Annotated in this window: 45 protein-coding genes, 1 tRNA gene and 6 pseudogenes (1 of these 52 running past the window's edge); 33 read left to right on the forward strand and 19 right to left on the reverse strand. The window is 36.5% G+C overall.

The annotated features are described in order from the left end of the window. From ACFIM6_RS00005 to ACFIM6_RS00040, 8 genes and pseudogenes are all read left to right on the forward strand, one after another. Window positions 1-306, forward strand: a pseudogene (locus tag ACFIM6_RS00005) (filamentous hemagglutinin); the annotation flags it as partial. Then, window positions 303-704: a hypothetical protein gene (locus ACFIM6_RS00010; protein WP_375611110.1), complete on the forward strand. Its 402-nt coding sequence runs from the start codon at window positions 303-305 to the stop codon at window positions 702-704. The pseudogene ACFIM6_RS00005 and the gene ACFIM6_RS00010, both read left to right, overlap by 4 nt. 180 nt (window positions 705-884) lie before the next feature. Beyond that, window positions 885-1,361 carry a hypothetical protein gene (locus ACFIM6_RS00015; protein ID WP_375611111.1) on the forward strand — a complete coding sequence of 159 codons (477 nt, stop codon included), beginning with the start codon at window positions 885-887 and terminating at the stop codon, window positions 1,359-1,361. Between the two features lie 728 nt (window positions 1,362-2,089). Further along, window positions 2,090-3,102, forward strand: a pseudogene (locus ACFIM6_RS00020) (hypothetical protein); the annotation flags it as partial. Next, window positions 3,097-3,451: pseudogene (locus tag ACFIM6_RS00025) on the forward strand (lysozyme); the annotation flags it as partial. The pseudogenes ACFIM6_RS00020 and ACFIM6_RS00025, both read left to right, overlap by 6 nt. Continuing rightward, a pseudogene (locus tag ACFIM6_RS00030) lies at window positions 3,448-3,674 on the forward strand (hypothetical protein). The pseudogenes ACFIM6_RS00025 and ACFIM6_RS00030, both read left to right, overlap by 4 nt. Then, window positions 3,607-3,813 (forward strand): hypothetical protein, encoded by a 207-nt coding sequence (locus tag ACFIM6_RS00035; protein WP_375611112.1) that lies wholly within the window; start codon window positions 3,607-3,609, stop codon window positions 3,811-3,813. The pseudogene ACFIM6_RS00030 and the gene ACFIM6_RS00035 overlap by 68 nt, the downstream one beginning before the upstream one ends. Next, window positions 3,806-4,024 (forward strand): hypothetical protein, encoded by a 219-nt coding sequence (locus ACFIM6_RS00040; RefSeq protein WP_375611113.1) that lies wholly within the window; start codon window positions 3,806-3,808, stop codon window positions 4,022-4,024. The genes ACFIM6_RS00035 and ACFIM6_RS00040 overlap by 8 nt, the downstream gene beginning before the upstream one ends. Before the next feature lie 61 nt (window positions 4,025-4,085). Here ACFIM6_RS00040 and ACFIM6_RS00045 read toward each other — a convergent pair whose 3' ends face one another. Further along, on the reverse strand, window positions 4,086-4,358 hold the full coding sequence (locus tag ACFIM6_RS00045; protein WP_375611290.1) for a type II toxin-antitoxin system YafQ family toxin: 273 nt from the start codon (window positions 4,356-4,358) through the stop codon (window positions 4,086-4,088). A 9-nt stretch (window positions 4,359-4,367) separates the two neighbouring features. Further along, window positions 4,368-4,648, reverse strand: a pseudogene (locus ACFIM6_RS00050) (type II toxin-antitoxin system RelB/DinJ family antitoxin). Window positions 4,649-4,925: 277 nt separating this feature from the next. Between ACFIM6_RS00050 and ACFIM6_RS00055 the strand changes: the two are divergent. The 3 genes from ACFIM6_RS00055 (at window position 4,926) to ACFIM6_RS00065 (ending at window position 7,969) form a co-directional block, all read left to right on the forward strand. Beyond that, on the forward strand, window positions 4,926-5,888 hold the full coding sequence (locus ACFIM6_RS00055) for an L-threonylcarbamoyladenylate synthase (protein WP_375611114.1): 963 nt from the start codon (window positions 4,926-4,928) through the stop codon (window positions 5,886-5,888). Between the two features lie 2 nt (window positions 5,889-5,890). Next, a complete protein-coding gene (locus ACFIM6_RS00060) occupies window positions 5,891-7,300 on the forward strand; it encodes an FAD-binding oxidoreductase (protein WP_375611115.1) in 1,410 nt (469 codons plus the stop codon). A gap of 144 nt (window positions 7,301-7,444) precedes the next feature. Then, entirely contained in the window at window positions 7,445-7,969 is a 525-nt protein-coding gene (locus ACFIM6_RS00065; RefSeq protein ID WP_375611116.1) for a DUF6101 family protein, read from the forward strand. A gap of 952 nt (window positions 7,970-8,921) precedes the next feature. Here the strand turns inward: ACFIM6_RS00065 and purD are convergent. Further along, on the reverse strand, window positions 8,922-10,196 hold the full coding sequence (gene purD, locus ACFIM6_RS00070; protein WP_375611117.1) for a phosphoribosylamine--glycine ligase: 1,275 nt from the start codon (window positions 10,194-10,196) through the stop codon (window positions 8,922-8,924). A gap of 90 nt (window positions 10,197-10,286) precedes the next feature. On the opposite strand from purD, the gene ubiA reads away from it, so the two are divergent. After that, complete coding sequence (gene ubiA / locus ACFIM6_RS00075; RefSeq protein ID WP_375611118.1) at window positions 10,287-11,291, forward strand: 4-hydroxybenzoate octaprenyltransferase; 1,005 nt, start codon at window positions 10,287-10,289, stop codon at window positions 11,289-11,291. Between the two features lie 237 nt (window positions 11,292-11,528). Here the strand turns inward: ubiA and pdxH are convergent, their stop codons facing one another. Beyond that, window positions 11,529-12,152 carry a pyridoxamine 5'-phosphate oxidase gene (gene pdxH / locus ACFIM6_RS00080; RefSeq protein ID WP_375611119.1) on the reverse strand — a complete coding sequence of 208 codons (624 nt, stop codon included), beginning with the start codon at window positions 12,150-12,152 and terminating at the stop codon, window positions 11,529-11,531. Window positions 12,153-12,477: 325 nt separating this feature from the next. Between pdxH and ACFIM6_RS00085 the strand changes: the two genes are divergently transcribed. The 8 genes from ACFIM6_RS00085 to ACFIM6_RS00120 all read left to right on the forward strand — a co-directional run bounded on the left by ACFIM6_RS00085 (window position 12,478) and on the right by ACFIM6_RS00120 (window position 21,106). Further along, window positions 12,478-13,383, forward strand: a complete 906-nt coding sequence (locus ACFIM6_RS00085) for a DnaJ C-terminal domain-containing protein (protein ID WP_375611120.1) — start codon at window positions 12,478-12,480, stop codon at window positions 13,381-13,383. A gap of 127 nt (window positions 13,384-13,510) precedes the next feature. Beyond that, entirely contained in the window at window positions 13,511-14,329 is an 819-nt protein-coding gene (gene fabI / locus ACFIM6_RS00090; protein WP_273787904.1) for an enoyl-ACP reductase FabI, read from the forward strand. A gap of 148 nt (window positions 14,330-14,477) precedes the next feature. Further along, window positions 14,478-15,566 (forward strand): chorismate synthase, encoded by a 1,089-nt coding sequence (aroC, locus tag ACFIM6_RS00095; protein ID WP_375611121.1) that lies wholly within the window; start codon window positions 14,478-14,480, stop codon window positions 15,564-15,566. Window positions 15,567-15,581: 15 nt separating this feature from the next. Beyond that, window positions 15,582-16,685 carry a 3,4-dihydroxy-2-butanone-4-phosphate synthase gene (gene ribB, locus ACFIM6_RS00100; RefSeq protein WP_375611122.1) on the forward strand — a complete coding sequence of 368 codons (1,104 nt, stop codon included), beginning with the start codon at window positions 15,582-15,584 and terminating at the stop codon, window positions 16,683-16,685. A 7-nt stretch (window positions 16,686-16,692) separates the two neighbouring features. Then, on the forward strand, window positions 16,693-16,947 hold the full coding sequence (locus ACFIM6_RS00105; protein ID WP_375611123.1) for an exodeoxyribonuclease VII small subunit: 255 nt from the start codon (window positions 16,693-16,695) through the stop codon (window positions 16,945-16,947). Window positions 16,948-17,188: 241 nt separating this feature from the next. Continuing rightward, window positions 17,189-19,096 (forward strand): 1-deoxy-D-xylulose-5-phosphate synthase, encoded by a 1,908-nt coding sequence (gene dxs / locus ACFIM6_RS00110; protein WP_375611124.1) that lies wholly within the window; start codon window positions 17,189-17,191, stop codon window positions 19,094-19,096. A 16-nt stretch (window positions 19,097-19,112) separates the two neighbouring features. Beyond that, window positions 19,113-19,856 carry a TlyA family RNA methyltransferase gene (locus tag ACFIM6_RS00115; RefSeq protein ID WP_375611125.1) on the forward strand — a complete coding sequence of 248 codons (744 nt, stop codon included), beginning with the start codon at window positions 19,113-19,115 and terminating at the stop codon, window positions 19,854-19,856. After that, window positions 19,853-21,106: a class I SAM-dependent RNA methyltransferase gene (locus ACFIM6_RS00120; protein ID WP_375611126.1), complete on the forward strand. Its 1,254-nt coding sequence runs from the start codon at window positions 19,853-19,855 to the stop codon at window positions 21,104-21,106. The genes ACFIM6_RS00115 and ACFIM6_RS00120 overlap by 4 nt, the downstream gene beginning before the upstream one ends. 558 nt (window positions 21,107-21,664) lie before the next feature. On the opposite strand, the gene tldD is transcribed toward ACFIM6_RS00120, so the two are convergent. Beyond that, window positions 21,665-23,089 carry a metalloprotease TldD gene (tldD, locus tag ACFIM6_RS00125; protein WP_375611127.1) on the reverse strand — a complete coding sequence of 475 codons (1,425 nt, stop codon included), beginning with the start codon at window positions 23,087-23,089 and terminating at the stop codon, window positions 21,665-21,667. Window positions 23,090-23,199: 110 nt separating this feature from the next. Continuing rightward, on the reverse strand, window positions 23,200-23,739 hold the full coding sequence (locus ACFIM6_RS00130) for an invasion associated locus B family protein (protein WP_375611128.1): 540 nt from the start codon (window positions 23,737-23,739) through the stop codon (window positions 23,200-23,202). Between the two features lie 343 nt (window positions 23,740-24,082). Here ACFIM6_RS00130 and cyoE point away from each other — a divergent pair, with 343 nt between their 5' ends. The 4 genes from cyoE (at window position 24,083) to rnhA (ending at window position 27,688) form a co-directional block, all read left to right on the forward strand. Continuing rightward, window positions 24,083-25,018: a heme o synthase gene (cyoE, locus tag ACFIM6_RS00135; protein ID WP_375611129.1), complete on the forward strand. Its 936-nt coding sequence runs from the start codon at window positions 24,083-24,085 to the stop codon at window positions 25,016-25,018. A 182-nt stretch (window positions 25,019-25,200) separates the two neighbouring features. Further along, window positions 25,201-26,256, forward strand: a complete 1,056-nt coding sequence (ispH, locus tag ACFIM6_RS00140; RefSeq protein ID WP_375611130.1) for a 4-hydroxy-3-methylbut-2-enyl diphosphate reductase — start codon at window positions 25,201-25,203, stop codon at window positions 26,254-26,256. Beyond that, window positions 26,256-27,215: a homoserine kinase gene (locus ACFIM6_RS00145; protein WP_375611131.1), complete on the forward strand. Its 960-nt coding sequence runs from the start codon at window positions 26,256-26,258 to the stop codon at window positions 27,213-27,215. Before ispH ends, ACFIM6_RS00145 begins: the two co-directional genes overlap by 1 nt. A gap of 5 nt (window positions 27,216-27,220) precedes the next feature. Then, entirely contained in the window at window positions 27,221-27,688 is a 468-nt protein-coding gene (gene rnhA / locus ACFIM6_RS00150) for a ribonuclease HI (RefSeq protein ID WP_375611132.1), read from the forward strand. Between the two features lie 26 nt (window positions 27,689-27,714). On the opposite strand, the gene ACFIM6_RS00155 is transcribed toward rnhA, so the two are convergent. Further along, window positions 27,715-28,593, reverse strand: coding sequence for a protein-disulfide reductase DsbD domain-containing protein (locus ACFIM6_RS00155; RefSeq protein WP_375611133.1), 879 nt, complete (start codon window positions 28,591-28,593; stop codon window positions 27,715-27,717). Window positions 28,594-28,664: 71 nt separating this feature from the next. Here ACFIM6_RS00155 and ACFIM6_RS00160 point away from each other — a divergent pair, with 71 nt between their 5' ends. Further along, window positions 28,665-29,249 carry a YqgE/AlgH family protein gene (locus ACFIM6_RS00160; protein ID WP_375611134.1) on the forward strand — a complete coding sequence of 195 codons (585 nt, stop codon included), beginning with the start codon at window positions 28,665-28,667 and terminating at the stop codon, window positions 29,247-29,249. 42 nt (window positions 29,250-29,291) lie between these two features. On the opposite strand, the gene ACFIM6_RS00165 is transcribed toward ACFIM6_RS00160, so the two are convergent. From ACFIM6_RS00165 to ACFIM6_RS00195, 7 genes are all read right to left on the reverse strand, one after another. Then, window positions 29,292-32,177, reverse strand: a complete 2,886-nt coding sequence (locus tag ACFIM6_RS00165; RefSeq protein ID WP_375606401.1) for an EAL domain-containing protein — start codon at window positions 32,175-32,177, stop codon at window positions 29,292-29,294. Between the two features lie 398 nt (window positions 32,178-32,575). Next, complete coding sequence (locus tag ACFIM6_RS00170; protein WP_375611135.1) at window positions 32,576-33,850, reverse strand: M16 family metallopeptidase; 1,275 nt, start codon at window positions 33,848-33,850, stop codon at window positions 32,576-32,578. An 83-nt stretch (window positions 33,851-33,933) separates the two neighbouring features. Next, on the reverse strand, window positions 33,934-35,331 hold the full coding sequence (thrC, locus tag ACFIM6_RS00175) for a threonine synthase (RefSeq protein ID WP_375611136.1): 1,398 nt from the start codon (window positions 35,329-35,331) through the stop codon (window positions 33,934-33,936). Window positions 35,332-35,968: 637 nt separating this feature from the next. Further along, complete coding sequence (locus ACFIM6_RS00180) at window positions 35,969-36,331, reverse strand: hypothetical protein (protein WP_375611137.1); 363 nt, start codon at window positions 36,329-36,331, stop codon at window positions 35,969-35,971. 209 nt (window positions 36,332-36,540) lie between these two features. Beyond that, window positions 36,541-36,906 (reverse strand): hypothetical protein, encoded by a 366-nt coding sequence (locus ACFIM6_RS00185; RefSeq protein WP_375611138.1) that lies wholly within the window; start codon window positions 36,904-36,906, stop codon window positions 36,541-36,543. Window positions 36,907-37,092: 186 nt separating this feature from the next. Then, complete coding sequence (locus ACFIM6_RS00190; protein ID WP_375611139.1) at window positions 37,093-37,449, reverse strand: hypothetical protein; 357 nt, start codon at window positions 37,447-37,449, stop codon at window positions 37,093-37,095. Between the two features lie 1,983 nt (window positions 37,450-39,432). Beyond that, window positions 39,433-40,128 carry an HAD family hydrolase gene (locus ACFIM6_RS00195; protein WP_375611140.1) on the reverse strand — a complete coding sequence of 232 codons (696 nt, stop codon included), beginning with the start codon at window positions 40,126-40,128 and terminating at the stop codon, window positions 39,433-39,435. Between the two features lie 371 nt (window positions 40,129-40,499). Between ACFIM6_RS00195 and ACFIM6_RS00200 the strand changes: the two genes are divergently transcribed. After that, window positions 40,500-41,588, forward strand: coding sequence for a site-specific DNA-methyltransferase (locus ACFIM6_RS00200; protein ID WP_375611291.1), 1,089 nt, complete (start codon window positions 40,500-40,502; stop codon window positions 41,586-41,588). A gap of 754 nt (window positions 41,589-42,342) precedes the next feature. Here ACFIM6_RS00200 and mutY read toward each other — a convergent pair. Continuing rightward, window positions 42,343-43,401 carry an A/G-specific adenine glycosylase gene (gene mutY / locus ACFIM6_RS00205; protein WP_375611141.1) on the reverse strand — a complete coding sequence of 353 codons (1,059 nt, stop codon included), beginning with the start codon at window positions 43,399-43,401 and terminating at the stop codon, window positions 42,343-42,345. A gap of 203 nt (window positions 43,402-43,604) precedes the next feature. On the opposite strand from mutY, the gene ACFIM6_RS00210 reads away from it, so the two are divergent. The 3 genes from ACFIM6_RS00210 to ppdK all read left to right on the forward strand — a co-directional run bounded on the left by ACFIM6_RS00210 (window position 43,605) and on the right by ppdK (window position 47,685). Further along, window positions 43,605-44,105 (forward strand): DUF721 domain-containing protein, encoded by a 501-nt coding sequence (locus ACFIM6_RS00210; RefSeq protein ID WP_375611142.1) that lies wholly within the window; start codon window positions 43,605-43,607, stop codon window positions 44,103-44,105. 82 nt (window positions 44,106-44,187) lie between these two features. Then, window positions 44,188-44,844: a DsbA family protein gene (locus ACFIM6_RS00215; protein WP_375611143.1), complete on the forward strand. Its 657-nt coding sequence runs from the start codon at window positions 44,188-44,190 to the stop codon at window positions 44,842-44,844. A 174-nt stretch (window positions 44,845-45,018) separates the two neighbouring features. Next, entirely contained in the window at window positions 45,019-47,685 is a 2,667-nt protein-coding gene (gene ppdK, locus ACFIM6_RS00220; RefSeq protein ID WP_375611144.1) for a pyruvate, phosphate dikinase, read from the forward strand. A gap of 1,765 nt (window positions 47,686-49,450) precedes the next feature. Here the strand turns inward: ppdK and ACFIM6_RS00225 are convergent. Continuing rightward, window positions 49,451-50,284 carry a peptidoglycan-binding domain-containing protein gene (locus ACFIM6_RS00225; RefSeq protein ID WP_375611145.1) on the reverse strand — a complete coding sequence of 278 codons (834 nt, stop codon included), beginning with the start codon at window positions 50,282-50,284 and terminating at the stop codon, window positions 49,451-49,453. Between the two features lie 1,050 nt (window positions 50,285-51,334). Here ACFIM6_RS00225 and ACFIM6_RS00230 point away from each other — a divergent pair. Next, a pseudogene (locus ACFIM6_RS00230) lies at window positions 51,335-51,710 on the forward strand (DUF5330 domain-containing protein). A gap of 108 nt (window positions 51,711-51,818) precedes the next feature. Beyond that, on the forward strand, window positions 51,819-52,229 hold the full coding sequence (locus ACFIM6_RS00235; RefSeq protein WP_375611146.1) for a SufE family protein: 411 nt from the start codon (window positions 51,819-51,821) through the stop codon (window positions 52,227-52,229). Window positions 52,230-52,327: 98 nt separating this feature from the next. Here ACFIM6_RS00235 and ACFIM6_RS00240 read toward each other — a convergent pair whose 3' ends face one another. Beyond that, window positions 52,328-52,765 (reverse strand): MucR family transcriptional regulator, encoded by a 438-nt coding sequence (locus ACFIM6_RS00240; protein ID WP_012754848.1) that lies wholly within the window; start codon window positions 52,763-52,765, stop codon window positions 52,328-52,330. An 855-nt stretch (window positions 52,766-53,620) separates the two neighbouring features. Between ACFIM6_RS00240 and ACFIM6_RS00245 the strand changes: the two genes are divergently transcribed. Continuing rightward, window positions 53,621-55,714, forward strand: a complete 2,094-nt coding sequence (locus ACFIM6_RS00245; protein WP_375611147.1) for a S9 family peptidase — start codon at window positions 53,621-53,623, stop codon at window positions 55,712-55,714. Between the two features lie 82 nt (window positions 55,715-55,796). On the opposite strand, the gene ACFIM6_RS00250 is transcribed toward ACFIM6_RS00245, so the two are convergent. Next, entirely contained in the window at window positions 55,797-56,399 is a 603-nt protein-coding gene (locus tag ACFIM6_RS00250; protein WP_375611148.1) for a superoxide dismutase, read from the reverse strand. An 875-nt stretch (window positions 56,400-57,274) separates the two neighbouring features. Here ACFIM6_RS00250 and ACFIM6_RS00255 point away from each other — a divergent pair. Continuing rightward, window positions 57,275-57,349: transfer RNA gene (locus ACFIM6_RS00255), tRNA-Gln, on the forward strand. Window positions 57,350-57,578: 229 nt separating this feature from the next. On the opposite strand, the gene ACFIM6_RS00260 is transcribed toward ACFIM6_RS00255, so the two are convergent. After that, a protein-coding gene (locus ACFIM6_RS00260) for a toxin-activating lysine-acyltransferase (protein ID WP_375611149.1) crosses the window boundary here: on the reverse strand, window positions 57,579-57,671 show its 3' portion. Its footprint extends 372 nt past the window's final position; 93 of the gene's 465 nt are visible here — the last part of the coding sequence; the start codon falls outside the window, past its right edge; it ends in the stop codon at window positions 57,579-57,581.

Genomic DNA, 57,671 nt, shown 5'->3' on the forward strand with positions numbered 1-57,671 from the left:
TATGGACCAGCCTTTAATGTTTTAGTTGCATCCGGTCTGTTAGGTTATGTGAGTGATGGCAAACAAACCACTATTGGCTTTGATGGGAATAGATATGACTTTGTAAGCAGAATTATTGGTGGCAATGGCTATACCTACGGGACACTCCCTGCTGGCAGTAACGTTTGGACAGAATGGTTGAGAGTGGCTACAAATCCCATAAGTTCCCATACTTGCCTTGGAGATGCGAGCGATATGTGCCAAAAGACTTATGGCACATCTCATCGTGAACAAGTTCCTTCAAGTAAATCATGGAGTAAAAAATGAAAAAACCTTTAAAATTATTGAGTACATTAACTCTATTAATCATCACTGGTTGTCAATTTAATAAAACTCCTACCTCCTCTATAGGAGCCTGGGAGAAATCGGGAGCAGATTTTACTGAGGTAGCAAAAGCATTATTAGAATGTGGCATGCCAACCCCTTATGATGTATTTCCAGAAAACAGAAAGCAGAGCATCAATGCAAAAGCAACAATTTATGCTTGCATGGTTCAATCAGGTTTCCGTGATAAAGTGGGGGGAGGGACTTGGTGCGAGAATCATAGAGCCGAAAACTTACCCATATGTCGTCCAGGTGCTGTCATACCACAGCGCAGTGTCAAGAAGCGCTTGAACAGCCCTTTTTGTAAAAAGCATCCAGAACAATATGAATGTTATCCTTAAGTTTTGCTGTTTGTGATGATCAACAATCCGCTATCCTTGCCTTCACTTGGAATGGCGCGATTGTTTTCTCAACCAATCATCTCAATATTGTTCACCGTTGTTTTAAGCAGCGATGACAGAAAATATCAACAGGCTTACGAGCTTTTTTATTGTAAATAAATCCATTGAAAGAGGGGAAGAATGAAGAAAATCTTAAAACTATTGAGTTGCATAGCTCTCTTAAATACAGCTGGATGTGTTAACCAACCTCCTCCATCAACTTTAGCATTATGGGAAAAACCAGGTGTCGATAAAGCGATGATCCAACAATCCTTATCAAAATGTGGTTGGAAACCGGTTTATGCTTCTTCTAGTGATATGAATTCGTATGCGAGTGAATTTGCCTCAGTTTATGAGTGCATGAAAAAAGCAGGTTTCCGGTATAAATTGCAAGATTCAAAAGGGCTCTATTTTACACAACCTCCCAAAAGTGGCTCATTCCTAAGCAATTTAATGATAGCAGGATATCAGCAATTTATGGACAATGACACCTTTGGTGTGACCAACAAAACGAAACAGGAACGGGCTTTACTAACGCATTTTGAGGATGAAAGAAAACGTCAGCAAAAGCAAAAAGCTTTACAAAAGCGATCACCAAAGCGTCCTCCCCATCGTTAAAAGGTCGTTGGATAAAATCACGAATGAAGTAGGGGATCAAAGCCGTCTCCTTCTTTATTCAAGCGGGTGGCACTTTAAATAAGGCAGCATTCATGGTGTTGGCGCTGATATTATCGCTGGGACCAATCCTGTTTATGCAAATGGTGAGCAGAGCGGGAATATCACCTTGGGAGAAGGTAAAGATATCATTTTTGAAAGTGTACAAAACCAGCTCGTGGGTGTTGCTACAGCCCTTGGCTCTTAAGACGATTCATAAGAATCATTTTTACTCCTTTCTTCTATAGTTTTTATCCACACATCAGCCCCGCTTATGATGTGCAAGCAAGTGATTTTGATTGATTCAAGATAAACAGATTTGAAATGAGAGAATCCTACGTTATTCGGGAGGCTAATTCAATATAAATAACGCTAGATTATTATTATAAATCAATATTTTGTTATATAAAAAAAACTAATCCGTAGGAGATTGTTGGAAATGTTGGAACTATCCTTGGTACTTTTGCTGGGCTTAGCAACATCAGAGCGAAAGAAAATATCGTACGAGTAGGGCAGCGAGATGGATACAAACTCTATGAGTATAACTACAGGGGCTATCCAGAGCATTATCGCGGGGTGATGGCACAAGATGTTTTGAAGTCAAAACCTGAAGCTGTTTTCTTGCATAAGGCGATAGGTTTTTTGCATGTAGATTATAGCAAGCGTGGCTGTGAGATGGAAAGGGTGCAGTGATGGAACAAGAAAACACAAATTCTCTTTTAAAGTTGTTTGATCCAAAATTTTTGCGTCCTTTAATGTATCAGGTTATACTGCAGTTACCTAGATATTTATTGCAATAACGCTCGATGCCTCCAAGCACGCCGTTGGAAGGACGATACAAGCCAAGTTTTTTAGAACGGGCTGCTTGTCGCACAGACCCTTTTGATGCGAGCAATGGGGATAATACTCCGCAAAAATTGAGTCCTACAGAGCTTATTCGCGGTTCTCAAGCAGGGACAGAACAAGCTGGGAAAAAACGCCAGCAGAATTGATTATGTCTATGGATGATTTAAAACGCCAAATGCCTCCATTGCCGGATGTTTCAAAGGATACTGTTAAGATACAAGAGGTACCAGAGCAACAAAAACATGACTTTTCAGAGCAGAGAGGTGTTGCATCAATGATTCCTCAATCTCCACTTGTTGGGAACATTGATCAGTCTAGTGGGGATGAAGCTGGGCGACAGCAAAAAGATGTGATGGATTATATTGCTCAACTTAATGAGAAATCTATAGCGGAAGACTCTTTGAAAAACGATTCTGGAAATGATGAGGAAAAGCTTTTTGATGCACCTATAGGAGAAGAAAAACATTTGAATGCACACTTACCAGAAGAGGAGCATTTAAAAGCAAGTGGTGATCTTGAACAAAAAACAGATTATATCAAGTCACTTGATAACTTTGTTCAGACAGGAGCAAATCCAAGTAGCTTATGGGAGCGTTTTAGAAAATCAGAATTTTCCGAGCATTTAATGGATTTTTTTGCAGGGCTTGCGTTAGGAAAGACACCACAAGAAAGTTTTTCAAATGCATCTATCCTTATGCGGCAGGGCAACAAGGAACGCGCACAACATAAACAAACTTTGCAATTTTTACGCTCTAAAGGGTATAGCGATGAAGATGCACAAGCACTCACGCAATATCCAGATCTTGCCATGAAAATCATAGGCAGCACGTTAAGCTCTCAAGAAGGCTATAGAACACTACTTAAAAGGCTTAATCGGGGGATTATGAATCTGTACCAACCGAATTGCAGAAATGGACCAAAGCGGGAGGCAAACGTTTACAAGGTCTTGTACACCGGCGTGTAGAAGAGGCAGGGCTATGGGCGAAAGGGGCTTATGTTTCTTCCAATTATCAAACAGTAGAAACGCAAGCACCAACGGGGGGTTCAAAGCAGAAGCATTGGCACCGATTATTGGTTCTTTTTCTGGGCTTGGTGGATTTTTAGTGGGCAATGGCCCCATTCAATGGGCTTTAGCCGCCATTATGGTTTTAGCCGCATGTACTGGTATTTTCTTTGTAGCTAAACGCTTTCAGGAGTACCGCCTATGATCTTATGGATGAAAAGAAACTTGATGGTAACAGGTGCGGCTTTAGCGGCTTTTTTATTGCCTTAGCAAGAGCTTTTACTTTTGGGAAAAAAGCAGAGCAACAAAAGCAAACAGAAAAAGCTTTAAAAGCAGCCACAACACGGCTGGAGGTGGAAAGTGAAGTTAATCAAAAAAGTGATGCTGATATGCGTGCTGCTCTCTCTGACTGGTTGCACGACAAATAAATATGCTTCTTCTTGTGTTGGCTGGTTGCCAATTTATTTAGACAAGAAAGATCTGAACGCCATCAGTTCCAATTTAGCAAGAGAGATCTTAAAGCACAATAATCTAGGTGAACGCTTGTGTGGGTGGAAACATGGTTAGAAAAAAATCCAAAAAACACACAGAGCTTACAGAATCAGAAAAAGAAATGCTTCAAGAAATGATTATCACCTATCAAAGCGTGAAAATGATGTCTCGCTTGATGAAGTGGATAGCATTTTTTCTTTTTTTGCTTATTCTTGATTTTGCACGCCTCATGGATGCGATAGACAACATCTTCGCTCATTTGAAGCAGTGGTTCTCAAAGAATTAGAAAAACTGTCATACAAGCAAAAACTTCGAAAAATTCTTTTTACTATGAATTGGAGATCCAATCATAAGCGTAGTTCAGAATGCAAACCAAATCGTAAGAGCTCTAGTGTTTTGGTATTCGGCTTTCGATAGATCAAAACTAAATCTGGCTTGATATGACAATCACGACAATTGCGCCATTGACCTGTTAGCGCATGATCTCTCCAATGCGCTTTTAGCGGTTCATTCTCCGCTAACGCTTTGACCACAAGCAGCAAATCCTTCTCTAGTGTATTAGCATACCTACCTTTTCTTTCACGTTTAAGGTCAGACCGGAATGAACGCGTATAGACAATATAGCAAGCTTAGGTTTTCTTTTCAGATTTACGCATTTCGGTTCTATCTTCGCGTATCATGGTCCTTAAGCTGTCTAATGATGTACGTTCGACGCATCCCATTTCGGCATCCTCGATAGCTCGTAATGTTTCCGGATTTGGTTGAAAGATCCAAGCGGTAATGTTCGATCTCTAGCAATGCGGGTCATAAACATGCGTACTGCATCCGATACAGTTAAACCCGTAGACTTAATAACTGCACTTGCAATTTCTTGAACTTGATCAGGTATGCGGGCTTGAATTTTTCCCATTTCTAAATCCCCTATTCAATTGTAGTACAATGTACTGCACGTTAAGTCTATGTCAAGAGTTTCAACAATAGCTTTTCACAAGAGAACTTAGCAAAATTCAAAAAATTATTAGAGAAAGTTAGAAGAATAAGATATGTTTTGTAGAAGAATATTGGAAAATCCTATTCCCTAACCTTTATTTATGAACCCCATACTTAAAAAAACATATAAATCAATGTGATATATGAATAAAAAAGAGCATAATATCACTAAAAGAGTGTTATAGAAATGATGTGTCATGACGATTCTACCACTCGATAGTGCTTCGATAAGAGAGGCAATAGCGCTTCTTGAACAAGGGAAGTTAGTAGCGTTACCAACGGAAACTGTTTATGGATTAGCGGGCGATGCAACCAATGGGAGGGCAATTTCTTCTATTTACTCTACAAAGGGTCGTCCACAAATTAATCCTCTTATTGCGCATGTTAGCGGCATCGAAATGGCGGAACGTTATGTTAAAATTGACTTTCTTTCACGCCAATTAATAGAGGAATTTTGGCCAGGGCCTTTGACATTGGTTTTGCCTTTAAAGGAACAGCATAATATCCATCCTTTAACAACCTCTGGTTTGAATACCTTGGCTGTTCGTTTTCCAGACAGTCGTTTTGCGGAAGTGGTACAACATTTTGGCCGTCCACTTGCTGCTCCTAGTGCGAATCAATCGGGGCGTCTTAGCCCTACTTCAGCTGAGGCTGTTTTTGCATCTTTGGGGGAATCTGTTCCTTTGATATTGGACGGAGGACCTGCTAAAATAGGGCTGGAATCAACGATTATTAAAATTTGTGGTGAAAATATTTATCTTTTGCGTCCAGGGGGGCTTGCGGCTGATAAAATTGAAGAGGTTGTGGGGAAGCCTTTAAAACGGATAGATCAAAGGGCGGCGATTGAAGCTCCTGGGATGTTAAAATCGCATTATGCTCCCAATGCTACGGTTCGTTTGAATGTAGAAAAGGTGGAAAATGGTGAAGCGCTTTTAGCATTTGGTTCAAAGCGTGTTATGGGGGCTGAAAATGCCGTTTCTATTTTAAACCTTAGCGAAGATGGAAAGTTGGAAGAGGCAGCCTCTCATTTATTTCAATATATGAAGGAATTAGATTCATTTAAAGTGAGATGTATCGCAGTAGAACCTATTCCATCATACGGATTAGGAGAGGCTATCAATGATCGTCTTATACGGGCTGCGGCTCCAAAGGAGAAATGAACATGGAGCAGGAATTAATTGAAGGGTTTAGGGAAATTGTTGGTGCTAAGCATGCTATAACGGATCAAGCTTTGATTGCACCGTATTTGCTTGAAGAGCGTGGGCTTTTTCATGGAAAAACACCTTTACTTTTACGTCCATCTTCTTGCGCAGAGGTCTCATCGATTATGCAGTTAGCGAGCAAAACGCGCACACCGATTGTGCCACAGGGTGGAAATACAGGGCTTGTGGGGGGACAACAACCAGATGAAGGAGGAGGGAGCGTTCTTTTATCCATGGAGCGATTAAATAAGATTAGAGCTATAAATCTTGAGGGAAATTTTGTTGTTGTAGAGGCTGGTGTTATTTTACAGGATTTACAGAAAAAAGTGGATGAATCAGGTCGTTTTTTCCCTCTTTCTTTGGCATCTGAAGGTTCTTGCCAAGTAGGAGGAAATCTTTCGTCGAATGCTGGAGGGACAGCTGTTTTAGCTTATGGCAATATGCGTGATCTTTGTCTTGGTTTAGAAGTTGTTTTACCGGATGGGCGTATTTTAGATGATTTGCGTTTTGTTAAAAAAGACAATAGCGGTTATGATTTAAAAGATCTTTTTATTGGTGCAGAAGGCACATTGGGAGTTATAACCGCAGCCGTTTTGAAGATGTTTCCAAAAATAAAAGGAAAAGCTGTTGCTTTGGTGGGATTATATAGTCCGGCGAAGGCCTTAGAGTTTTTATCTCTGGCTCAAGAATATGGAGGAGGGATGTTGACAGGTTTTGAGCTCATGGGAAATCCCAGTTTGCAAATGGCTTTAGATTATAAGATGTGTGAGAAGCCTCCTCTTCAGCGGAAACATGAATGGTATGTATTAATGAACATTTCATCGTTGCAAGGCAATGATGAGGCGTTATCGGTATTGAGTACTATTTTAGAAGAAGCTTTAAAGAACGCGGTGATAGAAGATGCAGTTGTTGCGCAATCTTTAAAACAGCAAGATTTTTTTTGGCAATTACGAGAAAGTATATCATCAGCACAAAAGTTAGCAGGAGGGTCCATTAAGCATGATATTGCAATCCCACTTGCTTCTATTCCTGATTTTATTGCTGAGGCAGCGCTCATTGTTGAAGATATTGCTCCAGGAGCACAGGTGATTTGTTTTGGACACATGGGCGATGGAAATTTACATTATAATATTACACAACCTGTAGGAGCTGATACGACAGTGTTTTTGCAGTTATGGTCAACAATGAATCATCGCATTCATAGTTTAGTGGTGGACTATAGAGGTGCATTTTCTGCTGAGCATGGAATTGGTCAGCTTAAGCGCGAAGAACTTCGTTCTTTTAAATCGCCTGTCGCATTGGATATTATGCAAGGGATTAAAAAAACACTCGATCCTTTAGGGATAATGAATCCTGGAAAAGTATTATAATTCAAGAATGGTGATCATGCATTTTTGTTTAGATTTTAATAACCAAAAAAGAAACCAGTTGTTTTTTATTCAAACTTTTAATAATCCAATGAGAAAAAGCTGCTAAAGGGTGTATGTTATTTAAGATAAATTGGGATAATGTATATGGCTAATCAATGCTTTAATCAGGCAAAAGCGGTGCTTGAATTTCGGTTAGATCCGTGCCATTTGCCACAAACGACGACATATTTTTCATCCAAAACGGGTAATCAGGTTATTTGTTCGTTAAATGAGCGTGGTGTTTCTTTTAAAACGGATATGCCTTCAAGCTTATCGCATTTAATACCCCCTTATCATTTTCAAGGAATTGCAGCACGTACCGTAAAAACGCGTTCAGGAGAAAGAGCTGTTGCATTAGAATTACTTCATGCCGATGAGGAAGCTTGTATACCGCTTTTGGTTTCCAGAGATTTGAATAATGTTCTTCTGGATTGGCGGTTATGGGCGGATACTTATGGCCTTCCCATGCTTATGATCAATGAAGATAATCGCATTCTGGTTGTAAAAGATCGTTCTGATTTACATCGATTTTTTGGTACAACAGCACATTCTAAACAAAAGCATTTTTTACTTCGTTATAGCAATCCGTTAGGCTTGCGTTTGGTGATTGCGAATCGAATTGCACTCTAGTAAATTAACATGCATTCATTTTTGTACGACCGTCAGCATTTATCTTGTTGTGCTGTAAAACATCGTTGTTTGGGGAGGTAACATAAGGCATGTAAACTTCACACATGAAGTGTTTTTAGAAGATATGGCGAATGTTCTAAGTTTGCTTGTAGGTCTTTGTGTAAGTGCAGCATATGAGTGGGAAGCAAGAGGAACCCGCTTAATGAGAATTCAGACCTTTACAGACGGGATTTGGTGTGACTTTTGGTTCTTGAAAACAAAAAGAAAGTCAATGATTGTAAATGAGAGTTTTTTGACACCATACATTGGCAGCAGGAATCGATGATGTAGAACGCTTTTTTCAGAGAGGTAAAAACGGTTTTCATAACAATAGAAACTGTTTTTTTGCGGTATAATTTTGGGTTTTTGCCACATTATTAAAAACACCAGAAGATTACTGGAAGTGTTTTTGAATTTTTTTTATAAATCATTTCTCCATGTTGAATGAAAGCTTTGAATATTTCAGAATATTCTTATTTCATCTCTCTTTTATAATCAAAATCATTTAGATAGAAAGGGTTATCGTAATATTGAGAATTGGAAAATACAATGATGGTATAGGTTTTTATTTTTCGTAAAAGCGGAGTTTCACTAAAAACGCGATAAATAAAAGAAATGATAGTATATACGTTTTTCCTCAGGATTTTATAAGAAAGAAAGTGTTTATAAAAATGATGAGAAAATGCGTTTAAAGTAAAGACAACAGTAAAATGATTATTTTATATTACATCTTCAGATTCAGAAAATTTTCCTATTTTATCATGAGTAGATATCCTATTTACAATATTTGATTGTTCAAAGGAAAGCACACTTATTTTTTCAAAATTATGGTCAACGTAAAACAGTGAGAAAATTTGTGTGTCATGCTCTTATATAAAATAAGAAAATCGTAAAAAAAGAATATTCAAAGGATTTAATTTTCTCGCGCAACGGCTCTCCATCCGATATCTCGACGAACAAAACCTTCTGGCCAATCAATAAAATCAACAGCTTCATAAGCACGTTTTTGTGCATGCGTAATCGTTTTTCCTGTTGCAGTTATATTGAGTACACGTCCACCATTTGCAATGAGTTCTCCATCACGCAACACTGTACCAGCTTGAAAAACTTTCACATCGGGAAGAGTGTTTACTTGATCAACGTTACGGATAACAGTACCTTTTTGGGGGGAGTCTGGATAACCATTAGCAGCCATAACAACGGTGAGAGCTGTTTTTTCAGACCACCGAAGAGGCTTATTTTCGAGTTTTCCTTGAGCTGCAGCAAGAAAAATTGGCAAAATATCATCTTTGAGGCGCATCATTAAAACTTGACATTCAGGATCACCGAATCGTACGTTAAATTCAATTAATTCGGGTCCTTTTTGCGTTATCATTAATCCGACAAAGAGAATACCTTTAAAGGGGGCGCCCATTTCTTTCATGCTTATTAAAGCTGGTTCAACAATTTCTTTGAGAGTACGATTCACTATTTCTTGGGTCATGATGGGCGCTGGTGAATAAGCACCCATACCACCGGTGTTTGCTCCAGTATCCCCATCACCTACACGTTTATGATCTTGAGCAGATCCAAAAGGAAGAGCAAGTTTACCATCACAAAGGCAGAAGAAGCTTGCTTCTTCACCTTCAAGAAAAGATTCTACAACAATTTTGTTTCCTGCATCTCCAAATGTACTTTTGAAGCAGGCATCAACTGCGTTAAACGCTTCTTCCATAGTTGTTGCAACCACGACACCTTTGCCAGCTGCTAAGCCATCAGCTTTAATAACAATGGGAACACCTTGTTGCTGAATGTAAGCTTTAGCTTTAGAGGCATCATTAAAGCATTGGTAACTTCCTGTAGGAATGTTATTCTTCCGACATAAATCTTTTGTAAAGGCTTTTGAACCTTCTAGTTGAGCAGCTTTTTGAGTAGGACCAAATACACAGATGTTAGCGCTATTAAGAGAGTCTGTTATACCCGCCACCAAGGGTGCTTCTGGTCCTACAATTACAAGATCAATAGAATGTGCTTTACAAAAATCAATAACAAGGGGATGGTCATCAATGTTCAAATTAATATTTTCACCAAATTCTGTTGTTGCAGGATTTCCAGGAGCACAATATAACTTTGTTAGCAGTGGTGATGCTGCTATTTTCCATGCTAAAGCATGTTCTCGTCCACCTGAGCCAATAAGAAGAATATTCATTGCTTGCTCCTCTCATAAAAGATAATTAATCTCATCCCCTTCTCATAAGAATGAAATGTCTCTATCGCAAGACCAAAGGTAAATCATTTGATGAAAAAAAATAAAAATATCGCGCATGTTCAGTCCTATGATAGCCAAGGACGGGTTATGGATGCATCTTCCAAACAATGGGTCTACAGCTTCCTTCCCCGTTCTTTATGGTTTTATGCGCAATTGGCGCGTTGGGATCGGCCTATCGGTTGGCAATTGTTGATGTGGCCTTGTTTTTGGTCAACAACAATGGCTTTTTTCTCTTATAACATGCATTACGATACTCTTTTATCAATGTTTCTTCATTGGGTTTGGTATCTTTTTCTTTTTTTTCTGGGGTCTATTGCTATGCGAGGGGCAGGATGTACTTGGAATGATCTTATTGACCATAAAATTGATGCTCAGGTAGAAAGGACACGTTCTCGCCCATTGCCGACAGGTCATGTGAGTCGGTTGCAAGCAAGAGTTTTTATACTTGTGCAATGTTTAGTTGGTTTAGTTGTTTTATCACAATTTAATAGGTTTAGTTTTTTTCTAGGTATTTCGTCATTGATAGCTGTTGCATTTTATCCTTTTATGAAACGCGTAACATATTGGCCGCAGTTTTTTTTAGGCGTTGCATTTAATTGGGGGGCATTAATGGGGTGGGCTGTTGTCTTTGGAAGTTTAAGCTGGGCACCAATCTTGCTTTATGTGGGATCAATTTTGTGGACCATAGGATACGACACAATCTACGCACATCAAGATAAAGAAGATGACATTACTGTTGGTGTCCGTTCTACGGCTCTTCTTTTTGGTAAAGCAACCAAGCGTGCTTTAGTATTTTTGTATGGTGGTTTTGTGATGTTCGTTAGTCTAGCATTTTATTTAGCTGGAGTTCCTGTTCTTAGTTTTTTGGGGATTTTTGTGGCAAGCATCCATATGTTTATTCAAATTAAAGTCATTGATATAGATGATAGTTCACAATGCCTTAGGCTTTTCAAATCTAATTCGCTTATTGGTTTTGTGATTTTTGCTGGTTTAGTATGTGGGGGTATATGGATGATATTTTATCCTGCGGTCTAAAAATAAGTTAGCTAAAATCATAGTTTCTACTGAATACAGTATGTTTTTTTTAATAAGCTTGTTGCTAATCTACTTTTAAGCAATACAGTAGAAAATATCACCAATTAACCTTTACAGTGAAAATAAAATTCTTCTATTTAAATAAAATAAATCATCTTCTTTTAGAATTTTTCGAATAAAAAATATTTGTTTAATTGTTGCGAAGAAAAAATCTTCATAACGATGAAGCTTGAAGGATTAGGGATAAAGTTTTTGTCTTTTCCAATCGCTGTGTTCAACACAATCCCGTGTAAAAAGCAGACGATCATGTAAACGAAATGGGCGATCGCACCAGAACTCTATAGAAAGGGGTTTAACACGAAACCCAGACCAATAAGGTGGTCGTGGAATATTGCCTAGAGCATAACGCGCAGTATATTGAGCAATTGCTTTTTCGAGCACAAAACGATTGTCTAAAGGTTGAGATTGTTTAGAGGCCCATGCACCAATTCGACTACCACGTGGTCGCGATTGGAAATAGGCATCGGCTTCCTGTTGACTTACTTTTTCAACGATTCCTCTAATTCTGACTTGACGACGGAGTGATTTCCAATGAAAACCTAAGGATGCTTTCATTGATTTTAAAATTTCTTGTCCTTTACAGCTTTCATAATTGGTATAGAAGACGAATCCTTGGGGACTGTAGTCTTTGAGGAGAACCATACGAACATTAGGGAGTCCTGTTTCGTCAACTGTTGCTAATGCCATAGCATTCGGATCATTTATTTCACTTATCGTTGCCTCTTCAAGCCACTTTGCGAAAAGTTCAAAAGGTTTTTGCATTTTCATAAAATGATCATCTGTTGGTATTTTTGTGCTCATAGTTTCTCCAAATATCAGTGAGCATGGGTGAGGCATTTTCTCATTTACTTTATCATCAAGACGTTACAGTACTATTTTTTCTTATTTTCAAAAAGCCAATGCTATCGTGTATTTCTATGGTAGTATAATTATTTTTACTTTAGCATAGACTACAAGGAGCTATATTAAATAAATGTCTCATTTTATCTGGTATTTTAGTTTATTGATAGACATATAAAGAGAAAAGAAGAAATTATTCTTTAGAATAGACTGATGAAGCTATAAGGGATATTGAACAACGTATCAGTTGATATTTTGAAAACGAAGAAATTGAAAAGAGGGCAATATGCGTGATCCCTACACGATTCTGGGTGTGGCACGTACCGCAAAATCGCAAGAGATTAAATCGGCATTTAGAAGATTAGCGAAGAAATATCATCCAGACCATAATAAAGATGATACAAAGGCTAAAGAGAAATTTGCTGAAATTAATCAAGCCTATGAAATTATAGGTGATAAAGATAAAAAGGCACAATTTGACCGCGGTGAAATTGATATGGAAGGAAAACCGCTTTATCAAGCCTATGGTGCTGGTGAAAATTTTAGCAATAAACAAAATCCCTTTTCAGGAAGAGCAAAGGGATTTGATTTTTCCTCTTCAGGTGGTGCAAGTTTTGATGCGAGTGATATTTTTCGGGATCTGTTTGGAGGAGGTGGTAGCTTTTCGAATTCCACACACTATAACCGTCCCCAACAAGGAGCACATGTTCGTGCTAATCTTGCCATAACATTAGAGCAGATGGTTGGCGCAGAAAAGGTGGAAGCTGTTTTTCCAAATGGAAAAAAGTTAAAAATTAAACTGCCAGATTATATTGAAGACGGACAGACTATACGTTTAAAAGGTCAGGGAGAAGAGGTACCTCACGGGCAAGCAGGTGATGCGTTAATAACCATTCAGATTCAAAAACATCCTCGTTTTCGGGTTGAAGGAAGAGCACTCCATCTTGATTTACCAGTTTCTCTTAAACATGCTGTTTTGGGAGCAAAAGAAGAAGTTGAGACGTTGGAGGGGCGTGTGGTTTTAACGATTCCTGCGTGGTCAAGTTCTGATCGCGTTTTACGGTTGAAAGGGAAAGGGCTTCGTTTAAAAAATGGTACAAGAGATGATCTTTATGTGCATGTTCGCATTATGTTGCCGGGAGATGAAAATACCGCCGCACTAGAACAGTTTTTGCAAATGCAACAAGATTAATTTTAAAAATTTTATATATAAAAGCGTAGTTTTTGTTTGATTTTAAACCAATTGCTTGAAGAAAAAGTTGACCTGTGTCATAGGCAGGTGAATAATACTAATTTTAAGTAACAATGGGGCAGTGCTGATGGCTAAGGGTAATGGTTTATTGTACGGTAAGCGTGGTTTAATTTTGGGGTTGGCCAATAATCGCTCCATCGCTTGGGGAATCGCTAAAGCGGCAAGTAGCGCAGGGGCAGAGCTTGCTTTTACCTATCAGGGTGAAGCAATGAAAAAGCGTGTCGAGCCTTTGGCTGAAGAATTAAAGGGATTTGTTTGTGGACATTGTGATGTTTCTGACAGTGTCTCTATTGATACGGTCTTTAGAGAAATAGAGAAGAAATGGGGAAAACTTGATTTTTTAGTTCATGCTATTGGTTTTTCTGATAAAGATGAATTAAGTGGTCGTTATATTGATATCAGCGAATCAAATTTTATGATGACCATGAATATTTCCGTTTATTCCCTAACAGCTCTAACGAAGCGTGCAGAAAAATTGATGCCAGATGGTGGTTCAATCTTGACACTAACCTATTATGGTGCAGAAAAGGTTGTTCCCAATTATAATGTAATGGGGGTTGCCAAAGCCGCTCTTGAAGCGAGCGTGAAATATTTAGCGGTAGATTTAGGTCCCCAAAATATTCGTGTTAATGCTATATCTGCTGGACCAATTAAAACGTTAGCGGCTTCTGGTATTGGTGATTTTCGTTATATTTTAAAATGGAATGAATATAATGCTCCATTACGTCGTACGGTAACAATTGAAGAGGTTGGTGATTCTGCACTTTATTTTCTTTCAGATTTGTCTCGTTCTGTTACCGGTGAAGTCCATCATGTCGATTCGGGTTATAATATCATAGGTATGAAGGCAGTTGATGCCCCAGACATTTCTGTCGTTAAAGAATAAAGTTTGGTTTATAAGATTTTATTAGACAGCAGTAATTTGACCAAATTTAAGGTGTCCAAGAGTATTTGGGAGAAAAGAGCTGTTTTGTGTATAGCACACAACATACGTTATCGTTGTATATATTTGACAGAGAAATGGATCTTTTTTCATGTCGCATAATACATTTGGTCATTTGTTTCGTGTAACAACATGGGGTGAAAGTCATGGTGCTGCTCTTGGTTGTGTCATTGATGGTTGTCCACCTGGAATTATTTTTACTCTTGCAGAAGTTCAAGCTTATCTTGATAAACGCAAGCCAGGACAATCAAAATACACAACGCAGCGCCGAGAACCAGATGAAGTAGAGGTCCTTTCAGGAGTTGTTGTTCAAGACGATGGAACGACATTGGTGACAACAGGTACACCAATTTCTCTGTTGATTCGAAACACAGATCAACGCTCTCAAGATTATGGAGCAATTGCTCATCAGTATCGTCCAGGACATGCGGATTATACTTATGATATTAAATATGGCATTCGTGATTTTCGAGGCGGGGGACGTACTTCGGCACGGGAGACGGCAGCACGTGTTGCAGCAGGTGCATTTGCTCGTAAAATCGTTCCTGGTTTGATTGTACGAGGAGCAGTGATAGCAATTGGTCCTCATAATATTAATCGTGATCGTTGGGATTGGTCAGAGGTTAATAATAATCCTTTTTTTACAGCTGATGCAGAGATGGTTCACATTTTTAGTGACTATATCAGTAAACTCCGTAAAGAGGGGACATCTGTTGGTGCGGTTGTTGAGATCGTTGCAGAAAATGTTCCGGCAGGTTTAGGAGCCCCTATTTACGCAAAGCTTGATCAAGATATTACCTCGTTACTTATGTCGATTAATGCGGTAAAAGGTGTGGAAATTGGTGATGGTTTTGCGGCAGCCCGCTTGAGGGGAGAAGAAAATGCCGATGAAATGCGAATGGGAAATGATGGAAAACCGCTTTTTTTATCCAATCATGCTGGTGGTATTTTAGGGGGAATATCGAGTGGACAGCCAATTGTTGCGCGTTTTGCTGTAAAGCCTACTTCATCAATTTTAACACCTCGTCGTTCCATTGATGTTGATGGTCATGATATAGACGTTATAACAAAGGGACGTCATGATCCATGTGTTGGGATTCGTGCCGTTCCTGTTGGTGAAGCGATGGTTGCTTGTGCTATTGCTGACCATTATCTAAGACATCGCGGTCAAGTTGGGTGATTGAAAAGGTGAACAATGGCGTATGATGAAAAAAAAATTGTTTCTGCACTTAAAGCTTTTGAACGCGGTGAAATTGTTGTGGTGACAGATGATGATGACCGTGAAAATGAGGGTGATTTAACTGTTGCTGCAGCGCATTGTACAGAAGAAAAGATGGCGTTTATTCTTCGTCACACAACAGGTATTGTGTGCACACCTATGCCAAAAAAAGAAGCAAAACGGTTTAATCTTTCTCCTATGGTACCAGATAATAACTCTGTACATGGGACGCAATTTACGGTTACTGTTGATTTTAAACACGGCATAACAACAGGAATTTCAGCGCATGACCGTACATTAGCTGTACGTAATCTTGCGAATTCAAATGCAAGTGCGGATGATTTTGTTCGTCCAGGGCATGTTTTTCCTTTAATTGCGCATGAAGGGGGAGTGCTCATGCGTTCAGGTCACACGGAGGCTGCTGTTGATTTATGTAAATTAGCTAATTTGCCGCCGGTTGGTGTTATCGGTGAGTTAGTTAATGATGATGGAAGCGTTAAACATGGCGATCAGATTATGAAATTTGCGCAAGAACATCGGTTGCATATTATAACGGTTGCAGATTTAATTGCTTACCGCCAACGTAAGGAAATATTGATCAAGCATGTTGGAGAAATGCCTATTGAAACATTCGTAGGTCCCGCTATTGTTCAAAGTTATCAACTCCCTTGGGAAGTCGTTCAGCATATTGCAATTGTTTTTGGTGATGTCCGTGAGGGTGAGAATATTCCTGTGCATTTACATCATGAAAACATTATAAGTGACGTTTTTTGTCAAACTTCAGATATTATGGTGATGATGCGGCGTATGATGGAAAAAGAAAAACGTGGCGTATTTATTTATTTGCGTGAAGGATCTGTTATACAATCAACTGTTGGTATTCAAAACATGACAAGAAACAGTTCAGAAAACCATGTGCAGGCGATTGAACGCGAAGAAGAATGGCGCAAAATTGGTTTAGGATCACAAATTTTAAAATATTTAGGGATAGGCTCTGTTATTGTTTATGCTTCTAAAGAGCATCATTATGTAGGTTTGGAAGGTTTTGGAGTTCGTATATCCAGAACAGATATTTTTTGAGGTTCATATGAAAAAAGAGATACAAGAGGGGGATATTACGACCTTAAGCTTTGAGCAAGCGCTTAAGCAACTTGAAGTTATTGTCGAAAATTTGGAACGTGGCGATGTGCCTTTGGAACAATCCATTGATATTTATGAACGCGGTGAAGCGCTTAAAAAGCATTGTGAAAAACTCTTAAGAGTTGCTGAAGCTAAAGTTGAAAAAATCCAGCTTTCAGAAGAAGGTTTTCCAGAAGGAGTGGAACCACTTGATGCTAAATAATTTAAATCTTTTTGGATATTTATTGTGGGACTTAAGAGAAGCAATAACCTTAGTTTATAAACAGAAAGTTTTATTGATTTCTTTTTTATAAAATAAGTTAAAAATGAGGAAATTATAGCTCATCTCAAATAGAAAAGAGCATTTTTCAGTAAAAAAGATGCAAAACTGTAAATAAAAGAGTAGAGAAGATATATTTTTATCATTGTGTTTTCTTGAGTTAAGATAATAGAAAGGATTTTTTTTGTCTCAGGTCTTAACACCATTGCTTGACCGTGTTTGTTTTCCGCAAGATTTGCGGGCATTACCTGAGTCTGATTTGGTACAGTTGGCTGATGAGTTGCGGACCGCAACAATTGATGCGGTTTCTGTAACAGGTGGTCATCTTGGGGCGGGACTTGGTGTTGTTGAGCTCACTGTTGCATTACATTATATTTTTGATACACCAGAGGATAGGATTATTTGGGATGTTGGTCATCAAACCTATCCACACAAGATTTTAACGGGGCGTAGAGAAAAAATTCGCACATTACGTCAAGAGGGCGGATTATCTGGTTTTACAAAACGTTCAGAAAGTGTGTATGATCCATTTGGGGCGGGGCATTCGTCTACTTCTATTTCAGCGGGGCTTGGTATGGCAGTGGCAAGTGCTTTGAAAGCAGAGACAAGACGCAATATCATAACTGTCATTGGTGATGGTGCAATGTCTGCGGGCATGGCTTATGAAGCAATGAACAACGCTGGTGCTTTGAATGCACGCTTGATTGTTGTTCTTAATGATAACGATATGTCTATAGCACCACCTACAGGTGCTATGAGTGCACATCTTGCACGATTAGTGTCTCGTCCTTCTTATCGTCATTTGCGTGAACGCGTAAAGATGTTGAGCGAAAAATTGCCAAAGTTTTTTTTGGATAAAGCTCGTCGTTCAGAGGAATTTGCGCGTGGCCTTTTGGTTGGGGGAACTTTATTTGATGAGCTTGGCTTTTATTATGTTGGCCCCATAGATGGGCACAATTTGGGGCATTTATTGCCTGTTTTTAAAAATGTTCGTGAATATCCTAATGGTCCTGTTTTGGTGCATGTTGTAACCCATAAGGGAAAGGGATATCCACCTGCAGAGGCCTCGTCTGATAAATATCATGGTGTTAATCGTTTTGATGTCACGACAGGAAAACAGGTAAAAGCATCAAGTAATATTCTACCCTATACCAAGGTATTTTCTAAAGCTTTAATAGAAGAAGCTCGCCATGATGATAAGATTGTTGGCATAACAGCAGCGATGCCAACAGGGACAGGCCTTGATTCTTTTGCGAAAAAATTTCCTGAAAAAATGTTTGATGTTGGTATCGCTGAGCAACATGCCGTAACTTTTGCGGCAGGACTTGCTTGTGAAGGGTATAAGCCTTTTGTTGCAATTTATTCTACTTTTTTACAGCGTGCTTATGATCAAATTATTCATGATGTATCAATTCAAAAATTACCGGTACGTTTTGCTATTGACCGAGCAGGTTTTGTGGGGGCAGATGGTGCAACACATGCTGGAAGTTTTGATATTGTTTTTTTGGCCACTCTTCCTGAGTTTGTTGTTATGGCACCTTCTGATGAGCTTGAACTGATGCATATGGTGCGTACAGCTGCAGCTTATGATCAGGGACCAATTTCTTTTCGTTATCCGCGTGGTGAGGGGATTGGTATAGATTTACCGCAACGTGGTGAGTTATTAGAAATTGGAAAAGGGCGCGTTCTGCGTGAAGGAAATAGAATCGCTTTGGTTTGTTTTGGAACGCGGATGTCAGAAGTGTTGCAAGCTGCTGATGCGTTGGAGGCTGAAGAATTGTCTACAACGGTTGCAGATGCACGGTTTGCAAAACCTTTAGATAAAGATTTGATGCGTCGTTTGGCACGTGAGCATGAGGTATTGGTGACAATTGAAGAAGGGGCAATCGGTGGATTTGGAGCGCACATATTACAATTTTTAGCGCAAGAAGGGCTCTTAGAGCATGGTTTGAAAGTTCGTACACTAAAATTTCCTGATGAATATTTGAATCATGGTTCACCAGAAAAAGTTCTTTCACGTGTCGGACTTGACGCTATGGGTATTTTAAAGACGGTTTTTGCTGTTTTGGGACGCGAGATTCGAACAGGATAGAAAATTCGAGTATGAGATGGCTTCCAGAAAAAGACTCGATATTTTTTTAGTTGAAAAAAACTTTTTTACGACACGTTCACGCGCACGTGATGCAATTATGCGCCAAACTGTTAAAGTTAACGGAGAAATCGTTTTTAAAGCTGGGCAAATCGTTTTTGATGATGCAGAGATTACCGTTTGTGATCCAGCGCAGAATTATGTTTCTCGGGCAGCGTTAAAATTGATTGCTGCACTTAATGCATTTCCAATTGTAACGGACAAAGTGACAGCCATTGATGTTGGTGCATCAACAGGTGGTTTTACGCAAGTTCTCTTAGAGCGTGGAGCAGATCATGTCATTGCCGTTGATGTTGGGCATCATCAATTTGATAAACGTTTATTGGGCAACAGTGCTATAACGTTATTAGAAGGCTTGAATGTCAGAGATTTTAAACAGGAACATTTAGGTGGGCGAGAAATTGATCTTATCGTTTCAGATGTTAGCTTTATTTCGCTCAAACTTGCGTTGCCTCCCGTGTTGTCTTTAGCCAAGAAGGGTGCCCAAGCTGTTTTACTGGTAAAGCCTCAGTTTGAGGTTGGTCGTAAACACTTTAGTAAGGGAGGAATATTAAGTCCATCAAGTGCTAAAGAAACTGCTGAGGCGCTTTTTGTTTGGTTAAATACACAAACAGGGTGGAGTGCAAAAGGTTTAATTTCTTCCCCTATTACAGGTGGTGATGGCAACGTGGAATATTTACTATTCGGAGAAAAACAAGAGTGAATGACAATGTCATAATCGATCATATCGGAGCAAATGGTTATGGTATTGCTAAGACGTCTCACGGCTTCGTTTCTGTTCCTTTTACTTTACCAGGAGAGTGTGCTGAAATTACTGTTCATGGAAAATATGCAACATATATAACATTAAAAGAAAAATCATCAGAACGCATTGATACTCTTTGTCAGCATTTTGGAGAATGTGGAGGGTGTACTCTTCAGCATTGGCATATGGATGCTTATCGCGTATGGAAACAACAATTGGTTGTTGAGGCGCTTAAAAAGTATGGACTTAATAATGTTGTTGCGCCTTTAATAGAATGTAAACCTTATAGCCGACGGCGGATTACTCTAACAGCATCCATGACCCCACAGGGGCAAAAAGTTGGTTTTAACCGTTATCTCTCTCATGAGATTGTAGCTCTTGAGGAATGCCCAGTAAGCCGTCCAGAGCTTATTTCTCAGTTGCATAATATCAGAGAGCTCTGTGCTTTTCTAAAGAGCTCTGCCAAACGGTTTCATGTTACGATAACATGTGTTGAAAATGGTTTAGATGTTGCTTTAAGCGGTTGCATTATACACTATGAATCACTTCGTCAGAGAATGATCAGTGCTGCTCTTTCATATGGGATTATACGTTTATCTGTTGACGGTGAAATTTTGGTTGAACGAGAAAAACCAGAGATTTACTTTGGAGATGTCCGTGTTGAATTTCCTTCTGGTGGTTTTCTGCAAGCAACTTGTGAAGCTGAAAATATAATGGGCAATATTATTTTGACTCATTTAAAAAAAGCAAAGAATGCTGTTGATTTGTTTTCAGGGGCAGGAACATTTACCTTGCGTATGGCAAAAAAGATGAATGTTCATGCAGTAGAAAATAATGAAGATGCATTAAGAAATCTAAATACAGCAGCACGTTTTGCGACTGGTTTAAAAACGGTCACTTGTGAAAAACGTGATCTTTTCCGACAACCCCTTTCTGTAAAGGAACTTGAATGTTTTGAGAGTGTTGTTTTTGATCCTCCCCGTGCTGGTGCAGAGCAACAAGTACGTGAATTAGCGAAGACAACAGTATCACGTGTTGTGGCAATTTCTTGTAATCCTACTACATTTGCTCGTGATTTATCTCTTCTTGTTGCAGGGGGGTATACAGTAGAAAAAATCATACCGATTGATCAATTTTTATGGTCACCACATGTCGAAGTTGTTGCTGTTTTGAGCAAAAAGAAAAAAAAGAAAGGTTGGAAACTTTAGCCTGAAAGTTTTTTAATACTATGAAGATTTTTTAAAAGTTGACCTGTGTATTATTATAAAATTTCTCCAAAATTTATCTATAATAATAACCTTTTTCTCGTTGAGCTAAGAGCACTGAATGTAGAAAGTGCTTTTTTCTTTTAAGCTTTTTTATTATGAAATATAAAAGACAAGTTACCCCACACAAAAAAACCACACAAAAGACTAATATCTTACGAAAAAGATGTGTCTGAATAAGCCTGTGCCGTCGTTATATTTGCCATCCCCTAATGTTTCTTAAAACTCTTGGTACTTGAGACGGCCCATAAGAGGAATCTTTAGTCTTTTCTTGTACAGTTTTTATCCATATAACTCTCCCCGCCTGTAACGTATAAACGAATGATTTTGATTGATCCAACAGACACAGATTTAAAATGAGAGAATCTTGCGGTATTCAAGGTTCTAATACAATATGAATAACGCTAGATTATCTTTATAAATCAATTCATTGTAATCTCCCCCTCACAAAATGGTCATAATAGACGAGAAGGAGGCAATACTGGGAAGGAATGAGCAAGCTTATTCCTCTATAAGCGCAGTTCCACCGATTGTCATATTATTGATTCGAAGATGAGGTTGACCAACACCAACAGGGACATTTTGCCCTGCTTTTCCGCACATACCAATACCATTATCTAGTTTACTATCATTACCAATCATTGTGATACGTTTCATAGCATCCGGTCCATTTCCAATAAGAGTTGCACCTTTGATTGGTGCACAAATTTTGCCATTTTCTACTCGGTATGCTTCAGTACATTCAAAGACGAATTTTCCGGAAGTAATATCAACTTGTCCTCCACCAAATGAAACAGCATAGATACCACTTTTAAGTGAAGAAAGGATTTCTTCAGGTGTTTTATCTCCTCCTAGCATGATTGTATTGGTCATTCGTGGCATTGGTGCATAAGCATAAGATTCACGCCGTCCATTTCCAGTTGATTTACCTCCCATAAGCCGTGCATTAAGTCTGTCTTGCATAAAACCAACGAGTTTTCCATCTTCAATGAGAACGTTATATCCTGAAGGGGTCCCCTCATCATCGACAGTGAGAGAGCCACGGCATTGTGGAATTGTTCCATCATCAACAACTGTAACACCTTTTGCTGCAACTTGTTGTCCTAAAAGTCCAGCAAAAGCCGATGTTTTTTTACGGTTAAAGTCACCTTCTAAACCATGACCTACGGCTTCATGGAGCATAACACCAGGCCATCCGTTAGCTAAGACAACATCAAAAGATCCAGCAGGTGCTGCTTCTGCTTCTAAATTTGTTAAAGCCATACGTAAGGCTTCATCCGCGGCTTTTTTCCAATTGTCTTCATGAATAAATTGGTTAAATGCTTGTCTCCCTCCACATCCATAAAAACCATTTTCACGACGATTGCCTTCAGCTGCGACCACAGATATAGAAAGTCGCACAAGGGGACGAATATCACGAACCAAATAACCATCTGCACGTAAAATTTCAACATGTTGTAGCGAGCCGGAAAGAGAAACAGTCACCTGATGCAATTTATCATTTTTAGCACGTAAATAGGCATCAATTTTTTGCAAAAGAGCACTTTTTTCTTCAAATGATGGAGCATCAAGGGGATTATGCGGTTGATAAAGCCTTTTGTTTGTTTGTTGAGGTGCTATGCTATAAGTCCCTGCATGATTATTATAGGTAACAGCTTTAGCAGCTTCACTGGCACGTTTGAGTGCAGCAGCTGATAACTCACTAGAGTGAGCATATCCAGTAGCCTCTCCAGCAACAACGCGTAGTCCAAATCCCATATCTTGATGAAATGAGCCGTTTTTAAGCTGTCCATTATCAAATAAAAGAGCTTCGCTTTCTGTGTACTCAAGGTAAAGCTCACCATCATCAGCATGATGAAGTGTTTCCTGTATAAGTGATTGCACTTTAGAGGAAGCAATATCAAAATGATCAATCAGCGATTTCATAAGAATTATCCTATTTTTATGGGGGCTCAGAAGATTTTTATCAATCTAATTTTAAGAATCTTTCAAAATATACGATGAGATTTTGATTGTTTAAAATGTATTGATTTCATTCATGTCGGTAAGGTTGCATAGGCGTCGCCAAGACCATGAAGGTCAACAAAACCTCCAATCCCTTGTTCAGGAGTTGTAAAGATAAAATAGGTTGCCATTTTTCCTTTTAAAAAGAGCTGCAATATGTCTTCTTTAAGAAAGGCTTCAGCAACACAATTATCACCAAGACAACGACGATATTCCATTCTGCCCATATTTTTATCGTCAATTTTAATTCCAACGCCAGGACGTAATTCAACGCGAATCGGAACAAAAACACGCATCAAAGCACCTTGCTTTTGAGGAAGTTTATAAAATGTAACGCGCAAGGTAATATCTTGACGCCCTTGTGTGTGAACGTTTTGTACAACTTCACACTGCATGTTAGGTGTACCTGGTGGTAGAGAACACACTTTTGTCCATGCACCATAGGTTTGCGGAGCAGGGACATCTTGTGCATAGGGTGTTTGTGCAAATGCATGACTGATAAAACTACTATAAAGTGTGTAAAGAACAGCACCAATAAAAAAAGTTTTTTTGAGTAATTTATAAAGTATCACAGAACATCCTATCCGACTCAACACCCACAACCGTGCATAGATTTACATAAAAAATGAATTCCCCATAAAAAACTATAACACAAAATCAGTATTTACCCAAATATATTAATTCATATGATATATTTTTATGATACATTTGTAATGTGGAGAGAACGTTGATTGAAAAAATGTATTTTTATTGCCAATATTTCCATTTACTTTTAGGGGATACGTGCGAAAGAGATATTTCATATTTTCTCAAAAATACGATTGGTCTTAATGGGTTATTTCCATACGCTAGATAATATTTGTCAGATAATATTGGGTTTGTGAATGACAGAAATGGAAAAGGGCTTTGAGTGGAATGTCAGTTTCAGAAGAGTTATCGGTTGTGAATGGTAAATCAACGCCACCAAAATCCGGTATTGGTGATTACATCACATTATTAAAGCCACGTGTTATGTCTCTTGTGGTCTTTACGGCTCTGGTTGGTTTGCTTGTATCGCCTGTTCCTATCAATCCGTGGTATGGTTTTTTAGCAATTTTATGTATTGCTGCTGGTGGCGGTGGTGCGGGAGCACTGAACATGTGGTATGATGCTGACATTGATGCTGTGATGGAACGGACTAAAAAGCGTCCTATTCCCATGGGTAAAATCAGCTCCCAAAAGGCATTTATTTTTGGCATGGTTCTTTCTATGCTCTCGGTATTGGTTATGGGGAGCTTCATTAATTGGTTTGCGGCATTTTTTCTTGCGTTTACGATTTTCTTTTATGTCGTTATCTATACAATTTGGTTAAAGCGTATCACACCACAAAATATTGTTATTGGTGGTGCTTCTGGGGCTTTTCCACCAATGATTGGATGGGCTGTGACAACAGGGACAGTGAGTATTGATAGCTTTTTATTATTTTTAATCATTTTTATGTGGACCCCCCCTCACTTTTGGGCTCTTTCTTTATTTTCATCTCTTGATTATGAGGCTGCAGGTATCCCTATGATGCCTAATGTACGAGGTGAACATTCAACAAAAAAACAGATTTTATTTTATACTGTTTTGATGGCATTGTGTGCTGCTGCTCCTTGCTTTACTGGTCTTGGCGGAATTTTTTATGGTATTTTTTCAACAATTTTAAGCATTATCTTTATTCATTTTGCCTATCGTTTATGGAAAGCTGATACACATAATGAAACTATTTTGATGGCCAAAAAAACGTTTTTCTTTTCGTTACTTTATTTGGCAGCTATCTTTGGAATTCTTTTGATTGAATCTCTTGTTTGGTATTTTATCGCTCTTTAGTTGCGTAAAATGAAAGAGCAAATTTTAAAAGAGCTTTTCTTCAAGAAAATGCTGTAAGAAAACACGATAGAGTGTGTTCTTATGCAAAAGATGATATTGCACGTTTTTTTACATTGCTTATTCATGTATAATAATAGGTTGTTTGAATATATAGCTAAAACTATAGAGATTAAGGATGATTTATGTCTGGACTTCCCCCTTTAACGATACGTCTTTGTGGTCCACGTGGATTTTGTGCAGGGGTTGATCGTGCTATCCAGATTGTTCTGCTTGCATTAAAAAAATATGGTGTTCCAGTATATGTTCGTCATGAAATTGTACACAACCGCTACGTAGTTGAGGGATTACAGCAACGGGGTGCTGTTTTTGTCGAAGAACTTAATGAGATTCCAGAAGAACATCGCAATCAACCAGTTGTTTTTTCTGCTCATGGTGTACCAAAATCTGTTTCAGAAGAAGCACGATACTATAATTTGTTTTATCTCGACGCAACATGTCCGTTGGTCTCGAAAGTTCATAAACAAGCGATACGACATCAACGTCATGGTCGTCATGTTATATTGATTGGTCATGCTGGTCATCCTGAGGTGATAGGGACAATGGGACAGCTTGAAGAAGGGGTTGTAACGCTTATTGAAACGATAGAAGATGCTTTGCATTATCAACCCAATGATCCAGATAAATTAGGATTTGTTACACAAACAACGCTTTCTGTTGAAGATACTGCAGGAATTATCGATATATTACAACAACGTTTTCCTACATTAGCAGCACCAGCGGCTGAATCAATTTGCTATGCTACAACGAATCGACAAGATGCGGTTAAAGCAGCGGCAAAGGGGAGTGATTTGTTTTTGATTGTTGGAGCACCAAACTCTTCTAATTCACGACGTTTAGTAGAGGTTGCCGAAAAGTCTGGTGCGCGGCAAGCTATTTTAGTTCAGCGCGCTGATGAAATTAATTTTGAAAACCTAAAATCTCTTTCTATAGTCAGTCTTTCAGCAGGGGCTTCGGCTCCTGAAATTATTATTGATGAAATTATTTCAGCATTTCGTGAGCGTTATGATGTCACAATAGAATTAGCTGAAACAGTGGTAGAAACGGAAAAATTTTTAGTGAGTCGCGAATTACGCGACGTCATTTTAACGTCTCAAGATATGGCTTTCGTTAATGGTCAAGCAAATAATGCAAAAAATGAAAATCAGAATACAGACATGTCTACAACGAAAGCAGAATAATGGCCGTTTATACAGATATTCACCCAAATGATTTAAAAGTGTTTTTAACACGTTATGCAATAGGATCACTTTTGTCTTATCAAGGTATAGAAGAGGGGATTGAAAATTCTAATTTTATGTTAGAGACAACACAAGGGCGATTTATTTTAACACTTTATGAAAAGCGTATTTCAAAAGATGATTTACCTTTTTTTTGTCGCTTGATGCAGCATTTAGGACAGCGTGGAGTTCCTTGTCCTCAACCTGTTATTCAAAATGATGGAATGATGATCTGTGAACTAGCAGGACGTCCTGCTGCTATTATTACTTTTCTGGAAGGAGAGTGGATCCGCCAGCCCAATATAGATCATTGTGGCGAAGTGGGGACGGGGTTAGCACAATTACATTTAGCAGGACAGGATTTTACACTCAGTCGTAAAAATACTCTTTCTGTTATGGATTGGAAGGTATTGTGGCAACGTTGTCAAACCAAAGAAGATGCATTGTTAAAAGAATTTGGACAAAAAATTGAGTTGGAATTGGCTTTTTTACAGGAAAATTGGCCATGTAATTTACCAATAGGCATTATTCATGCAGATTTATTTAATGATAACGTTTTTTTTGTGAATCATCGTCTTTCTGGGATGATAGATTTCTATTTTGCTTGTAATGACTTTTTTGCTTATGATTTAGCGATCTGTTTAAATGCTTGGTGCTTTGAGCCTGATCATTCCTATAATCTTACCAAAGCACGTAAGTTATTGGAAAATTATCAAAAAATAAGACCATTGATCCCTTTAGAATTGGACAAGATGGTCTTATTAGCTCGTGGTGCATCTCTACGTTTCTTACTCACACGTCTATATGATTGGTTTAATACACCGCCTAATAGCTTTGTTATTAAGAAAGATCCATGGGAGTATTGGCACAAGCTTTGTTTTTTCAGTAATGTAAATTCGCTAAGTGAATTAGGTTTTTAAATTTTATGGCAACTCAACAAAAAGTCGTTGAAATTTATACAGATGGTGCTTGCTCAGGGAATCCTGGAGTTGGAGGATGGGGAGCAATTTTACGCTGGAATGGTCATGAACGGGAGCTTTATGGCGGTAAGGTCCATACGACAAACAATCAAATGGAACTCATGGCGGCAATTTGTGCATTAAAGGCGCTTAAAGAGCCCTGTTTGGTCGATCTTTATACAGACTCAGTTTATGTACGTAACGGTATATCTAAGTGGATTGAAGATTGGAAAAAGAATAATTGGCGCACTGCATCAAAAAATCCTGTTAAAAATATGGAGCTATGGCAAGCTCTTGAGGATGCTAGTTCTTGTCATACAGTTAGATGGCACTGGGTAAAAGGGCATGCGGGACATCCAGAAAATGAACGCGCAGATGCCCTTGCTCGCAAAGCAATTACTCAATATCGTGAAAATGGACGTTTTCCAGCATAATTGCTTTTTGAGAGCTTTTTCTTTTATCACGGAGACGCAAGAGGGGTTGGCTGCGTATGGAATATGAATGTTCCACTTAAGGCGTGATCTTTAAAAGCAACTGTATAAAAAATTTTTTGGTTTATTTCTTCTGGTGTGAAATAGAGTGGAGCACTGAAGAGTGTATATTCTGCGTTATCACTGACTTTTCTTGCTGCTCCAATTTGCATTTCTCCTCCATCTAAAAAGAGAGAGGAAGGAGTGGTTTTGTTGTTATTTTGTATTTTTATAAGAAGGGTACTATTATTTTTTTCAGCACTTATTTTTAGTGCATTCTGCGTCATGCGGGGCAAAGAATTTTGCGCCTTTTTTAAGAAGGAAGCAGGAAGCTGTTTATTTTTAAGAGCAGATGGCGAAAAATCAAAGTTAACAGTAAATGGAAGACAGATTTTATTACATAATCCAAGAGTGAAAGCACCACTTAAATTTTTGCTTGAACCAGAAAGATTGAAGGGCAATATTACTTTATCTTTATAACCTAATGACCAATCATTTTCTGTTTCAAAAAGCTGTGGAGTAGGATAAAAGATTTCATAAGAAATCTGTTGGTTGAAATTAAAAAATGGTGCCATGCCAGAATTACCTGGATTACGCCAGTAAGTTTTCCATCCTGGTTTAAGCACAATTTCAATAATACCTTCTCTTATTCCAGAAAGAGAAGGTTCAGTGATCGCTAATCGGATACGACCACCATCTGATTCATACCAAGATGTTGCGAAAAGCTGGAGTTTTTGTTCTGTTTGAGCATTTACAGGAATGTTAAGTAATTCTAAAACTATGAATGTTAAGCTTAAAGTAACTAAAAGCTTTTTATAAAAGAAAGTTGCGATATTTTGTAAATTTGTAAATATACGACTTTTTTTCATTGGAGTTTTATTTTCCTAGTGTGCTAAATGAACAAACTTTTATCATGTAAATTATGGAGAATAACAGATTAATGAAGCGGTGTAATGGCTTTTTAGGTGGACAATTACTCATAGCAATGCCTGGGATGAATGACAAACGCTTTATTCGTTCTGTTATTTATATTTGTGCGCATTCTGATGCCGGTGCGATGGGCATCATTCTTAATCAATTGCATCATATTGATTTTCCAGAGCTTTTGCTTCATTTGGGAGTCATAGACAGTGGCCAAAAAAAAAGTCTTTCTGAACCAATAAAACAGTTTCCAGTTCGCTATGGTGGTCCTGTTGATCCTTCGCGTGGTTTTGTCCTTCATTCAGATGATTATGCTTGTGAAGAAACTGTTTTTATTGCAGATAAGATCTGTTTTACTGCGACAATTGATATATTAAAAGCGATCAGTTGCGAACAAGGTCCGCAACATGCACTGGTCGCATTAGGCTATGCTGGATGGAAAGCGGGGCAACTTGAGGCAGAAATTTCTACAAATGGGTGGCTAATCAGTTCTACATCACCTAGTTTTCTTTTTGAAAGCGATTTAAGCTGCAAGTATGATAAAAGTTTAACACGCATGGGTATCGATCCAACTTATCTTGCTTCTGAAATGGGACACGCGTAGAGTTTTTTCTAAGCTTTTTAACTTTACACGTTATTTTATCCCTTATGTTTTTATCTTATAAGGGAAATGGCTCTGAACGAGCGTAATTAATTCTTCTATGGCAATCGGTTTCGTCACAAGTGTACTTTGAACATATTTACAACCTTCTTGACGGAGGAAGATTGCTTCTTTTTCATTTTCAACACCTTCTGCGATAATTTGCAAATTAAGATCTGTTGCCATATTAATGATAGACTTGAGAACAATTTTCTTCTTAAGAGAGTCGATTGAGATAAGTGAACGATCAAGTTTAACCATATCAAATGGATAACGTACGAGATAGGTCAGAGACGAATAACCTGTTCCAAAATTATCGAGTGCGAGATTCATTCCAAGTGTTTTAATTTGTTCAAGAAAGTGCGCTGATTGTTCAGGATTATTTCTTAAGACAAATTCAGATATTTCAATCATTAAGCGTCCTTTGTGGAGCGGATGCCGAAGCAAAGCGGCACGCAATTGACTGATAAAACGAGGATGAATCATTTCTGCGCTTGGTAAATTAATTGAAATAAAGAAAGATTGTTGGGAAAACTTTTCTTGTACATTTATAAGATCGATAATGGCATTATCAATGATAAATTGTGACAAATCCATAACAATTTGTTCATTTTCTACGATTTTTATGAAATCAGAGACATTTAAATTTCCATAAGTGGGATGATGCCATTCTACAATTGTTTCAAAACCAATAATATGTCCGTCTGATAAATTAAGAATAGGATGGTAGAGGATTTTCATCTCATTACGTTTTATGGCATAATGAACATCTTTCTCCAGAGTATTATGTTCGAGACCCAAAGTGCGAAAATTAGGACGAAAAGGTTCAATATGGTTCCCACCCATTTGTTTTGCGCGAATCATCGCTAACTCACTATCATTAAAAATATCTTTAGCCGTCGATCGGCTTTCACTCCATGTAACCAATCCGATAGAGGTTGAAAGGATTATTTTATTTTCTGAAAGTGAAATAGGTGCTGAAATTGTTTTGTGCAAATGATCTGCAAATGCTGCAATTTTTTGTGGTTCGGTTTCACTGAGTAAAATAATTGCAAAGCGGTCTGCTGAAAGACGCGATAAGGTGTCTTGAAAGTTAATGAGACGATTTAAACGACGTGCGATTATAAGCAGTACAGTATCCCCAACTGCTATGCCTAATTTGCGATTAATTTGGCGAAAATTGTCAAAATCAATCATAAAGACAGTCGGTCTAATTTTGATATTTGCTTTCGCTAAAGAGGTATAATTTTGTAGTCTATCAAAGAAAATTTGTTGGTTAGGAAGTCCAGTTAAGCTGTCGTGGATTGCATCATGCAATAAGCGTTCTTCGGATTTTTTATGGTTAGTAATATTGACAATGGTTCCAATGACACGTGTGATTTTTCCATCTTTTTGCATAGCCGGACGTGCACGAAGAGAAAACCAATGATAATAACCACCACCGGAAGAAAGCCGAAAAATTTGATCAATGCGCCCTTTTTTATTTTTAAGAATGATATCTAATACGGCTTGAAAGCGTTCACGATCATCATGGTGCAAGGCTGAAATCCAGTTGCGCATAGGTCCATTGAGGTTATGAATTTCAGTACCAAAAAGGGTTGCCATGTTTGGATGTACAACAATACGATCACGCTCAATATTCCAATCCCAAATAATATTTCCAGCTCCCTTTGCTGCGAGTACTTGTTGTTCAAGGTCGGAAAATATTCCTTCATGGAAAGCGTCATTAGAAAAAGTTTGTTGCAGGACAGTAAAGCTTATGAGAAGAACAATGAGCACTAATCCTCCCGCTAATGCTGGCTGGATAATATCATTGTTTAAATGTCCAGCTATGCAGGCATAGGCTCCAACACACCAAAAGCTAATGAGCAACCATGTTGGAATAAGCATAATGGCGCGGTCATAGCTTCTGATTGAGAAATAGATGATTAATATTATACCAAGCACAGCGGTAAGGCCAAAAGACAAACGCGCAATTCCAGCTGCTCTGATGGGATCATAAATAGCAAAGGCTCCTAGACTGCAAAACGCAATGGTCCAAGCGATAGCACCGTAACTAAAATGATAATGCCAGCGGTTAAGGCTGAGATAGGTAAAAAGAAAAATGAAGAGTGTAGCAGTAAGTGCTACTTCTGTACCAGCACGCCAGATTGGTTGGGTTGTGAGTGTAACTGCAAAGAATTTATTTAAAAAGTTGAAGTCAATACCAATATAAAAAAGCACTGCCCAAGCAACTGCCGCTGTTGCAGGAAACAGCCCTGTTCCACGGACGACGAAGAGAACAGTTAACAAAAGCGCTAAGAGACCTGATATCCCAAGAAGAATACCATGATAAAGCGTATAAGAATTAATTGCATCTTTATAAGCTTCAGGTTGCCATAAATAGATTTGCGGTAGATTTGCAGAGTTAAGTTCGGCCACAAATGTAATAACAGCACCAGGGTTAAGGGTAATACGAAAGATATCAGAGTTTGCACTAAGTTGACGATCGAGGGAAAAACCTTCGCTTGGCGTTATGGATTGAATCCTTGATGATCCAAGGTCTGGCCAAAAAAATCCAGAACGTGCCATGCGGTAATGGGGGGCAACGATGAGACGATCAACTTGTTCATCTGTTGGATTTGCAAGAGAAAAAACTGCCCAATTTCCGGAAAATTTTTCATTTTTTGCCTGCACTTCAATACGCCATACAATACCATCTGGTCCTGGTGCTGTACTTGTTTGAAAAATAGAGTTGTTTGTATGGTGAATTTCAATTGCTTTTGAGAGATCAAGAGCAGCATCTTGAGAAGAAATTTTAACTGGTTCAATTGCTTGTGCTGATGTAAGATGGACAAAAGAACTAACGACTACAATGAAAATGATGTCAATTATTTTACGCAAACTCTTCACAATGTCCCACTCTCAATATTTTAGGATGTTTAATTTTCATTTCGACTTTTGAGAAAAAACGTCCACCTTTTATAATTTATTTACATAATAAATTGTTATCACTTTTTCTTAAGTTATGTGATTTTATATACAAATAGACCACACACCCATTTGCTTCAATGGAACCTGAAGCGAATGAAGTTTTATATTTTAAAAGGGCAAAGTTAAACCATGAATTTCCAGATTTCACGGATATACCTTCACTTATTAGAATCTTTATCACATGAAGTATGAATTGGGTAGTTTTGTACGCCTATTTGCCCAATATTTCCAAAACTTATTTAATGAGGAGAGCTTTTGTGGTAAATTTTATGATAAAATATGTGATGTTATTGTGATGCTGCTTTGAAAAGAAGTTTTTACTTTAGCTTGTATGAAAGAGTTGACGTTAAATCATCAAAATTTATGAGGGGTCCTACAGGTCCGACAGCAGTTAGTGTTGGAGTGGAGTTTGTAAAAAGACGATGTGCTAAATCAGTTAATCTTTTAGGAGTGATGAGATTGAGGCGTTCAATTGTTTCCGATATTGGAATTGGTCGACCATAAAGGAGTATTTGGCGAGCAATGAGATGTGCTTGACTAGAGGGATTTTCCTGTGACATTGTCAGATTTGCACGATATTGCGTTTGTGCTCGTTGCAGTTCGTTGGCGTGAATATTTTTGCTGACCTTGGAAAGTTCATCAAGAATCACAGGAATAAGTTCTTTGAGCCCTTCTTGTCCGGTAGCTGCGTGAACACCAAAAAGCCCAGTATCTGAAAATCCCCAATGAAAAGCATAAATAGAATAGCATAATCCACGTTTCTCTCTTACCTCTTGAAAAAGACGTGAAGACATACCACCACCAAGAATGATAGAAAGAATTTGGGCTGCATAAAAATCACGCGCGTGATAAGCACGTCCTTCAAACCCTAGAACAACTTGTGTATCCATTAAATCGCGATATTCACGAAAGTCGCCACCGACATAATTTGCAAGATTAGTAAGAGGTGCGGTTGAATGGGAGCGAAAAGTACCAAGACGACTTTCAACTTCTCGCAAGAAACTTTCGTGCTTTACAGCTCCTGCAGCAACGACAATCATACGATCTGCACTATATTGTTTATTGATGAAATCATGGAGATCAGTAGATGTAAATGATTGAATAGTTTTAGCTGTTCCTAAAATAGAGCGTCCAAGGGATTGATGACGAAAGGCTGTTTCTGTAAAGTGATCAAAAACAATGTCATCAGGAGTGTCATGGGCAGCACCAATTTCCTGAAAGATTACTTGTTTTTCTCGTTCTAGTTCATCGTCGTCAAATTTTGAATGCATTAAAATATCGGCTAAAATATCTATAGCAAGTGGGATATCGCTTTTAAGAACACGTGCAAAGTAAGCTGTTGTTTCAATACTGGTTGTAGCATTGATTTCACCGCCAACATCTTCAATATCGGTTGCAATTTGAAAAGCAGTACGGTTTTCGGTTCCTTTAAAAGCCATATGCTCAAGAAGATGAGCAATACCATGCTGTGTGGAGGTTTCATTGCGTGAGCCCACTTTAACCCATATTCCGAGGGCAACACTATCAATTTGTTGCATTGTATGTGTGGCGATAGTCAAACCATTACTAAGGCGACATATATCTACATCCATGTATTTACAACTCCATTAAATAAGCTAAATACCTCATTGTAAGGGTATCAGAATATTCTTGATTTAAATTAATGCAGCTAACTTTAATAAGATGCACGCGATTTTAAAGAAATATAATCTTTTACTATTTTTTCATCATTAGCAAGATTTATAAAATGTTCTTCGTGTTTCATTACATCATTGAGATGAGATGGCCATGGAGCATGAAGGCCACAAGCACTTTTAATAGTATCAGGAAATTTAGCTGGATGAGCCGTGGCAAGAACGATCATTGGAATATGCGGTTTTTTGTTTTCACGCGCTACTTGAAGAGCGACCGCTGTATGTGGATCAACAAGATAGCCACTTTCCTTATAGACACTATCAATTGTTTGAGCTGTTGCAGCCATGTTGCTTTTTCCAGCGGAAAATAGGGAACGAATATTTTTGAGTTGCTTTTCATCAAGAGTAAAGAGACCCGTTTTTTTCAAGTTTTCCATTGCATTGCGAATCCACATTGGATCACGATTGCCACTTTCAAAGAGCAAACGTTCAAAATTAGAAGAGACCTGAATATCCATAGAAGGTGATGTTGTATGGACTATTGGTTGTGTTTCGTAAGTACCACTGGTCAATGTACGTACAAGGATGTCGTTATCATTCGTTGCGATGACCAGTTGAGCAATGGGTAATCCCATACGGGCTGCGACATAACCTGCAAAAATATCACCAAAATTTCCAGTAGGAACAGTAAATGAAACAGCTCTATCAGGTGCTCCTAAAGAAAGTGCAGATGAAAAATAGTAAACAATTTGCGCCATGATACGCGCCCAATTTATAGAATTAACACCTGAAAGTGCTCTTTTTTTACGAAAATTGTGGTCATTAAACATTGCTTTGACAAGAGCTTGGCAATCATCAAAATTTCCTTCAATGGCAATGGCATGAACATTGGAACAATGATTGGTTGTCATTTGCCGTTGTTGAACAGGCGATACACGTCCTTTAGGAAATAAAATAAAAATATCTGAGTGTTCTTTTCCAGCAAAAGCTTGTATCGCAGCTCCTCCTGTATCACCTGATGTTGCAGCAATAATCGTTGCACATCTATTTTTTTCAGTCAAAACATAATCCATCAGTCGAGAAAGAAACTGCATTGCTACATCTTTAAAAGCTAAAGTAGGACCATGAAAGAGTTCAAGGATAAATTCATCTGCTCCAGTTTGTCGTAACGGACAGATTGCTGGATGGTGAAAGGTTGCATAAGATTCAGCGATCATATTTTCAAAAGCTGTATATTCGATTTCGTTATTCACAAAGGGCCACAGAATAGTTTTAGCAATTGTTGTATAGGACTGACCACGAAGTGCTCGTAACGCATCAAATGATAGCTGAGGAAATTTATCTGGCAAATAAAGTCCCCCATCACTTGCCAACCCTGTCATGATTGTTTCCGTAAAGCTTAAAGCAGGAGCTTCACCTCTCGTGCTGATATATTCCATAAGTCTTATCCTTTTTTTTATTTCTGGCAAATTGGTGAAGTTATTTATTTCACGTTTTTCATAATATTTAAATTATTAAATGGATAGAGCTTCTTTTCTTCTTTTTAACTCAATAATGAAAGGAAATAGCCTTAAGCATTTTTATTTTTGAGATATAAACGCCAAATGTTCACAGAAAATCTGTTACAGTCAAAAATTTCTCTCTATTATTCATTCACTTAGATTTTAAAACGTATCTTCACTTGTACACCTTCTTAAATAATAAAATTAAATAGATAGAATAGTATTTACTGAAGAACTTTTGTATAAAAATCAATCATTCATAGTTATTTTATACTCTTAATACTCTGTAAAAATTAAATCTGCTAAACGAAATGTTAAAATGATACATCCCAAGACTCACATTGGAAGATTTATAAGGTAATTTTATGGCATTTCGTGCGCAAATCTATACTTTGAATAATCTTTTTTAGCTTAATTTATTACTTTGTATAATAATAGATATTATATTTGTGCTATACAGTATGGTAACCTAAAGGTTATCCATAGAAAACATACAACAGCCTGCTAAATGATGGGAAGCAGGCTGTAAAGCATTTTCATTTTAAATAGAAAAAAATAACTAAGTATCTTTGAATTATTTGCCTTTAATTTTTCCTATTGCCCATCCGATTATCCCACTAAATATGGCCATAACAGATCCAGTCAAGAATCCAAAACCCAAAGCTCCTACTGTAGAAAAAACTCCTAGCGTAATTGGTTCAAACACTTTCTCAAATTTTCCTTCAAAGGCAGATTCACTTTTTGCTCTATGAGTGAAACTTGGGACATAAAGAGCAGCTATATCGATAGCTTTTTTCTTTCCTTGTTCTATTAGAGAGACAGTTTCCCATTGAGTATCATTTTTCAAATGATTGGCATGAACATTTATAACTTGTGAAAGCAAAAAAGCAACTGCTATAAAAATATTTAATATGTAAGTTTTCAATACTTTAATCATAGTTTACCACCAATACTTTTATTTTAATCTGAATTGAATAGATGCATCGGCAGAATTAGTGCACATTGAGAGAAACAGAAGCATTTAAAGCTTTTTTCACTCTTAGTGTGATAATTCATTAGTTTTTATCATCAACAATAGATAAACACAGAATATGTTCATAGTTTATATTTCATATGAGAAGGTCTTATTCTGATGAAAGTTCAATTTTAACGAGATTTAAAATACAATATTATTTTACTTATTAGCCATCCTAAAAACATGCCTATCGTACTTGATGCATATCCAAGTGCCATCCCCATACCAAAAGCCCCGAGTGTAAGAGGTTCAACAACCTTTTCAAATTTTCCTTCGACGGTAATTTCATTTTCCATACAACGATTTAGATTTTGTGTATAGAGAGCAATCGTACTGATTGCATCCTTTCTGTTCTGTTCTGTTACAGAAATAAAAATATTCTCACGATGAATATTGTTTTGCAAATAGTTGGCATGTACACTTACAGTCTGTGAAATGTAAAAAACAGATATCATAGAAATAATTAACATATTATTGTTAAAAAAATTAATCATCATTTACCTCAAATACTTTATAGTATTCAATATATATGTGTGTGTATATATAAATTATACTTTGGATTTTTGGATGTAATTTACAGAATTTATAGGTATAGTAATAGAAGCTTCATTATGTAATAAATTTATAATAATTAATAATAACATAATGAAGCTATGTATTCTATATTTCTACAATATATTGAATTACTTGAACATCAATACTATGTCATTTATCCAATTTATTATCGATCCTATAAAACTTATTGCATATCCAGCGTACAATAGTCCCCCTCTTACAGTCATAGGCTCAAAGACCTTTTCTAATTTTCCTTCACCTATTGTTCTATGTTCTGTTTGATAATTTACAGACGGAGCATAGAAAGCAGTCGTAGAAACTACATCGGATTTCGCATATTTTACTTGTTCCATTGGGAAAACAGAAAGTTCCTCTTTTGGAGTATCGTTTTTCAAATAGTTTGCATTAACATTTACAGTTTGTGAAATAAAAAAAGTGCTCGCTATAAAAATGCTTAAAATATAATTTTTAAATATTTTCACCATAACTTTACCTCAAATATTTTTAATTTATATATGTAATAAATATACATAATGTTTATGTATCTCACACTATATACAAGTCATATAGTTCAATATGTATTTTTAGTCAATAATAAAAATACATATAAAAATATACCTATAATTTTTTATAAACATTATTGTAAAAAAGTAACAGTAATAATTACAAATTATATTTTTAAAAAATTTATACAATATTTTATTATGTGTTATATATAAAACAACATATGTTTATCGTATAATTTTTATAAAACGATATTAATATATTTTTTAAATACATTTATAGATAATAAAATTGATCAAAATTTTTACTTATTAAATATATAAAAATTTATTTATTATCGATAGTATAATAGAAAACATGAAAATTATGATGTAGTTATAAAAATATTATTAACAATTAAAATATGAATGGACACGATAAAATTTTATTATTTATAGTATTTATTATAGATAGTCATTATTGTATAATGTGTGTTATATAGATATTATTCAATGGTTATTTAATTGCATCGTGATAGCAGAATAATAATTCTTAATTTACTATTAAATATATACATTTATCTTATAGATAATAATATGTTATAGATACTAAAAAATGTACAATTTTCTCATAGTGTAAAGTAGAGCTCGAATTGGATAGAGATAAATGATATTATCTTTTTATCGCTAATGTGAACGGCATATTACTATGATACAAGGCAGTGTATAGAAGAATATAATTTAGACATATTTATGAGTGCCGAAAGATCAGCATTAGATAATATTTTCAACACTTTCTTCTTTCCAAACTGAAAAGCCGCTTTTATTTTTAGAAAGTGGATTACTTTTGAAAAGATCTGATTTCATTGTTTATTTAAAAAGTCTATTAAGTGCTTTCGGAAAATTTTAAGCAGCTATTGGTATCTCTGTCGCTTGTTTAACATGATTATATGTTTCATATTTATGTGCTTTTTTAAAGAAACCGTTCTCAAGGTACTCAAGCCTATTTTGCAATGATAGATATGATGATAAAGCCCCCATAATATAAAATTCTTAGGGCATCAGAATTTTTGACGTTTATAAAGAAGAAAGATGGCATTGCCATACACTTTTCTCGCTCCTAATGTTGCTACAATTTTTGCCTTTTGAGATGATTCATTAAAAGGCATTTTTATTTCTCTATTTATTTAATTCAACATATCCAGATTTGAAATGAGAGAATCTTACAATATTCGTTTTTTTTGCTTAATTTGAATAATGATAAATTATGATTATAAATCAATATATTGTCTGTAAATTACTTGGTATGAAATGTTTTTTATAAAATGCAAATCTTTATAAGAATGTATTCTTTTTGTTTTTTGTAATCTTAGGGAGGTTGTACCGATTTATGCTGTTAAAATACTGTTTAAGCAGCAAAGTAAATAAGCCTTCAATAAGTTTATGAGATTTGGATTGAGTAAATATAAGCCTTTGTAACTCAACAAGAACACTTTTGTTTTTTTCAATAAACTCTTGTGTTCCATAAATTTCGCGAATTTTAATATTTTTTTTCATGATCAATCCGCGCATCCCCTACAATTTTACCATAGTGTGTGATTTTTTTGATCAGATGAAAGAGGTTAGCAATTTTCACATCTTATCGAGCAAGGCATCGTAATATTTCTTTTTTGACAAATATAATAATTTATCAGGATAGGCTGCTGTGGTTGGGAGTGGGATATTGGATTTGAGATAGATAAGCAGGGTTTAATTTTTATGAGTTTGCACCCCTGTTTTTTGCTTTTTTTAAGTACGTGCAATGGTTAACAGACTTATGATCTCAATGAGGTGCTATATTTTTCCTTCACATTGAGATGCAATTCACCCGTGTCGTGAATTGCGCATTTATTGAAGTTATTATAAAAGGAGCAGCGAGAAGAGCAGGACATTTGAATAAAAATGCTTCTTACAAGAGTTTACAAATTGATATATTCAAGAGATTTTTTATAATAGATCTCGCCATACTGCCATTGCTTCTAAGACTTCTCCTAAATGAGCATGTTTTGCAATAACTGTTTCTGCACCAGCTTCTGCAAGTGCATTAGAGTGGCCAAGATAGCTATGTGATCCTCCCGTAAAGCCGATGACACGCATACCTGCTGCTATGGCTGCGTGTACACCATGAAGTGAATCTTCTATAACGATAGTGTTTTGGGGCTCTGCCTGTAATTGTTGTGCGGCAAAAAGGAAAACATCAGGGGCCGGTTTCGTTCTTTTTGTTCCAACTTCAGGTGCTGAAAATATTTTACCTTCAAAAAGGTCATAGAGATCAACCGTGGTGAGCATCTCTTTTATATCTACGCTTTTTGCATTAGAGCAGATACAGTAGGGATAGCGTGTTTGGATAATTTCTACAGCTTCTCTTACATCATCAATCGCCCGTAATTTAGTTTTTATTTGTGTACGAAAAATATTAGTCATTTGATCTATGAGATGAGCAGAAATAGGTTTTTCTGTTTCCTGTTCAACGTGTTTAAGAATATCGCGAAAGATAAGCCCTGCAAAACGCTCACTCAATTCTTCGGGTGATATTTCATATCCTGTTTGTTTGAGCAATTGAGATCCAATTTTTGCTGCAAGATATTCAGAGTCGACGAGAACTCCGTCACAATCAAAAACAATAAGATCTATCTGAGGCATAAGATATTCCTTTACATGTTACGAGATGGACAACTTTCATGAAAACGATATTGAGAAGATCTTATTTCATAAAAATACGCTTTGAAAATGATTCTTAATTCTTTTACGAAATAAAAGATATGGGAACAGTACATTGAAAAAAAGAAAATTAAGGTTTCATTCATATGAAAGTTTTTTTTACTAAAAAAACAAAAACAATCATCAATTTTATAGAACTTTAACGATACGTTTACGCTATTTTGTAAATATAGATTGGTAATGCGGGCCTATAAACTATTTTGGTTGATTATAGGGCAAATTCAGTTAATTTTGTTGGGTTTTTCATGACAGTTATTCAGCTTCAAAAAGATTTCCTTCGTACTCCCTCACAAATGCCATGGCGCAATAAAATTTTTAAAGGAGATTGTATTTCCGTTTTAGAAAAACTTCCAAAACATTCTGTTGATATGATTTTTGCGGATCCACCCTATAATTTGCAATTGGATGGAGCTTTATACCGTCCAGATCATTCGCTTGTTGATGCGGTTGATGATGCATGGGATCAGTTTGAGAGTTTTGCTGCTTATGATGCTTTTACTCGTGCATGGTTGCTTGCTTGTCGTCGTGTATTAAAACCCAACGGAACACTTTGGGTTATCGGATCTTACCATAATATTTTTCGGGTTGGGACGGCATTACAAGATTTAGGTTTTTGGATGCTTAATGATATTATTTGGCGCAAGAATAATCCGATGCCTAATTTTCGAGGGCGCCGTTTTCAAAATGCTCATGAGACGCTTATTTGGGCCGTGCGAGATCAAAAAGATAAAAAGTACACATTTAATTATGATGCCTTAAAAGCGGCAAATGAAGATCTACAAATGCGTTCAGATTGGCTTTTCCCTCTCTGCACTGGAGCTGAACGTTTAAAGGATGATTCGGGGCGTAAATTACATCCAACACAAAAACCGCAAGCGTTATTAGCGCGTATTATTATGGCTTCTAGTAAACCTGGTGATGTTATTCTCGATCCGTTTTTTGGTTCGGGAACAACAGGTGCTGTTGCCAAGCTTTTAGGGCGTGATTTTGTTGGGATTGAACGCGAGCAAGATTACATCGATGCAGCATGTGAGAGAATTGCGGCGGTTCAACCTTTAGCGCAACCAGAACTAGCGATTTTGGATAGAAAAAAAACAGAACCGCGCGTAGCATTCAACAGTTTGCTTGAAGCAGGTTTACTCTATCCTGGGGAAGTTCTGTATGATCGTAAGAAGCAAGTATCTGCTATTGTAAGAGCTGATGGTACGATTATGCATGGTGGTGAAGCGGGCTCAATTCACGCAATGGGAAGAAAGGCTCAAGATTCGCAGAGTTGTAATGGTTGGACCTTTTGGTATTATGAGGAAAATGGACGGTTGAAGTCCATAGATCATTTAAGAATGATCATACGTTCACAAATGTTAAAAACGGGTGTTTTATGAATTAAGCTGATCGCTTCATTCTATTGACCACCAATGTACCTGATCTTGATTGAGATGGACGTGAGGGTGTTTTAGCCTTTCTTAGATGTTTTTTATTGACACACTAATCTCGCTTGTAAGCGACAAGCGAGTATTTTTATGCTTCTTTTAGAAGAAATTAAAATGAGAAATTTTCACTCTATGTTCTCGTTTTAGTTCCAAAACAGTAAAGTTTCAATATAAGCTTATAAAAATGAAATATCAGAATTAAAAGGTTCATTCAGAAGTTCAAAATTAAGTGCTTTTTTGAATACGTACATCTGTAAAGTGCATATAATATATTGATTATAAAGATAATTTAGCGCAACTCATATTGAAATGCCCTCGGAATATCGTCAAGTTTTCTTATTTCAAATTTGTTCCATATTGAATCGATGAAAATTACTTTCTTGCATGTCATAAACGGGGTTGGCGTGTGAATAAAAATTGTTAACGAAAGAACTAAAAGTACCTCTTATAATCCGTTTCACGTACCAAGGGATGTTGAGGGGGCTGGTAAATATAACGATGGTGCTAACTTGCTCCGTCATAAGTGAAAAAAGGATAGAACCTGAAATTTAAATTTAAGATTTTTAAGCTTTTCTATCCCTCCTTAATTCTTATCTGTAGAAAAAATTGGTTATTTCATTTTTTAAATTTTTCTTTTGCAGATTAATAAATAATCGCTAGAGATACAAAAGTCTCTGTTAGAAAACATTTTTATGAATAGGGAAGGTTATTTAAATCTGAAAGAATTGGGAAGTGCTACGGAAATGGCTTTTTTCATAACAGTAGGTAATGCTTCTTCGGTAAGATGTTGAATGTTACACCACCAACCATTTTCACAATTCATTTCATGAACATCTTCGGTATAGTAAACATCGAGTTTTAGAGAAAAGTGAGTAAAAACATGTGTAATTTGTCCCTTGAATTGCCAATTGGCAGTAAAGGGTGCGTTTTGGAGCCCATTTTCGTTGTTTATGCCAATATTGTTAGGAATTTGGGTCATTCCACCAAGGAGCTTTTGCGTCTGTCGTTTTTCCAAATAAATTTGTTTCTTTTTATTAAGGACCACAAAAGCAATACCTGTTTTTGAAGGGCGTTCTTTTTTAGGGGCTTTAACTGGAAAAGACTCCGGTTGTTGCATCTTTTCTGCTTTGCATAAACATTGAAGAGGGCAGGTATAACAAGATGGTTTGCGTGGAGTACAAATTGTTGCTCCCAAATCCATCATTGCTTGAGCAAAGTCACCAGGACGATTTAAAGCAGTAATTTTTTGTGTTTTTTCTTTAATTTCAACTTTTGCTTTTTGCAGTATTGAAGTGATAGCAAAAAGTCGCGCTACCACACGTTCAACATTACCATCAACCACTGCTACAGGGTGGTTAAAAGCAATCGCAGCAATGGCTGCGGCAGTATAATCTCCAATACCGGCTAGAGTTCGCAATTCTTTTACAGATTGTGGAAATTGTCCCGCGTAGTTTTCAACAAGCTGTCGCGCACATTTTTTAAGATTACGTGCGCGTGAATAATAACCAAGTCCAGCCCATGCTTTCATGATATCATCTTGGGAGGCTTTTGCTAAAGAGGAAAGATCAGGCCATAGTTTTAGAAACTTTTTAAAATAAGGCTTAACTGTTTCAACGGTTGTTTGTTGAAGCATGATTTCAGAAAGCCAAACTTGATAAGGATCAGGACGGATACCTTGTTTTTGCTTTTCGGGGGTAATCCGCCATGGAAGATGTCTGTGATTTTGATCGTACCAAGCAAGGAGGTGCGAAGAAATTTCATACATGATTGCTTTCAAGCATAGGGAGATATAAAATGCAAAAGAAAAAATTATTTATTTTGTAATTCATGTTTTTTGCTCTTTTATTGTCAAGGCTCTGGTGAGAAAAGGCTTTTTATTTTGTTGATATTTCATAAATTGAGGAGGCAACAATTTTTAGATGAAACAAATGATTTTAATTTAGTAAGCGCTTGAACAATGATCTAAAAATGAGAAAACAACTTAAAAAACGTATCTTTTATTCTCTTTCTGAGGCGGTATACAAAATACTTGATCCAGTTTTACGCAAACGGACAGGGCTTAATGTAGCGCTTATAGAACATTGGCCACAGATTGCAGGCTATGATATCAGTGAACATACAATGCCGCTTAAAATTATTTGGAAACGTCGTGCAGATCAAGATGAAGTTTTTCAGCCAGCAACACTTGTTGTCGCATGTGAAGGATTTGCTGCGTTAAAATTGATGCATGAAACAGAGGAATTACTTCATAGAATTAACGGATTTTTTGGCTATATTGCTATTGATCGCATCAAGATTGAGCAAAGGAGTATGTCGGTTTTTATGAATCACTTGCCTCTAAAACCGCCTTTGAGTGAACAAGACAAAAAATACGTGGAAAAAATGCTTGAAGGAATTGAAGATAAAAGTTTGCACCAAGCACTTTACCAACTTGGCTGTTGCATTTTTTTGGAAAAAAATAATAAATAGAAAGATATTTTATATATTTTTCTTTAATATATGAGAAAGCATTGGATTCCTATTCGTTAATAACAACAGAAAAGTATTATTTATGGTAAAATATCGTTCTTTTTTATCTTTCGGGATAATTTTTCTCTTCATAACGATTGTACAAAACAGTGTAACAGTTGCTTTAGCGCGTGATCCCAAATCAGTGGCAACTGTTGATATGGCAGAGCTTCTCCAATCGGGTAAAGTAAAGGATCGCTTTGAGGGAGAGGCGGATGCACCAGTCGTCATTGTTGAGTATGCTTCGTTGACATGTACCCATTGTGCGCATTTTTATAATGATATACTTCCCCAAATTCGTAAAAAATATATCAAAACAGGAAAAGTAAAACTTATTTTCCGAGAATATGCTTTTGATCCTCGGGCAACAGCAGGTTTTATGTTGGCACGGTGTGCACCGGAAGATCGCTATTTTCCTTTGATAGAAGTTTTATTTCAAAAACAAAATGAATGGGCTTTCGGAAAAAATGCTCTAACACCATTGAAGAAAATTGGCTTAATGGCTGGTTTTACAGATGAAAGTTTTACTGCGTGTTTGAAAAATCAGTCCATTTTAGATGAAGTAAATGCATCTTTTGAACGCGGTAAAGAGCTTGGTGTCACAGCAACACCTACTTTCTTTATTAATGGTAGTAAATATGAAGGTGCCATGAAAGTAGAAGAATTTTTTTCGGTGATTGATAGTTTTCTAAAAAACTGAATCTTAATCTTCCAGAAGATGGATAGTGATACTTTTGGTCATTATCTCTTTTGGAAGGATTAATATTATGCATTTATGAAGCGATATCGTTGAGCCAATTTTGAATCAAATCATTGCTTTTAAGTGAGCCTGGGTTGAATGATGTTTTGAAGCTGATATGGGAGGATTTGTACAGTGAAAAAATGGGTTTATAGTTTTGGAGATGGAAAGGCAGAAGGAAGTGCAAGTGAGCGTAACCTTCTTGGAGGTAAAGGGGCTAATTTGGCAGAAATGAGTAATCTTGGTTTGCCCGTACCACCCGGATTTACCCTGACAACAGAAGTTTGTAATTTTTATTATGCCCATGACAAATCATATCCAGAAGAGCTACAGGAATCTGTTAAGCAAGCACTAAGATACGTTGCTGAACAAACAGGACGTGAATTTGGGAATGAACAAAGACCACTTTTGCTGTCTGTTCGTTCAGGGGCTAGGGCTTCTATGCCAGGGATGATGGATACAGTGCTAAACCTTGGCATGAATGATAAAACTGTAAAAGCAATTGCTTTACAAGCCAATAATGAACGTTTTGCTTATGATAGTTATCGGCGTTTTATCCAAATGTATTCTAACGTTGTTTTGGGGCTAGACCATTCGTATTTTGAAGAGATTCTTGATGAAGTAAAAGCATGCAATGGTTACACTATTGATACAGAAATGACAGCAGATGATTGGAAGAATGTTATTATTTCTTATAAAGCCTATGTTGAAGAAAAATTAGGAACCCCTTTTCCACAAGATCCTGAACAACAGTTATGGGGGGCGATTGGAGCCGTTTTTTCAAGTTGGATGACAGCACGTGCAGTTACTTATCGCCGTTTACATAGCATTCCTGAAAGTTGGGGAACGGCAGTTAATGTGCAAGCTATGGTTTTTGGTAACATGGGAGAAGATTCGGCAACGGGCGTTGCTTTTACACGAAATCCATCGACAGGGAAAAAAGAACTTTATGGTGAGTTTTTAGTTAATGCGCAAGGGGAAGATGTTGTGGCGGGCATTCGAACACCTCAAAATATTACAGAAAATGCGCGTATTGTTGCTGGTTCAAATAGACCGTCGTTAGAAAAAATTATGCCTGAGGCTTTTTTGAAATTATGTCAGATTGCGCAGAATCTTGAGCAGCATTATCGGGATATGCAAGATCTCGAATTTACCATTGAAAAAGGTAAATTATGGATGCTTCAGACTCGTTCAGGAAAACGCACGGCTCGTGCGGCTCTCAAGATGGCGATTGAAATGGTTGAGGAGGGGTTAATAAACCGTGAAGAGGCTGTGATGCGTATTGATGCAAAGTCGCTTGACCAACTTTTGCATCCAACACTTGATCCCAAAGCAGAACGTTTTGTTATAGGACGTGGTTTACCTGCTTCTCCTGGAGCCGCAACTGGTGAAATTGTTTTTACTTCAGAAGAGGCAGAAACTGTGTCGGCGGAAGGTCGCAAAGTTATTTTGGTCCGAGTAGAAACAAGCCCAGAAGATATTCATGGTATGCATGCTGCAGAAGGAATTTTAACAACGCGTGGCGGTATGACAAGTCATGCTGCTGTTGTTGCGCGGGGGATGGGAAAACCATGTATTTCTGGTGCTGGCAGTGTGCGGATTGATTATAACACAAATACGTTGTTTGCCTCAGGAGAAAGCCTAAAAAAAGGTGATGTTATCACAATTGATGGTGGAAGTGGAGAAATTTTCAAAGGGAAAGTTGCAATGTTGCAGCCTCAGCTTTGCGGAGACTTTGCAAAATTAATGGAATGGGCTGATGGGATGCGACGTATAAGAGTTCGCGCTAATGCTGATACACCATCTGATGCCCGTATGGGGCGCTCTTTTGGGGCTGAAGGTATAGGTCTTTGCCGTACGGAGCATATGTTTTTTTCTGATGAACGTATCGTTGCCATGCGTGAAATGATTTTAAGTCATGATGAAAGTGGTCGTCGTAAAGCACTAGATAAGCTTTTGCCAATGCAGCGTTCAGATTTTAGTGAATTATTTGAAATTATGTGTGGTTTACCTGTTACTATCCGCTTGCTAGATCCACCATTACATGAATTTTTGCCTAAAACGAAAGCAGAAATTCTTGATGTTGCAACAGCTATGGGTGTTTCTGCTGAAGTGCTTGCTGAACGCACTCAGCAGTTGCACGAATTTAATCCTATGCTTGGATTACGAGGATGCCGTTTAGCTATTACTTATCCTGAAATTGCAGAAATGCAAGCGCGGGCGATTTTTGAAGCAGCAGCAGAAGCTGCCCAAAAATCTGGATCTCCTGTTATGCTTGAAATTATGGTGCCACTGGTTGCGCTTAAATCTGAACTCGATTTTGTGAAAGCGCGTATTGATCAGGTTGCTGAGGAAGTGATGAAAGAAAAGGGAAGCACTATTCAATATATGGTTGGGACGATGATTGAACTTCCAAGAGCGGCGCTTCGAGCAGATGAAATTGCTGAAACTGCTGAATTTTTTTCATTTGGAACAAACGATTTGACACAAACTACTTTTGGGATTTCCCGTGATGATGCAGCTCCTTTTTTGGCAACCTATTTTCAAAAAGGTCTTTTAGAGCAAGATCCTTTTGTGTCTATTGACCGTGATGGAGTAGGGGAACTTATTACCATTGCTGCACAGCGTGGACGCTCAAAGCGTGCAAAAATAAAATTGGGAATTTGCGGTGAACATGGAGGCGATCCTGCCTCTATTGCTTTATGCGAAGAAAATAACTTGGATTATGTTTCGTGTTCTCCTTTTCGAGTGCCAATTGCTCGTTTAGCAGCAGCTCAGGCCGCAATAGCAAAAAGGATGTAATGGGTTAATATTTTTTGTTGTATCGTTATTACTGAAATAAATTTTTATATATTCTTTTATTTTCTTTAATAAAGGGAATAAAAATGCTTCTAAAATGCACGATAAGTTGTGTTACGCGAGAAAGTGTTTTTTTAGAGGTTTATGAAAGAAAATATAAAGCACAGGATAGACAAAGATGTATTATTAATGCACTTTTTATTGGCGAACCTCTTGATAGAGAGAAACGTGTTATTGTGCAGTCAATTTACGCGTTTGCTTTTTTATAGGGGAATGAGCTCCTCACGCAAAATAGAATGCTCCAAACAAATGCATTTTTTTTGCGCATCATGCTGTTTGAGATAGACATTTCTCAATGGATGCCCCATTTTACATTGATATTCGTGGAATGGGGATTATGTAAAACTCCCCGTAAGTTTATAAAAATCTTCCCAAAATTTATAAACTCCATTATGCACTCCCATCTTTACATTTATAAAGGAATATCAAAGTTACACAATCTATTGATTTATAAAGATAATTTTTTATTTCTCATATTGAATGAAAGCTGTAAATATCATAAGATCTTCTTATTTCGACTTCTTTTATAATGAATCAATCAAAACCATGTTTTTTGTATGTTACAGGCGGGATGAGCGTCTGTAGGTAAAAAAATAAAGCAAGGATATGCCTCTTATGAAACGTCTCAAGTGAGAGCTATCACAAATTGAAGGTAGGTACAGTGTGTAATGGTGCCGGCTTGCTTCTTCACAAGCGTAAAGATGATGTACGCTGTCGCGCAGTTGTTGTGGGAGGGGGCCTGCTATTATTATTCACGGGCGTTGTTGCAAAGTGGTTTTGGGTGCTTTAGAGATGTTTTTTAAGAAAGCCCGTGAATGGCAATCCAAGTATATTCCGTTTGGGACATTTTGTTTTAGGTGAGGGGGAGTGAGACCAAAAAGACATGTGATAAAGTAAGAGCATGAGGCAATAGGTAATTTCCGTTATTTTAAAGATATTGCTTTAGATGTCTTTGAAAGGCGTAAAGCTGAATTAAAAGGAAATGGCAAAGATGAAAAATGGTGTTTACCTTAAAATTTCATATTCTTCCCAAATTAGGCTGTTTTCCTGTTTTAAGAGATTATACAAACAGAGATGCGCAATATTCTTGCCTCCATTTGGCATATAAAAGCTATAACAGCTGAGAGAAGTACTAAACTGTCTTAACATTTTTTTCAAACATACTGCTGCGGTAAGTTTGGATGTTGATTTATAGACAATACTAAACGCACACGCTCTCTTAAGAAGACAATGTCATAAAACACATAACTTTCCAGCAATAGATTAGAGAGAAGGCCGGTTTTTTATCAGACACTTTGCAAAACAACAACCATAACACAATTAGCTTTACGTCTACTTATCCTTACAGGTGTTTGCACAAATTCTTTGCATCATATTTATAAAGATCAAATTGACGATAATATATGGACAATTCGTGGTTCGATAATATGAAAGGTTTACGTGATACTACAAAAATTTCGTGTCCTTTTATCATCAGAGGCAATAAAAATGCTAGAACAAGCGCGTTTGCTATTTTGCAATATTCTTTTTTCTGCAATCGGTTGTGGTTTTTTTGAAGCAAATTATACGGCTCAATATGTAATGTGTAAGAAAACCATTCTGATTGATTGAAAATAAGAGGGCTTGAGATGAAGGAATGTTTGAGGGGAGCATTAAACAAACGAAAGATGAATTATCATTATAAATTAAGAGATTATTATGATTAGCTTCAATTTAATAAACCAATTTCACGCATTTTCATTAAAATTGTGTGATTAATTTTACCTGTTACAGGAAGATCAAATATTTTTTGAAACTGTTTTAAGGCTTCTATCGTCTTTTGATCTTCTATTCCTGTGACAATAACCTCCTCATTCCCAAAAATATGTAAAGCTTTTTGCACTTGTATAATATCTTCAACAGAAGGCTCTGAAATAGCTTCTTTTAAGTGTGTCATATTTTTTGTATTGTTTGTTTCTATTTCGCTTTGCTTAATTAATATCGCGATTTCATCTGCTGCGGGATTAGATAGAACATTCTTTTGCATTCTCTGAGCAGTTTGCTGTTTCCACAAAGTGATGGCTCGGCGTGTTTTAGGTCCTTCCAGTCCATCTAATGGTCCATCATAAAGTCCTAATTTTGCTAGTTCTTTTTGCTTTTCCAGCATGCTTGCTGATTGAGAGGGTAAAGGTGAATTTGTGTACTTATGACTTTGAGAATGTACAGAAGTTACACGGGAGAGTTCTTGTGATTTTTCTTCTTTTTCCGATAAAGTAGAGCTCTTACCTATACTTTGAACAGAGGAAAATTTCATTTGAGTTAAAATATTTTGATGCGTTGTCATTTGCGAAAATAAAGCATTAAATGAAACAAATAAAAAACTAATGCTAAAAAGAAAAGATCCAACAAAAAATAAAGTATTTTTTCGTGTATAGAAATAAATAGTTTTTGCACTCCAAAAAATAAAATGAAAAATTATAAGAAGAAGTGTTATAACAATACTACTATAGTATTTACGGTGTTTTACAGTTTTTTTTCGGTAGGTCTTTCGTTTTGTTGCCATTACTTTTATTTTCAGTTGCGTTTATTTTTTACAAAGAAACAAATATAAATTAGGAAACGAATATGAAACAGTTTTTACTTCCAGCCAGAGAGAAGTGCATTGACATTATTGATTTTTCCTTTCAAACTCCTAGAATGAGCAGCTTCATTATATCAATTTATAAGTTGATAAATCAACAAGAGTTCTTATCAACGTTTATTCATTTTATTTTATACAAATCTTTAATGTGTATAAAGAGAGCACCAAATGATTAGCATTCAAGATCATTTTGGTGTTTGCAAACTACATTATCACATATAATTATCTAAACAATAATACCACGTTATTCTTCATTTTGGGGCATATGTTTGCCTATTATTTAAAATAAAATTGAAAATATTTGCCTATAACGCTAAAAAGATGACAATCATTATCTATTCTTTATAATTTACATATAGATGGTTACTTATCCATAAACGGTTTGGTAATAATAATTATCTCTTAATATTATTATATTTTGGTATAAATTCCTTCTATTAAATAATTTTCATAAGTATTAATTAAATTGATGTTTACAATGTTATAGAAAAAACTGGCTTGAGATGTAATCGTAAGAGATGCAATTGTTTTTTGATGTTTTTATCGACAGGTTGACCATTTTCATAACATTTCAGTAAAAATTTTATAGATAATATAAATATTTTATCGACACTAGAGTCAGAATAACAGAGTTTACTTTTTTTAGCCTTTTCAACTAAGCTAAGATGGTGGACTATTATTTAAAATAATTATGTACACAACACGATTATCTCTCTCATTTTTTATCATAGTATGTTCATTAACATGACCAGCTTGTAAGTGTATAATTTTGATGTTATTTTTTTACTGAATAGACAATGTATCCCATTTTATACAGCGGAATTGTGCCATATTTATAAAAAAGCCAATGATATAGATCCAATACATGAATACTCAATTTTATAAAAAACACATTTTATAAATTGTTTATAAAGCAACAGTGTATAAAATGCTCCTTTTATTGTATTTACCACTGCGGTACATTGATTGTCCATGATACGTTTTTTAATCAAATTATCATTTTTTTTATTTTTTATTTTTGTCATTATTTCATTTTTTGTAGCAGATCCAAGCAGTAACCATTCTTCTAGCCCCCAAAATAATGAGACAACAACGAGCGATGTGATTGTTGCTTTTAAGGAAGCCTTAAATGACTTAGGCGCATTTTGTGACCGTAATATAAAAACCTGCAAAGTAGGAAAATCCTTTTTAAGTTCACTTGGTGAGCGCGCATATTACGGTGCAAGAGCTGCTTATGAATATTTAGGGAACATATTAGGAAACAAAAATAATATCAGAGACTTCCCCTAATGTTTCTTACAAAATCGAAATACAAGAGTTCTTACAAAACCATGCAATGTTATCTTGAAATAAGGATTTTTAACGTTCTTCGTGTTATTTATGTTAGGAAGAATAAATATTTATTTTTTATAAGTGTATTCAAGAATGATTATTCAAACGAAACAGGACTAAAATAATGGCGGAAACAATCGGTAATATTATAGAGAACTTTTCGCTTTTGGATAATTGGGAAGATCGTTATCGTTATGTCATCGAGCTTGGCTATGAATTGCCACCTTTTCCAGAAAGCGCTCGAAACGATGCTCACAAAGTTCCTGGTTGTGTTAGCCAAGTGTGGCTTCTATCTTCACGTAATAACTCAAAAGATCCAATATTGACGTTTCAAGGTGATTCCGATGCTCATATTGTGCGTGGACTCATTTACATACTTCTTGCTTTTTATTCAGGCAAAAAAGCTTCTGAAATTCGCAATTCTGATGCTCAAGAGCTCTTTGAAAAACTTGGTTTAAATGAAAATCTTACACCACAACGATCAAATGGTTTGAAATCAATGATTAAACGGATTCGTAACGAAAGCTATATGTAATCCCCTTGGTAGAAATTGCTATATATACAAAAGCTTCACACAAAACATGTATACTAAAATCAACTTTATGCACGAAACCATTTTTTCGCAAAATAAGATTATTTAGTTTTTTTCCGTTTGCTTTTGCGTCCAAGCCCCATTTCTTTGGCCAAAGCCGATCGTGTTTTTGCATAATTAGGCGCCACCATAGGGTAAGAACTATCTAACTGCCATTTTTCACGATATTCCTCTGGCAACATTCCATAATGTGTCATGAGATGACGCTTTAGAGATTTAAACTTCTTTCCATCTTCAAGGCAAATGAGATAATCAGGAAATACTGAACGCTTCGGATTAACGGCAGGCCTTTGTTTTTCAACTTCGACTTCTGTTAACTCTAGATTCCCTGCTTTACGAAAAGCAGCATGGACATCAGCAATTAAACTTGGCACTTCAGTCGGTCGAATAGAATTATTACTCACGTAGGCAGCAACAATATCAGCAACCAATGTAATAACTAAATTGCTTTCAGTCTCTAAGACTGCACGATGTTCCATTCTTGTTTCCTTTAATTTAAAATTGAGTAATTCAAAATCGAGATATAGTGCATATACTCATGATATAAAGATCTCATGCACATGAGTTTCATATTGTACAAAAATCTTTTTTGTCAATTCAATTATTCTATAAAATTGCCAAAACACAAAAAAATCAAATAAATACCTATTTTTTGTCATAATATACAATAAGAAAAACGAAATTATTACATGCTAAAATATATTTTTACCCTATAACATATCATACATAATATATAATACATCACAAATATAAAAAAATATATGATAAAATTTATTTATTTTTTTTGAGAACGTAAAAATAAAATTACTAATTATAAAAATATAATATATAAATTATTATATTTTGTTTTGAATACTTATAGTTTAGTAATTTTATGTTTAATAAGTTTTAAATTTGTTTTTATTATTTATATTTATAAAATTTAATAATAAAAAACATGATATATTATAAATATGACATAATAGTATTATTTATAATATAAAACTATTCATTAAAAGGAGATAGGACATTTTTATTTTTTATACAGTAATAATAATATTTTAGATATATTTATTCCTTTCTGTAAAATTATGCGATTATACTGTTTCAAAAAAAATCAATTCTTTTTCTAATAGTTTAATTGTTTTACCAGTCACTTTCATTATAAAAGTGGTGTTATATCCCTAGAAAACAATAGCTGTGATATGTAATGAACAGAAAGGTATTAGTTTTAAAAATTATCATGGTGCTATTTTTGCAAGTGAATAGAACTTATAGGTTTTTACACTTGCATCAATCATTGTGATTCTAGCATATAAACGAAGCTATTAACATATTTTAATATAGGATTGTGTATGACTCGCACTTTTGCAATTCCTCCCAAAGCATCTAGAATCACTCATAAGGAAATATATCATGGTATTTTTCGTGATGATCCCTATCATTGGCTACGTGCGTCTAACTGGCAAGATGTTTTTAAAGATCCTAACTGTCTTGATCCCAATATTCGACATTATCTTGAAAAAGAAAATGCTTATCAATCAGCTCAAATGGCTGATACAAAACCATTACGAGATTTGCTTTTTATCGAAATGAAAAACAGGATCCAAGAGAATGATAGTTCTGTTCCTATAAAACATGGCCCTTTTGCTTACGGATTCTCTTATGTTACCGGAGGCCAACAACCACATTATTTTCGGACACCAAGGAATGGCGGAGAAAAAAACGTGTACCTTAATGGTGATGTCTTGGCAGAAGGCAAAGAATATTTTAAATTTGGTTCAGTTCAAGAATCTCCTGACCATACACATGTGGTATGGACCTATGATGACAAAGGATCAGAGTTCTATACAGCTAAAATTCGTAATTTTGAGACATTGTCTGACTGTACGGACATAATTACTGATACATCTGGTCAAATTGTATGGGATGCTAGATCTGAAGGTTTTTTCTATACTAAGATGGATAAAAACCACCGACCTTCAGAGCTCTATTATCACCAATTAAACACAGATCAATCACAAGATAAGCTTATTTTTCGTGAAGACAATCCAGGTTTTTTCTTAGATGTAAGCGGTTCTAAGCTTAATGATGTTATTTATATTAATATTCATGATCATGAAACATCCGAGATCTGGTTAATTCCTGCTGAGGCGCCTTTTACTGTTCCCCAATGTGTACGGAAACGACAAAAAGGTATTGAATATTTACTTACAGAGGGTGGTGATGTCTTTTATATTCTAACCAATTTAGATAATGCAAAAGATTTCAAAATTATGGTAGCGCCATATACATCTCCACAATCAGAAAATTGGTCTGAGTTTGTTCCACATCAGCTTGGGTGCCTAATATTATCCCATGATGCTTATCAAGATTTTCTTGTCTGGATCGAACGTTTTGAGGGGCTTCCACGTATAAAAGTAATGGAACGTACCACTAAACAAGTTAATTCCATCGCTTTTACTGAAGAGGCTTATTCTTTAGGTCTGCAAGGAGTTGCAGAATATAACAGTCCAACTATTCGTTTTTCCTATTCGTCTATGACAACACCTGATCAAGTGTTTGATTATGAGATGAAAAATTGTAAACGAATGCTTTTAAAAACGCAAATAATTCCCTCTGGGCATAATAAAGATGCATATGTAACACGACGTATTACAGCAATAGCAGACGATGGTGAGAAGATTCCTATTTCACTTTTTTACCACAAAAACACTCCCCTTGATGGTGGTGCGCCTTGTCTGCTTTACGGTTATGGTGCTTATGGGATTTCTATTCCTGCCAGTTTCAATAGTAATGTACTTTCTCTAGTGAACAGAGGTTTTATTTATGCCATTGCTCATATTCGCGGAGGAAAAGAAAAGGGAGTAGAATGGTATGAGAAAGGAAAGCATCTCTTTAAGCACAATACATTTACAGATTTTATTGCTTGTGGGCGTTATCTTGTAAACAATAAATTTACTTCTCACGACCGGCTGATTGCTCATGGTGGTTCAGCAGGGGGGATGTTGATGGGAGCCATTGCCAATATAGCTCCACAGGATTTTGCTGGGATCGTAGCAAATGTGCCTTTTGTTGATGTCTTAGCGACAATGTTAGATGCTTCATTGCCACTCACTCCTCCAGAATGGGCCGAATGGGGGAATCCTCTTGAATCAGAAGAAGATTATAAGCTTATTGCTTCCTATTCCCCTTACGATAATGTCAAAGCTCAAAACTATCCCCCTATACTTGTGATGGCAGGATTAACAGATCCTCGTGTAACTTACTGGGAGCCTGCAAAATGGGTGGCAAAATTACGAGACCTAAAAACAGACGATAATGCAATTTTATTACGTATTAATATGGATTCAGGGCACGCTGGTGCAGCTGGACGTTTTTCAAAGCTAGAAGAAGTTGCCTATATCTATGCATATATTCTAAAGATAGCAGGAAAAGATTTTTGCTAATCCATAATACTTCTGTATGAAAGTCTCCGATAATTTATTGAATTATAGGGACTTTCATACACTAAAAAATTATTGAGACAGTTTAAAATTCACATTCTTCATAAAGTTTCAAAACATAGTCCCAATTAATTAAATGGTCTACAAAGGCTTCGAGGTACTTCGGTCGAGTATTGCGATAATCAATGTAATAGGAATGTTCCCACACATCGACACCCAAAATAGGGTGAGCATTGTGAATTAAGGGATTTTCGCCATTAGGCGTTTTCATAATTTCAAGCTTGCCATCTTTAACAGCAACCCACGCCCATCCAGAACCAAATTGGGCACTAGCAGCAGCAATAAAATCAGCGCGGAATTTGTCGTAACCACCTAGATCAGCGTCAATAGCTTTTGCTAACTTTTCAGGAAGTTTTTGGCCACCACCATTTTTTTTCATCCAAAGCCAAAAGTGGTTATGATTGTAATACTGCGCTGCATTATTAAACAAACCAACATTTTTTCCAAAACTTTTTTTAACAATATCTTCAAGGCTTTCATTTTCTAAGCCTAACTCTTTCACAAAATTATTGGTGTTGGTAAGATAAGCGAGGTGATGCTTATCATGATGATATTCAAGCGTTTCGCGTGACATATAAGGCGAAAGGGCATCGTAATCATAAGGCAACGGGGGCAATTCAAAAGCCATTTAAAAATCTCCTCGATTCTAATTGTTAAGCTTATTTCATAAGCCTAATTTGCCATTTACCGCATTTAAAAGCAAATGTTGAATACCTAGTTTGTATGAAATAGTTTTAATGTCTCTCTTTTTGTAAAAGAAGCTTTTAGGAAATGTATATTCATCAATCAAAAAGGATATTGGTCTACATAAAGATTGCTTCTGAAGATTTTTTACATCTATGAGTGGGTAATAAATATCATTATCTTTTGAATAAAAAGTAAATGGAAATAGCTATTATTCCTTGTTTTTGTATCTCTATTTTTTCAAATACCATATAAAATGTTTTTAATTTTTGCAAAACTCTTCCAGTTTATGGGTGTATCATAATGTTTTCAACAGAATAATAAGTGTTATTTTTTAGGACATATTTTTCAATGTGCTTGATTTTATTTTATGGTGCTACCCATGAATAATATAATGTAAAAATTAGTGGACATTACCATCTTTATGCTTAATGCAAGAGCACAGCAGTACTATCACACACTTTACCGGTCCCCAATGTGGTGACAGATTTTATCTTAATTAAGCAAGATGAGATTTGAATATATCAAGAAAAGCAAATCATATGCTAATTTATTAGATACATGAGTAAACTGAAAGATTTTCATTTTCTGTTCCTAGAAAATCAATACAAAGAGCAAAATAATTGATGGATAAATGGTTCCTTCTTATGTTAAAATCACAACTGTATATCAGTTTCTGCTACGAATTTGTATCGATGGCAATGCCATACAAGACTCAGAAATTTTATGATAAAAAAGTAAAGTCTTTGATTTTCAGATATTGCGTCCAATCACAGGAATCGCTATAAGGTGCAGGAGTCGCTATAAAGCGTGTTTTTTTGGGGTATAGCCAAGCGGTAAGGCACCGGTTTTTGGTACCGGCATTCCCTGGTTCGAATCCAGGTACCCCAGCCAGTTCCGGTAAAATGTTAATAAAAGTTCGGCTTGAGAGTGGATCAATCCCCTTAACTATCTATTGCTATTCATAGAAAGTCTGGTAAGCTGAAAAACACCTATTTGTAGCGGGTTAGCTCTAAATATGGTAAGGTTCTCTTGCTATAGCTATCGCTTAAAGAGCTCTTTTAAAAGATTCTTTTCTATAAGACGAGGGGTAAATGATTTATGCGCACTTGCTTTAGAAAAACTATTTGGCTGGATTTTGCGCTCTATAGCAACACCAGCGTGCAATTTTTCGTATTCCACCATCTTCATTACGTCGTACAGCATAACAATAACG

Source organism: Bartonella sp. AA9NXGY, assembly GCF_042196845.1.
GTDB lineage: Bacteria > Pseudomonadota > Alphaproteobacteria > Rhizobiales > Rhizobiaceae > Bartonella.

Bases quoted from the DNA above. Each gene is read 5' to 3' on its own strand.
- ACFIM6_RS00010 (WP_375611110.1), top strand. From the start codon at position 303: ATGAAAAAACCTTTAAAATTATTGAGTACATTAACTCTATTAATCATC.
- ACFIM6_RS00015 (WP_375611111.1), top strand. From the start codon at position 885: ATGAAGAAAATCTTAAAACTATTGAGTTGCATAGCTCTCTTAAATACA.
- ACFIM6_RS00040 (WP_375611113.1), top strand. From the start codon at position 3,806: ATGGTTAGAAAAAAATCCAAAAAACACACAGAGCTTACAGAATCAGAA.
- ACFIM6_RS00055 (WP_375611114.1), top strand. From the start codon at position 4,926: ATGACGATTCTACCACTCGATAGTGCTTCGATAAGAGAGGCAATAGCG.
- ACFIM6_RS00060 (WP_375611115.1), top strand. From the start codon at position 5,891: ATGGAGCAGGAATTAATTGAAGGGTTTAGGGAAATTGTTGGTGCTAAG.
- ACFIM6_RS00065 (WP_375611116.1), top strand. From the start codon at position 7,445: ATGGCTAATCAATGCTTTAATCAGGCAAAAGCGGTGCTTGAATTTCGG.
- purD (WP_375611117.1), bottom strand. From the start codon at position 10,196: ATGAATATTCTTCTTATTGGCTCAGGTGGACGAGAACATGCTTTAGCA.
- ubiA (WP_375611118.1), top strand. From the start codon at position 10,287: ATGAAAAAAAATAAAAATATCGCGCATGTTCAGTCCTATGATAGCCAA.
- pdxH (WP_375611119.1), bottom strand. From the start codon at position 12,152: ATGAGCACAAAAATACCAACAGATGATCATTTTATGAAAATGCAAAAA.
- ACFIM6_RS00085 (WP_375611120.1), top strand. From the start codon at position 12,478: ATGCGTGATCCCTACACGATTCTGGGTGTGGCACGTACCGCAAAATCG.
- fabI (WP_273787904.1), top strand. From the start codon at position 13,511: ATGGCTAAGGGTAATGGTTTATTGTACGGTAAGCGTGGTTTAATTTTG.
- aroC (WP_375611121.1), top strand. From the start codon at position 14,478: ATGTCGCATAATACATTTGGTCATTTGTTTCGTGTAACAACATGGGGT.
- ribB (WP_375611122.1), top strand. From the start codon at position 15,582: ATGGCGTATGATGAAAAAAAAATTGTTTCTGCACTTAAAGCTTTTGAA.
- ACFIM6_RS00105 (WP_375611123.1), top strand. From the start codon at position 16,693: ATGAAAAAAGAGATACAAGAGGGGGATATTACGACCTTAAGCTTTGAG.
- ACFIM6_RS00115 (WP_375611125.1), top strand. From the start codon at position 19,113: ATGGCTTCCAGAAAAAGACTCGATATTTTTTTAGTTGAAAAAAACTTT.
- tldD (WP_375611127.1), bottom strand. From the start codon at position 23,089: ATGAAATCGCTGATTGATCATTTTGATATTGCTTCCTCTAAAGTGCAA.
- cyoE (WP_375611129.1), top strand. From the start codon at position 24,083: ATGTCAGTTTCAGAAGAGTTATCGGTTGTGAATGGTAAATCAACGCCA.
- ispH (WP_375611130.1), top strand. From the start codon at position 25,201: ATGTCTGGACTTCCCCCTTTAACGATACGTCTTTGTGGTCCACGTGGA.
- ACFIM6_RS00145 (WP_375611131.1), top strand. From the start codon at position 26,256: ATGGCCGTTTATACAGATATTCACCCAAATGATTTAAAAGTGTTTTTA.
- rnhA (WP_375611132.1), top strand. From the start codon at position 27,221: ATGGCAACTCAACAAAAAGTCGTTGAAATTTATACAGATGGTGCTTGC.
- ACFIM6_RS00155 (WP_375611133.1), bottom strand. From the start codon at position 28,593: ATGAAAAAAAGTCGTATATTTACAAATTTACAAAATATCGCAACTTTC.
- ACFIM6_RS00160 (WP_375611134.1), top strand. From the start codon at position 28,665: ATGAAGCGGTGTAATGGCTTTTTAGGTGGACAATTACTCATAGCAATG.
- ACFIM6_RS00170 (WP_375611135.1), bottom strand. From the start codon at position 33,850: ATGGATGTAGATATATGTCGCCTTAGTAATGGTTTGACTATCGCCACA.
- thrC (WP_375611136.1), bottom strand. From the start codon at position 35,331: ATGGAATATATCAGCACGAGAGGTGAAGCTCCTGCTTTAAGCTTTACG.
- ACFIM6_RS00180 (WP_375611137.1), bottom strand. From the start codon at position 36,331: ATGATTAAAGTATTGAAAACTTACATATTAAATATTTTTATAGCAGTT.
- ACFIM6_RS00185 (WP_375611138.1), bottom strand. From the start codon at position 36,906: ATGATGATTAATTTTTTTAACAATAATATGTTAATTATTTCTATGATA.
- ACFIM6_RS00190 (WP_375611139.1), bottom strand. From the start codon at position 37,449: ATGGTGAAAATATTTAAAAATTATATTTTAAGCATTTTTATAGCGAGC.
- ACFIM6_RS00195 (WP_375611140.1), bottom strand. From the start codon at position 40,128: ATGCCTCAGATAGATCTTATTGTTTTTGATTGTGACGGAGTTCTCGTC.
- ACFIM6_RS00200 (WP_375611291.1), top strand. From the start codon at position 40,500: ATGCCATGGCGCAATAAAATTTTTAAAGGAGATTGTATTTCCGTTTTA.
- mutY (WP_375611141.1), bottom strand. From the start codon at position 43,401: ATGTATGAAATTTCTTCGCACCTCCTTGCTTGGTACGATCAAAATCAC.
- ACFIM6_RS00210 (WP_375611142.1), top strand. From the start codon at position 43,605: ATGAGAAAACAACTTAAAAAACGTATCTTTTATTCTCTTTCTGAGGCG.
- ACFIM6_RS00215 (WP_375611143.1), top strand. From the start codon at position 44,188: ATGGTAAAATATCGTTCTTTTTTATCTTTCGGGATAATTTTTCTCTTC.
- ACFIM6_RS00225 (WP_375611145.1), bottom strand. From the start codon at position 50,284: ATGGCAACAAAACGAAAGACCTACCGAAAAAAAACTGTAAAACACCGT.
- ACFIM6_RS00235 (WP_375611146.1), top strand. From the start codon at position 51,819: ATGGCGGAAACAATCGGTAATATTATAGAGAACTTTTCGCTTTTGGAT.
- ACFIM6_RS00240 (WP_012754848.1), bottom strand. From the start codon at position 52,765: ATGGAACATCGTGCAGTCTTAGAGACTGAAAGCAATTTAGTTATTACA.
- ACFIM6_RS00245 (WP_375611147.1), top strand. From the start codon at position 53,621: ATGACTCGCACTTTTGCAATTCCTCCCAAAGCATCTAGAATCACTCAT.
- ACFIM6_RS00250 (WP_375611148.1), bottom strand. From the start codon at position 56,399: ATGGCTTTTGAATTGCCCCCGTTGCCTTATGATTACGATGCCCTTTCG.